Below are 51,340 nucleotides of genomic sequence, written 5' to 3'. Positions count from 1 at the left end.
AATAGCTGAATAGCTGAATAGCTGAATAGCTGAATAGCTGAATAGCTGAATAGCTGAATAGCTGAATAGCTGAATAGCTGAATAGCTGAATAGTGGGGGATTTGAGTTAAGCTAAAATGATCCCAACAAAGTCGGCTATATTCCCCAAAAGAGGAATAGTTTTTCTATGATCATATCCGTTAGTATCAAGAGACAGATCGTGCGAGGTTGTGTTTTCACGGTAATAATAAACATAAAATGTTGTTCTATTTACACTCCGCCATTCTCCGATATAGAGAGTGGCTTTTTTTAGTTTTGATGTTTTGTTTCTATAATATTCAGCCAATAAAAAAGAGCTGTTAAAAACAGCTCTTTTTTATTTCACAAAGCATTAAGCTTGTTGGATACCCGCAACAACCCAATCTTGTTGTGAACCGGCAGGTTTTACAAAATGCCAGATTTCAGTGAATGGTTGTGGCAAGCTGTTTAAGTCTTCACTTACTGTACCTGTAAAGCGTACGCTTACAACGTATTGACCATTTTCAGTTGCGCTTTCAACTACCATTGCATTGAGGTTACTAAACTCAGCAACGTCTTGGTCTTGGTTTGACATGATGTCGTTGTACATTGAATCGTACAGTTCAGGGGTTAAGTAACGGCGAATTTCTTCAACATTACTGGCACTGTTAACTGATTGAATGTGGTTAAAGCGTTGACGTGCAATACGTAAGAATGCAGCAGGTTCCGTACCATCTGGTAATTGGTTGCCACTATTCATTGATGCACTACCAAACGGTGCTTGCGGTGCAGCGCCACCATTTACAGATTGACCAAAAATATTGGTGTTATCATTTGCTTGAGGTGCAGCTTGACGAGTGAAATTGTTCTGACCATTGTTATTTGGTGCGTAAGGGTTGTTTGCTGCAACTTTTTGTTTACCGCTGAATCGACGGAAAATAAAGAAGGCACCCCCAGCAATTAACAATAGCCATATCCACGTTGGAATGCCGCCTTTTTTCTCTTGCTGTTGAGCTTGTTGCTGTTGAGCCGCTTGAGCATTGGTTGCCTGCTGCTCAGTTGCAGTTGGGTTGTGTTGCTTGTCATCTGCTAACGCATTCGCGGCTACAGCACCAATCGCAGCACCAGCAACACCCGCAGCAACCATTGAACCAACACCTGGGCCAGACTTCTGCGGAGCAGCTTGTTGTGGTGCAGGAGCAGCTTGACGTGGCTGTTGATAAGACTGGTTATAAGATTGACTAGATGAACTAGAGCGGCTCATCCCATGACTTTTACCACCACCTGCACGTTTTGCTTCTGCAAGTGGTGCAGCAACCAAAGTTGCCATTAAAAGCGCTGCGACTAAACTACGCTGCTTTGCTTTCATCGAAAATTCCTATTTAAATCCAATTCGTAAATGTATTTATGAAGGTATTTGCATGGAATTTCAATAAGAAAAGTATGTTTTTTTATGTCAATTCATCACTCAATTGCATTGCTTCAGTCAAAGCTTCATGCAAACGTGCGACCGCAATGATTTGAACACCTTCAATTGTTTTTTGTGGCGCATTGCCTCGAGGTAAAATCACATACTTAAAGCCATGTTTGACCGCTTCTTTTAAACGTTCCTGACCATTGGGTACAGGACGAATTTCGCCAGAGAGCCCAACTTCGCCAAAGACAGCCAATTGCTGTGGTAAGGCTTTGCCTCTTAAACTGGAAGCACAGGCAAGTAATACAGCCAAATCTGAGCCAGTTTCAGTAATTTTTAAACCACCGACAACATTGACATAAACATCCTGTCCTGAGGTTTGTACACCACCATGTCTGTGCATGACTGCAAGCAACATATTCAAACGGTTTTGTTCTAAACCGAGTGCAACACGACGGGGTTGCCCATGCGCATCATCAACCAGTGCTTGCACCTCAACCAGTAGTGGGCGAGTACCTTCACGGCTAATCATCACAATAGAGCCCGGAATGGCTTCATCATAACGACTCAGAAAAATCGCCGATGGGTTGGCAACCTCACGCAGACCTTTATCGGTCATGCCAAACACACCGAGTTCATTAACCGCACCAAAACGGTTCTTTACCGCACGAATCATACGGTAGCGAGAATCAGATTGTCCTTCAAAGTAGAGGACGCAATCGACCATATGTTCTAAAACACGAGGACCTGCAAGAGAGCCTTCTTTGGTGACATGACCGACAATAAACAAAGCGGTGCCACTATTTTTGGCGAAACGAGTCAGTAAGGCAGCAGATTCACGAATCTGTGAAACACCCCCTGGGGCTGACTGCAAGGTCTCGGTATAGAGGGTTTGAATCGAATCGAGGATAGCCACTACTGGACGTTCTTGTGCCAGTACTTCACAGATACGTTCTACACAGGTTTCTGCCATGACTTTGAGTGAGTCTGTCGGGAGGTCTAAACGTTGTGCACGTAAAGCGACTTGCGATAAAGATTCTTCACCTGTGACATACAGGGCTGTGCTTTTTTTGCTGGCCATATGCGTTGCGGTTTGCAGTAGGATGGTTGATTTACCAATCCCGGGGTCACCGCCGATCAATACGACAGATCCAATGACTAAACCACCACCGAGCACGCGATCGAATTCGCTAATCCCTGTTGGAACACGGCTTTCGTTGGAGACTGTGACTTGGTTGAGCGTAGTGATACTAGACGCTTGTCCTGCATAGCCACCTATTTTAGGCTGGCCACGATGTGTTACTGCTGGCTCGATACGAACCTCAAGCAGACTATTCCATTCGCCACATTCAGTACATTGACCCGTCCATTTGGGATGGTCTGCACCACATTGTTCACATCGGTAAACGGTTTTAATTTTTGCCATAAGATAAAATTGAAAACTTTCTTAAAATTAGATAAAAAAGAATCAGGACGAAAATTTCTAACAATGCTAATCGTTGTTTAAGGAATAACAAAACGAAGACGGCATGATTTCGTCGCAGATTGGTTAAAGGGAAGTGCTCAGAAAAATAACATGATATACAACTTTTACAAGTTATAGACAGTGTGTTTTTAGCAATCACTTTTTTTGTTCAATTCACTTTTTCCAAGGATGGGAGGGCTATGTTTGCTTAATCTGATGTCATGAGATGACGATTTGATGGCATAGATATTGCTCATGCAAAGCGGAATGAAATATTGGCATTATTGTGCCTTATTTTGTGCAAACACCAAGTATTAATGGTGTAGAGGATAAGGAGATGTAAGAAGTGAGTGTGAAAGCGTTTATATATGATCCAATTAAATTGCTTAGCTATAAAGGCAACATTCAGCAAAGAACATATTAGGCGTAAATAGAGATTTTTATCTAATGATTGAATTATAAATCAATTTTTTAGATGGATGTTTTGGAATAGAAAAGAACAGCTCGGCTAAGTTTAGTGTTCTTTTTTATAATTCGTTTTGGTCTTACCTGTGTTGTCCTGATAAGTTCATTGTATTGTTTTGGCCTTGTGCGTATGATCGAATTCAATTGTATTTAACTTGAAAAAATACAGGTAAAAATTGCTTAGCTAAAGTCAGCCAATTTATAGATAACGAGAAAAGATACCGAAAATAGTACGAATCGTTATTCAGAGTGGACTTTAGTTAATGAATTAAAAACACTGGAGAGTTTTTGTAAAATGTCGAATCAAAATCTGAGTGAGGCTGCTGAGCAAAGCGGACTTCACCGTAGTCTATCTAATCGACATCTACAGTTGATTGCGATTGGCGGTGCAATCGGAACAGGGTTGTTCATGGGGTCTGGTAAAACCATTAGTTTGGCTGGACCATCTATTCTGTTTATTTATATGACCATTGGTTTGATGGTGTTCTTTGTAATGCGTGCATTGGGAGAATTGTTATTATCCAACCTTAACTACAAGTCTTTTATTGATTTATCGACTGATTTAATTGGCCCTTGGGCAGGTTACTTTGTCGGCTGGACCTACTGGCTGTGTTGGGTGACCATTGGTATCGCAGATTTATCAGCCATTATTTACTATCTGGAATTCTTTAATGGTGGTGAGTCATTTACCCCATTGGGTGGTTTACTGATTAGTACTGTTGCTATTGCTTTTGTACTGGGCTTGAACTTGGTCACCGTAAAACTATTCGGTGAAATGGAGTTCTGGTTTGCGATGGTGAAGATCACGGCGATCATTGTCTTGATTGCTGTGGGTTTGTGGATGATCTTTACTGGATTTACCAATGCCACGGGTACGGTTGCAAGCGTTTCAAACCTTTGGACACATGGTGGGATGTTCCCGAAAGGCCTTGACGGTTTCTTGGCTGGCTTCCAGATTGCAATTTTCGCCTTTGTCGGGGTGGAATTGGTTGGTACCACGGCTGCTGAAACGCAAGATCCAAAGCGCAACTTACCGAAAGCGATTAACTCGATTCCAATCCGTATCATTATTTTCTATGTATTGGCATTGTTCGTGGTGATGTGTGTCACGCCTTGGGATCAAATCAATCCTAAAGTTAGTCCATTCGTCAACATCTTCTCGCAAGCAGGGATTGCTTCTGCTGCGATTATCATGAACTTGGTGGTGTTATCTTCAGTGATGTCATCCATGAACAGTGGTGTATTCTCAACCAGCCGTATGTTGTTTGGTTTATCGACGGATGAGCAAGCACCGAAGCTGTTTGGTAAATTATCTAAGTCAGCCGTTCCTGCAAAAGCGTTGATTTTCTCATCAATCTGTATCTTTATTGGTGCATTCGTTCAGTTTGTTTATAAATTACAAACGGGCACCAATGATGAAGTGACCGCTTTTACTTTAGCAACAACGCTATCAACGATTTTGTTCATCTGTGTATGGATCATTATTATGTGGAGTTATATCAACTACCGCAAAAATCGTCCTGAGCTACATGCGCAATCAACATTTAAACTGCCTGGTGGCGTGTTTACCTGTTGGGTGGTGATTATTTTCTTCCTTGCAACGATCTATTTCCTTGCCTTGGATGAAACCACTTTGGAATCACTGAAGGTGAGTCCACTTTGGTTTGTTATTTTGGCGATTGGTTATTTCTTCTATAAGAAAAAGTAATTTTTGAGCGAATTGAATCCAAAACGCCGACTTTAGAGTCGGCGTTTTTTTATGGTTATTGTTTGATTCATTCAAGTTTAGACTTTAGCCAATGGGATGATCACGCTATACTGCTCCGAATTGTAAAAGTTAGGTGCACAGATGCTTAAAGTCATTTGTTCTATCAGTGTGTTGCTGAGCAGCGTTATTTTAACTGCATGTGGTCAGTCAGGTGCATTGCAATTACCATCTGATCAGAATCAAGATAAACGCGCAAAATATCTGCTTTATAAAAATGAAGCATCTCAGAAAAAAGCGTCAGCGGCTGCTAAAGCAGACCAAGTAGACGTGGAAAACCAAGCAACATCGTCAACGACTCAATCACAAACAATCTCCCCTTAAGTTTGTATATAAGGACATCTTCATGAGTTTCACTCGCATTAATGGAGTATTGCACGCTGAGCAATGTTCACTGGATCAGCTCGCACAGCAATATGGCACGCCTTTATATGTTTATTCAAAAGCAACTTTTGAAAAGCATTATTTGGATATGCACCGTGCTTTTGATTTTATTGATCATCAAATCTGTTTTGCAGTGAAGTCAAACTCAAATTTAGCTGTTCTGAATGTATTGGCAAAAGCGGGTGCCGGTTTTGATATTGTGACGGGTGGAGAATTGGCTCGTGTACTTGCAGCGGGTGGTGAACCTGCCAAAATCGTATTCTCTGGTTTGGGTAAATCGGAAGCCGATATCGAAAAAGCGCTCAATGTCGGGATTGCTTGCTTTAATGTGGAATCACATGCTGAGTTAGATCGAATTCAAAAAGTTGCAGCCAAGCTTGGTAAAAAGGCACCGATTTCTTTACGGGTAAACCCAGATGTGGATGCCAAAACGCATCCGTACATCTCAACAGGTCTGAAAGAAAACAAGTTTGGTATTCCAAGCGATAGCGTGAATGAAACCTATCAATATGCAGCGTCGTTACCGAATCTTGAGATTGTCGGGATTGACTGTCATATCGGTTCACAATTGACTGAAACCAAACCTTTTGTCGATGCACTTGATCGTGTCATTTTAATGATTGAGCAGTTGAAAAGCTTGGGTATCAACCTCAAACATATTGATATCGGTGGTGGTTTGGGGGTTCGTTATAAAGATGAAACACCGCCAAGTGTTGAAGCGTATGCCAATGCCATGCGCCCAGCTTTAGAAAAACTTGGGCTAAAAGTCTATATGGAACCAGGGCGTAGTATTTCTGCCAATGCAGGTGCATTACTCACCAAGGTGGATTTACTCAAACCAACCAATCACCGTAACTTTGCCATTATTGATGCGGCCATGAATGATTTGATTCGTCCTGCTTTATATGAAGCGTGGATGGATATTCAATCTGTTAATGTAAACCCTGATGTTGAAGTTAAAACTTGGGATTTGGTCGGTGCGATCTGTGAAACTGGCGATTTCTTGGGTAAAGAGCGTGATTTAGCCCTTCAGGAAAATGATGTGTTGGCGGTATTAGGTGCAGGCGCATACGGTTTTGTGATGAGCTCGAACTACAATACCCGTGGTCGTGCCGCTGAAGTGATGGTCAATGGTGATCAAGCCTATTTAATTCGTGAACGTGAAACCATAGAATCACTCTGGGACAAAGAGCGTTTGTTGCCTGAGGAGTAAATGAAGATGTATTTAGAATTTACCAAAATGCATGGTTTGGGCAATGATTTTATGGTCGTTGACCTTGTGACCCAGCGTGCTTATTTAGATACCGTGACGATTCAACGTTTGGCTGATCGTCATTTTGGTGTGGGTTTTGATCAGCTATTGATTGTTGAACCACCTGATTTGCCCGATGTCGATTTTAAATATCGAATCTTTAATGCCGATGGTTCCGAGGTTGAACAGTGTGGCAATGGCGTGCGTTGTTTTGCCCGCTTTGTGCATGAGCGTCAATTGACGACCAAAACCAAAATTCGCGTACAGACCAAAGCCGGTATCGTTGAACCTGAATTGGGTGCCAATGGTTGGGTTCGTGTCAATATGGGGCCGCCGAAATTTCTTCCAGAAGAAATTCCGTTTGTGACTCAAGAGCATGAAGATATTGAAGGTTTATACGCATTAGAACTTGCAGATAATCAGAGCATTAATATTGATGTCGTAAACATGGGGAATCCTCATGCCGTCACTATCGTGCCTGATGTGTTAACTGCTGATGTCGAACATATCGGTCCGCAAGTGGAATCACATGCACGTTTTCCTGCACGTGTGAATGCTGGATTTATGCAGATTCTGGATGAAAAGCATATCCGTTTACGTGTGTTTGAACGTGGTGTCGGTGAGACTTTGGCTTGTGGTACGGGTGCCTGTGCCGCAGCGGTCAGTGGTATGCGCCGTGGTTTACTGGCCAATGAAGTTGAAGTGCAGCTTGCAGGTGGTAAGTTACATATCGCTTGGCGTGAAGGTGATGTGGTGTGGATGACTGGTCCAACCACACATGTTTATGATGCCCGTTTGGATTTACGATATTTCCAAGGTTAAAGTTGAAACTCGTAAACACTCCGAAATAGGGGTGTTTACCTCTAAAAAAGAAAATTATAATTTTAAAGGATAAGAATGCATCATCTCGTCTTTCTTGCGGGTGCATCAGGCAATACACAATTCTGGAATCCTCTGATTGCACAGCTTCCTACTAATTATACAAAACAAGTGATTGCTTATCCTGGGTTTCATGGGGTGGCAACAGATTCAGACATTAATAGTTTTGATGATCTGAGCAATTATGTGCTTGCACAGATTCAGCAACCTTCTATTCTCATTGCTCAATCCATGGGTGGAATCTTTGCGATTGCAGCAGTATTACAAAAATCAGATCTGGTTAAAGGTTTAGTTTTGATTGCAACCTCTGGTGGAATTAATTTAGACCGATTTCAAGTTCAAGACTGGCGGCAGTTTTATCAACAAGAATATATTGAATATCCTGATTGGTTTGTGACAACGAAAGTCGATTATGAGCGATATTTACCAGATGTAGAGATAGAAACCTTACTAATCTGGGGTAATCAAGATCCGATTAGTCCGATTGAGGTTGGACAATATTTAAATCAGATCTTGCAAAAATCTAAACTCTATACTGTTGAAGATGGCGATCATCAACTCGCAGAGAAATGTGCTGATGAGGTTGCCATACAAATCAATGATTATTTAAAAAATTTAGATCATGATTGAAATTGAGCGTGCTGAGATCAGCACACTTTTTGTATCGCTTATCGTTTGCTGAATGCAAGTTTGAGTGCAAACAAGATAAAAATACTGCCTGTGATGCGATCCATATAGCGAATAAATTTGGGCTGCTTTAAATAAGCAGAAATGGACTGCATCGCAGCGATTAGAAAAACTGACCAGATCAAGCCGATCACCACATGAATCATCACCAGCCCCATGGTCCAAATAATTGGAGACGAAGACTGTGGAATAAACTGTGGCAGAAAAGAAATATAAAAAATGCCGACTTTGGGATTGAGTAAATTGCCCCAAAAACCTTTAATAAACCAATTTTGTGTTGTTACTGCTGAATCATTTAAATTCGCAAGTTGGCTGCGGGGCTTTAAAAGGAGATTGAGTCCTAACCATGTCAGGTAAATTGCACCCATCCATTTCAAGGTATTGAAGGCCAGATCCGATGTCATCAGCAATGCACCTAAACCACAGGCGACAATGATTCCCCACACAATACAGCCAAGATTGATACCCAAAGCCGCTTGGAATGCTTTGGCTTTACCTTCCAATGTAGCGGTACGAATAATCAGCGTAGTATCTAAACCTGGAGTCAGCGTGAGCAGGGTAATTGCAATGAGATAAGGAATAAGTATGGCTGTCATTGATCAAGCACCATTTAAAACTTGAAAATAATTGTAGTACAGAGCCATAGATTCTTCGATATTTGTTTAATGATAAGTAGAAGTAAAATTTGCTAGACTGTCGTTGTGGGTATTGGCATAACACTGGAGAGCAATTTGGAAAGCCATGAAAAACTGCTGTCCATGTGGTTAAAAGAACGGATCATTCAAAATCAGTCCGAACATACCATTGCAGCCTATCAGCGTGATTTAACCGATTTCTTTAAGTTTTGTGAATATAAACAATTGCAATTGCAAGATGTCGAAGCCTCTGATTTGCGGGAATATCTGGCTGCAAGGGTTGAGCGAGATCAACTGGGTAGTAGTAGCTTACAGCGGCATTTGACTTCAATTCGCCAATTTATGAAGTGGGCGGAACAAGGTCAATATCTACAACAAAATCCATCTGAAGATTTTCGATTAAAACGTCAACCGCGGCCTTTACCAGGGATGATTGATATTGAAACTGTTCACCAAATTTTAGATCAAGCTGCACCAAAAAAGCCGATTGAACAACAATTATGGTTACGTGATAAGGCGATGCTTGAGCTCTTATATTCGAGCGGCTTGCGTTTAGCTGAATTGCAGGGCTTAACAATTAAAGATATCGATTTTAATCGACAACTTTTACGGATCACAGGTAAAGGCAATAAAACCCGAATTGTGCCTTTTGGCTTAAAGGCCAAAGACAGTTTGGTTGAGTGGTTGAAAATCTATCGGATCTGGCAAGGCGACTTTAATGCGGATTCATCGGTTTTTATCTCGCAACGTGGCAATGCTTTAACACCGCGTCAAATTGAAAATCGGGTCAAGCTGCAAGCACAACGTGCAGGTGTCAATGTCGATCTGCATCCGCATTTATTGCGTCATTGTTTCGCTAGTCATATGCTGTCTGCTAGTGGGGATTTACGTTCTGTGCAAGAAATGTTGGGACATAGCAATCTGTCAACTACCCAGATTTATACCCATGTTGATTTTGAGCAACTGGCCAAAGTCTATGATCAAACTCATCCACGAGCGCAAAAAAACTAAATCTTGATATATTATGTTGCAAAATTGAGTATTTAATCATCAATGACTTTTCCACTTTTGGGGTGAGATTTGTTGAATTGATGTTCTTACTTAATTGACGCGTTTTTTCGAAAGTGAAAACACCTGCAAATTCGTCAGAAACGATCCGTTACAGAACACCCTCATGAAATAAAAAATGCCTGTTTTAGATCGTTGAATTTTATAAAATATTAAAAAAATCAAAGTTTAATATTCATCAGTTTTATAAACTAAATTTGTAGTACCAATCACTATTTTCAATATGTGAACTGAGCGTTTCATCTTTTTTATGGCTGTAGCGGAAATTGTGACTTGACCGAAATGCCAAATACATTGCAAGATAGGGCACCTAAAAAGTTTCAATCGAAGAGTTAGAATGCTCTTCATTACATTTACTTGCTTAGAACAGCCGAGGATTACATGAAGGCTCTTGTCGCTGTAAAACGTGTGGTTGATGCCAACGTTAAAGTTCGTGTTAAGCCGGACAATAGTGGGGTTGACCTTACCAACGTTAAGATGTCAATCAACCCATTCTGTGAAATCGCAGTGGAAGAAGCGGTTCGCTTAAAAGAAAAAGGAACAGTTTCTGAAATCGTTGTTGTTTCAGTGGGTGCTAAAGAAGCTCAAGAACAAATTCGTTCTGCAATGGCTCTAGGTGCTGACCGCGGTATTTTAGTTGAAACGGCTGATGAAGTTGGCGCTCTTGAAGTTGCTAAAATCTTGAAAGGCGTAGTTGATGCTGAAAAACCAGAGCTTATTCTTCTTGGTAAACAAGCAATTGATGACGACTCTAACCAAGTAGGTCAGATGCTTGGTGCTTTACTGGGTGCAGGTCAAGGGACTTTCGCATCTGAAGTTAAAGTTGAAGATGGTAAAGTTCAGGTCACTCGTGAAATCGACGGTGGTTTACAAACTGTTGAGCTTACACTTCCTGCAATCATCACCACTGACTTACGTTTGAATGAGCCACGTTATGCTGCTCTTCCAAACATTATGAAAGCGCGTAAAAAACCGCTTGATACTAAGTCACCTGCTGATTATGGCGTTGCAACTGGTACTAAACTTAAAACAGTTAAAGTTGAAGCTCCTGCTGAACGTAAAGCTGGTGTACAAGTGAAGTCTGTAGACGAGCTTGTTGAAAAATTGAAAAACGAAGCGAAAGTGATCTAATACAGAAGGATAAAATCATGAGTATTTTAGTTATCGCTGATCACAACAACCAGACACTTAACGGTGCAACTTTAAACGTTGTTGCGGCAGCTCAAAAAATCGGTGGTGATATTACTGTATTGGTTGCTGGTTCTGGTGCTCAAACAGTTGCGGATGCTGCTGCTAAAGTTGCTGGTGTAAGCAAAGTATTACTTGCTGACAATGCTGCTTATGCAAACCAATTGGCTGAAAACGTTGCTGGTTTAGTTGCTGACATCGCGAAAGGCGGATACAAATACGTATTGGCTGCTTCTACCACAACAGGTAAGAACCTTCTTCCACGTGTTGCTGCACTTCTTGACGTAAGCATGATCTCAGACATTATTGCTGTTGAATCTGCAAACACATTCAAGCGCCCAATCTATGCGGGTAACGCGATTGCAACTGTTCAATCTGACGAAGCAATTATCGTGGGTACAGTTCGTGGTACAGCATTTGATGCAGTTGCTGCTGAAGGCGGTTCTGCTGCCGTTGAAGCGGTTGCTGAAGTGAAAGATGCTGGGATTTCTAAGTTTGTAAACGAAGAAATCGTGAAACTTGATCGTCCAGAATTAACTGCTGCGCGTATCGTTGTTTCTGGTGGTCGTGGTGTCGGTTCTGGTGAGAACTATCACAAAGTACTTGACCCATTGGCTGACAAGCTTGGTGCTGCTCAAGGCGCATCACGTGCTGCGGTAGATGCTGGTTTCGTACCAAACGACTTCCAGGTTGGTCAAACTGGTAAAATCGTTGCACCAGATCTTTACATGGCGATTGGTATCTCTGGTGCGATTCAGCACTTGGCAGGTATGAAAGATTCTAAAGTTATTGTTGCAATCAACAAAGACGAAGAAGCGCCAATCAACAGTGTTGCTGACTACTGGTTAGTCGGCGATTTGAACACTGTGGTACCTGAATTGGTATCTAAACTTTAATTCGCTCTGAATAAAGTTGAAAACGCTCCGAAAGGGGCGTTTTTTTATGCTTTAAATGTAAGGGGAATCGTTATCACCATTTATTTTTTTGTTTTTGTTATGCGGTGTACCTAAAGCTTGTGGTGAGCCAAATATGGGTTGTATTCGTGTTATAAGAACAATACATCATGAAGTAATGCACACTCCTCAATCGATGCCTGAATGGCGCTAGAATCAAAATAAGGGCTATTCGTACTCAGAGCTGTGATCATTGGGGGGCTATTTCCTGATGTTGATACAACATTTCTTTTAATGCAGTTTTTCTTGAATAAACATTTCGCTCTTTTTTTTCATTTTATGGGCCTGTGAAGAGCTTTTATGAACAAGATGTTTTAAATACGGTTCAGATTAGGTCATCTGTTGCCTAAAGTTTAATACGCATTTATCGATCTGAAAGAAGAAGCTAAATTTTATTTGATTCAATACTTTTATTGAATCATTTGATGAACTTTTGTTCAAAAAGTCTACGAATCCTTTTTTATTGGCATACATGATATTTGATAATTTTAAGTTATTAATTTATATAAATTTTTTATTGTAAAAAAATGCTATTTTTAGATGCATAAACTCACAGTTGATGAGTGCTTTATGCTATACTTTTCCGCTGTATTTTTTATTTTTAGTTCAAGCCCTTGAGCTAAATTTTTGCAAGATTGAAGACATAAAAACAGGTACAACTCTCTACCTGTAAACAAGGAGTATGCATGAGCGTATCGGAAATCAGACCGATTGCCATTGAGGACGAACTCAAGCATTCATATCTAGATTACGCGATGAGCGTAATCGTATCTCGTGCATTGCCAGATGTGAGAGACGGTCTAAAACCTGTTCATCGTCGCGTATTATATGCGATGCACGAATTGGGCAATGATTATAACAAAGCGTATAAAAAGTCTGCTCGTGTTGTCGGGGACGTGATCGGTAAATATCACCCTCATGGTGACAGTGCAGTATACGAAACAATTGTTCGTATGGCGCAGGACTTCAGCTTGCGTTACATGTTGGTTGATGGTCAGGGTAACTTCGGTTCGGTCGATGGGGATAGTGCGGCAGCAATGCGTTATACCGAAGTCCGTATGCAAAAACTCACCCATGAAATTTTAGCAGACCTAGAAAAAGATACGGTTGATTGGGAAGATAACTACGACGGTTCTGAGCGTATTCCTCAGGTGATGCCAACGCGTATTCCCAACCTTCTGATCAATGGTACGACGGGTATTGCAGTGGGTATGGCGACCAATATGGCGCCACACAACATGACTGAAGTGGTCAATGCATGTTTGGCCTATGCCAATAACCCGAATATTTCTGTAGAAGGTCTGATGGAGCACATTACAGGTCCAGATTTTCCTACAGGCGGTATTATTTACGGTAAATCAGGCATTGTAGATGCTTATCGCACTGGTAAAGGCCGTTTGCATATTCGTGGTAAATATCACTTCGAAGAAGACCAGAAAACAGGTCGTACCACGATCGTCTTTACTGAAATTCCTTATCAGGTCAACAAGGCAAAAACCATTGAGCGTATTGCCGAGTTAGTCAAAGAAAAGAAACTTGAAGGAATTTCTGAACTTCGAGACGAGTCTGATAAAGACGGTATGCGTATTGCCATCGACTTGAAGCGTGGTGAAAACGCTGAAGTTGCGGTGAATAATTTATTCTTGCATACACAATTACAAAACTCGTTCAGCATCAACATGGTCTGTCTCGACAATGGTCAGCCAAAGTTGATGAATCTGAGAGAGATTATTGCGGCATTTATTCGCCACCGCCAAGAAGTGGTGACCCGTCGTACCATGTACGAATTGCGCAAAGCACGCGAGCGTGGTCATATCTTGGAAGGTTTGACGGTTGCCTTAGCCAATATTGATGCCATTATTGAAACCATCAAAACGTCTGCGAATCCAGCTGAAGCGCGCGAGCGTTTACAAGCAGGTGAGTGGGCTGGTGGTGGTGTAGTTGCATTGCTTGAAAAAGCAGGTGCTATCTCTGTTCGCCCAGATGAAATTGAAGGTGAAGACCCAGCACGTCCATTTGGCTTATCGGGTGATATTTATCGTTTGTCACCGACTCAAGTTGGCGCGATCCTAGAATTACGTTTGCATCGTTTAACGGGCTTGGAACAAGACAAGTTACATGCAGAATATACGGAAATTTTAGGTCAAATTGCTGAATTAACAGCAATTCTGAATGACTTTAACTTGTTGATGAATGTGATTCGTGAAGAACTTGCGTTGATCTTGCAACAATATGGTGATGGTCGCCGCACTGAGATTGTAGAGTCTGGTGTTGATTTCTGCCGCGAAGACCTGATTCCTGAAGAGCAAGTTGTATTGACTGTGTCTCAAACAGGTTATGCGAAAACTCAGCCACTTTCTGATTATCAAGCACAACGTCGTGGTGGTCGTGGTAAGTCTGCAACTGCAATGAAAGATGATGATATCATCCAACATTTAATTGTGGCATCGAACCATGCAACGGTACTGTGCTTTACCAATGTCGGTAAAGTCTATCGCTTACGCGTGTTTGAAGTGCCGCAAGCGTCACGTGGTGCCAAAGGTCGTCCGATTATTAATTTGCTTCCATTGGATGCAAATGAAACTGTGACTGCAATCTTACCGTTGACGGAATTCCCTGAAAATCACTATGTCTTTATGGCGACTGCCTCAGGTACGGTAAAACGTGTTGAACTAGAACAATTTAGTAATGTTCGTTCAAATGGTTTGCGTGCGATTGAGCTGAATGAAGAAGATACCTTGATTGGTGTTGCAATTACCGACGGTAATCAGCAGATCATGTTGTTCTCGAATGAAGGGAAGGCAATCCGTTTTGCTGAAACTGATGTTCGTGCCATGGGTCGTACTGCCAAAGGTGTACGCGGTATGCGCGTTAGCTTCGCAAGTAATACCATTGAAGCTGAAGATGCCGATGTTGAAAATGATGATAGTGATGACAATGATGATTCATCAGATTCAAACTTAGTCAGCCGCATTGTTTCACTGGTTGTTGTGCCTGAAACGGGTGAAGTGCTGTGTGCATGTGCCAATGGTTATGGTAAGCGTACTCCTGTGGATGACTTCCCAACCAAGAAACGTGGTGGTAAGGGTGTAATTGCGATTAAGACCAGTGAGCGTAATGGTGAGCTGATCGGTGCCGTATCGATTGATGAAAGCAAAGAACTGATGCTAATTTCTGATGGTGGTACTTTGGTTCGTACGCGTGCTGCTGAAGTGGCAACGACAGGCCGTAATGCGCAAGGTGTTCGTTTGATTCGTCTAAGCGATGCTGAAACCTTAGTCGGTGTTGTATCTATTGAAGCAGTTGAAGATGACGAAGAGTTAGATGCGATTGATGATGTAGAAAATACTGGGGGAGAAGCGATTACTTCTGAGGAAGTTGCCGCTGAACCAAAAGAGGATACGCCTGACGCGTAATGCTTTTAAGTAAGAAAAAAGGAAGCTGATTAGCTTCCTTTTTTCTTTAGTGATTTTGATTAATTAAAAATACATCGTAGTTGCGATAGTGACGTACTTTTATATTTGGGTTATCTGTCTGGTAGCCGTTCGGATTACTGATCACGACCATTGGCTGTTTTTGCTCTAAAGCTTTTTCAAGTTGCTGTTTATTCCATAAGTATTGTTTGCGTTCAGGCTCAAATAGCAGCCCATCTTTAAGCTCTAATGATGAGTTATCTGTTTTGACACTGTCCCAATCGTTGACAATATAAACTGGTTTTTTCAGATTCAATAAAAAGGGAATGTCATAAAAATAGTTATAGTAGAAAACAACATCTGAATTTGGCGAGATCGAATGTGCAAAATCGACTTGGTCAGCGTTATTTTTACTATCGAGTAATGGTACGGCAATTGAAATAGAGGTACAGAAGATGATTAAACTTAAGAAAATTGCAGTTAAATAATCAATTTTCTTTTGCTTAAATAACCAGCCTAGACCAAAAGGAACGATGCATAAAATTGCACCTATGATGTAAATTTGAATGGCATGTGCTTGGTAGAACGCATGCGCATTCTTGATAAAGTGTGGTGCTAAAGTGATCGCCAGCCCAAGTACAAAAATAAAAACAGCCGTTCCCCAGACTTGTAATCGATTCTTCTCTGGATTCTGCAATGCGGCACGCACAGCAACAGCAAGCAAGATCGCCATTGGGGCGACAGCTGGTAAGATATAGCCTGCCAATTTTGAGGGAGGAATTGAGAAAAAAATACTCACCGAGATAAACCACCATAGGCATAGTGCCAATAAAGATGGAGACAGTGATGTTTGAAAAATACCTTTTGGAAATTTAAATCGACTGACAAAGAACCATGGCAAAAAACTTACAAACAAAATGAGATAATAGAAAAACCAAGGTTGTTTATTATTGAACTCATTCGAGCTGAATCGGCTAAATTGTTGATCAATGAAAAAATAGTGTAAAAATTGCGGGTATTTTAATTGCACCCAATAGATCCATGGTGCAGTCAGAGCAAGAAAAAACAGAATTGCGAAAGGGTTGAGTAAGGCTGGGATTTTTCGCCATTGCTGTGTGTAAAGTAACCAAGGTAGTAAAACCATGCCAGGAATTAACACACCAATTAACCCCTTGCTCAAGAAGCCCGCAGCTGCTGCAAAGTAAGCTAAAAATAAAACTGATTTTTTTCCTGAGAAGGTAAAGTCAACAAAACTTAAAATACAAACCGTCATCCATGAGGCCACTAACAGGTCATGGTTGATATATTCACTGCTTCCATAAAACAATAAACTGGTTGCCAGAATTATAATGCTGAGTTGGGCAATCTGTTCTGATACATGTTTTTTTAAAAAAATGAACAGGCTGATCAGCATCATGCAGGCAGCTAGGGTTGGAACCAGTCGCAGCACCCAAATGTGTATACCAAATACTTCCATCAAAGCGGTTGAAAGCCAATGCAACAATGGTGGTTTGTGCATAAATGGTAAGCCATTGATACGAGGAATCAGCCAGTCTCCAGATTCCAGCATGAAGCGGCTGATGTCACCATATCGACCTTCATCTGGGACCGATAGTGGACGTATCCATGAGGTTATCAATAACCAAAGTGGTAAAAAAATAAGCAAAAACTTGGATGAGCGTAGCCATTGTTGCATATATTTAATCCCCATTATTGGAATGCAAAATAACGGTTAAGTAAAAAGGTAAATAAAGAAGTAACGCCAATACTGAAAATAACCAGTACGGAGACGTTGGTCTCAAGAAAGTGGTGACTGATGAGTAATAGCGATTCATTAAAAATAAAGCCAAGTCCAGCGACCACAATAAATTTTTTCAGGGTTTCTCTATGTTGTAGGTGGGTCGCTTTAAAAGTAAAAATACGATGACCGAAATAACTGATCCAGAATGCAATTAAAAATGCGAAGAAATTGGCGTATTTCAATGCGATTTGGTATTGAGGCTGAATCAACAGAATGACTATAAGATAATGAGCACATGCCGCAATTAAACCAACAAGACCAAACCGAAAGAACTGGAGGAAATGAGTCTGCATCAGAGAGAAGCTACATTGTTTTGTTTATCTTGAATGACGGGTTTGGACTGAAGATGTGAATATTCTGCCGAGACAATGTATTTAGGTCGATTTTTAACTTCCGCATAAATACGTCCAATATATTCACCTAAAATCCCGATACAAAGCAGTTGAATCCCGCCTAAAAGTGTCATACCTGCTGCCAGTGTCGCCCAGCCGGGTACGCTCACTCCTTCAATTAAAGTTTCAATAATAATCCAGATGCCATAACTCATTGCAAATACTGCAAGTAGAGCTCCGATGTAAATACATAAACGTAAAGGTAGGTCTGAAAACCCTGTTAAGCCAGACATAGCCAACTGAAACAGGGATTTAAAGTTGAAGCTCGATTGTCCATGCTGGCGTTGTTGCTCGGTAAAATGGATCCCGATAGTTTTAAAACCAACCCAGGCAAATAGCCCTTTCATGTAGCGGTTTTTTTCAGGTAAGTTTTTAACCGCCTCAACAACTTTCGCATCGAGCAAACGAAAATCACCTGCATTTTCAGGAATATCGACAGTAGAGCTGAGATTTAAGATATGGTAATAACCTTGAGTAAAAAGCTTTTTCAACCATGATTCGGTGCTTCGATCTCGGATACCATACACCATGTCATAACCACTTTTCCAAAGTTGAATCATGGTTGGAATGGCATCCAGAGGGGGTTGGAAATCTGCATCAATCAGTAATGCAGCATCGCCTCTGACATGATCCAGACCCGCACTTAACGCAGCTTCTTTACCAAAATTACGTGATAGGGTGAGTATACGTAATGGATAGTCGTCAAGCATTTGCTGTAAAACTGCGATACTTTGATCTTGGCTACCATCATCTACAATAATGATCTCATAGCGTAAATTTTGTTGTTCCAGTTGCTGAGCCAATGCAGGAATAAATTTTTTCAGATTCTCTGCTTCGTTATAAGCTGGGACGACACAAGATAAAAATGGATTGTTTGTCATTATAATGCACCCATTGTGGTCAGCGAAATTTGATAGAGTCGACAATCATCACGAAACTGAGATGAACTGAGATATTGGAACTCCCTAACACGTGCCTGAGCTATCGGGTCCTGATAGTCAATTGCTTGGGTTGCTGGATGGCACATGATTAATAAATTATCTTGTGCACGCATTAACCACTGTTGGTTTAATCGAGCGTAGTCTTCCTGCTCAAAATCATAAATGCCTGCGAAATATTGGTTTTGATAGATATTTTTTTGCTTACATAGCGTCGCTAAGCTTGTTGCACCTAGCGCTGCAAGTAAACGTGTTTTGATGGTGTAATGAGAAATAGTGAGGGGGTGTTGCAGGTTTCTGACCCATCCCTGAAAATTTTGCTGTTTAAGGAAGTTAATCAAGACATCCCGAATCACTGGAAATTGATGGATATGCTGATGTCCATCAATAAAATCAGGTTGTTTGCCCATCGCTACAATAAAATTATTCCATTGCTGTTCGAGGCTGCGTTGAATCATTTGGGCATCTAACTGGCGTGCCCATGCTTTCAACATCAGCATGGGAAGCGGCAATGCGAAGGTTTCTGCTTGAAAGGGATGGGTAAAATTAAGGTGTAAACCGACTTCTGCATGAGCCGTTAATGCTTTGAGTTGTTGTGCTGCAATTGGCCAATGCTCAGATTGGGTCATACATGAAGTAGCATGTAAAACCCCTTTTTTGATCAGCAATAGAATTGCCTCTGAAATCTCAGGGTTCATTGCAAAATCATCAGCACAATAGCAGACTTTAGCCATCTCAATACCTCAATTTAGACCAATTAAAAGATAAGATAGTGATCTAGTCTTACCTTTTAATTAATTTTCATTAAAGCAATATGCCAATATATCCTTAATAGCAACTTAAACTATTAAAAGCTATTTTTTCACGAGACGATAATAAGAAAGTGTCAGTAAAACTGCTGCAAGCGTTGCAAGATAAATTAATTTCGGTGCCACAATCGAGGTCGGTACACCCATTTGGTTAAGCTGAACAAACATTTGTACGCCATGGGTAGATGGGAGTGTCCACGCCAACCATTGCATCCACTGCGGCATGGCTTCGTGAGGCCACGCTGTTCCTGTTAGCAAGAACAGCGGCACAGAGGTGACCACGATCAAGTGCCCAACACGTTCAGGCATATCTACCAGTGAACCGACCAACATGCCCAAGCCTATGACACAGCTGACATAAATGGGTACAGCGAGTAACATGCCCCAAAAATTACCGCCATGTGGAAATTCATATAACCAGAAGGTGAAGCCAAACAAATACAGACAGCTGAGACAACCTGTTGTAAAAATTGCAGCAAATGTTGCCCAGAATTCAATAGGTTTTGCTACCCAGCCTTGTTCACGATAACTGGCAATCAGCATGGCAAGTCCGAGCAAAATCGTTTGATGGATAATTAAACTGGCGACAGCAGGGAAGATATAACTGCCATAACCAGACATGGTGTTAAATAATGGAATTTGATGAATCGAAAGTTCTGGTTCAAAAGAGGAAGCATTGCCAAACTTCTCTAAATGTTCTTTCAGTGTATATTCAATTGAACTTGCTAAACCGACTCCAACTTCTTTGGTTCGAATAAAATACGCCGTGCTCAAATAGAGACCAATCCCACCCATTTCACCTCGTTTTAAGCTATTGGTTAGATTTTCAGGGAGTAACAAGATGCCTTCAGCTTGCTGGTTTTGAACCATCCGCTGCGCTTCCAGAAAGTTATCAGTCACCGTTGTGATTTTGATATGTGGGCTATTCGATGCTTGGCTAATGATTTTTGAGGTTAAAATGCTTTGTTCTTCATCCACAATCACAATCGGAATATCTTCGGCTGTTTGTGCTTTATAAGCAGTCGGGTAGAAGAAACTATAAATAAGTGTTGCGGCAATTAAAGTGGTAAACACTGAATTGTTGGCAAAAATGTTTTTAAAGGTCTGTATGTAATAACTGAAAAATGACTTCATGAACAAAGCTCCTGAGTATTTTTCTTTAACAGACGCACGCTCAACATAAAGAATAAAGCTGCAAAGAGGATTAATATCCCAAAAGGCACCACTGAAACATAGAGGTCGCTACCAATAATCCATTGTTCAGTTTGTAGTTTGGCATAAGGCGTGTAGGGAATAATCATCGACCAGAATTGAGTAAATGCGGGTGCATTATTTAAAGGTAGGGTAATCCCCGAGAAGCTAGGAGATGAGCCACCGTATAGCGCAATAAAGCCAAAGGTTTTGGGTAAATTCTGGGTTGCCAAGACCACCGTACTGCTAATGACTGCATAGGCAAAATATAATAAAAATTGCGCGACCAGAATCAAGCTGAGCGAACCTGCAATGAAGTAACCGCGAATATGTGCCAGCCAGAACATCCAGCACCAAGTCCATGCACAAAAAATAAAGACATAAAGCAAGATTTTACCCAGTAGGCTGGAAATAATCTGCTTTGAGATGACCCATTCACCGACTGTTTTGCGCTTAAATTCTTGTCCAATCGCAAAAGCGACACAACAGCATAACAATAAGTGTAAAACGGCAGGCACCATAAATGGTTCGAGAAACAGTTCATAACTCATGCTTGGATTATATAGGGTTGAAATCTTGATATGCGGTGTTGGCATATCCAGATAAGGAATACTATTGGCTAAATAGCTGTGCCCCATATAATCTGCCATGCCATTCAAGGTGCTAATCAGCATGGCAGAAGAAATGGTATTGCCGATACTAAAAAAAGACTGGTTGTAGGCAATACTGATCTGCGCATCTTGGGCCTTGACCAGACGTTGTTCAGCACCTTCAGGGATCATCACGAAGCCCCAAGCTTCTGTTTTATTGATCAGCTGTTCAGCTTCATCTTGACTGGCAGTAATGGTCTTAACTTTCAGTGTATGGTTAATACTAAGCGCATGAATCACTTTGCGACTCATTTGACTTTGATCTTGATCGATGACGACAATCGGTATGTGTTCGGCTTTACCTGACGAAAACATGCTGCCAAATAATAGAATCACCAACAGGGGGGCAATCACTGCCATAAATAGATCTACTTTATGGCGTTTTAAATAGCGCAATTCCCGCAGCATGACTGCAAACATTGCTTATTTTGCCTCTTCAATTTTAAACAATACACTCATGCCAACTTTCAAATCAGGAATTGATTGTTCTGGCACCAGATGAAACTTGAAGCTGCGAATATCATAACCACCAGTTTGGCGTGTAGTTTTGATGGTGGCAAAGTCACCTTCAGCATCAATATTTTTTACCTTAAAAGTGGCCTTTTGATTCAGTGCAGGAATAAAGCCTTCAAGGGTTTTGGTCTTATAGACTGAACTATACATATCTTCACGGACATTCAGGCTGACCCATAAATCGTGGTCTTCGATGATACTGACCACAGGCACACCAGTGGCAACGAGTTCAGTTGGCTTACCATAGGTCTTAGACACCGTACCATCGGTTGGCGAATACAGTTTGGTTTCTTCCGTCAAGGCATTGGCTTCTTTAACTGCCGCTTGTGCCATGGCAACTTGTGCGTCAGCTGTGGATTTTTGCTGCTCAGTACTACCTCGTTTGGCACGTGCATATTGTTGATAAGATCCTTCTGCTGTTTCACGAGCAGAGGTTTGTGCTGCCAGCATTTCATCACGGCGTTGACGTGAAATCACTCCTTGTTGATAGAGTGTCTCACCACGCTTATAAGTCGTAGCGGCCAATTCAGCTTGGGTTTTCATCGCTTGCCAATTAGCATAAAGCGTATCGATGTTTTCTTGTTGCGCCCCACGATACACAGTTGAATGGAACGCTGTGGCACTCTGTAAAGCGGCTTGTGCTTGTTCTTTTTTCGCTTCGAGTTCAGGACTAACGAAACGAACCAATGCTTGGCCTTTTTTAATTGGTTGGCCTTCAGTGACATAAAACTCTTCAATGCGGCTTGGAACTTTGGTGCTGATATGAACAGTTTCAGATTCAACCCGACCTTGTAGTTCAATCGCTTGAGGTTGATACGCTTTCCATAATCCAAATGCAATGACGCCCAATAGCAGAATCAAAATGATCAACCCAATCAATTTCGCTTTTGATTTTTTCGGCGGTTCAGCAGGTGGCTGTTGAGAGTTTGAAGTTCCAGTATTCGGCTCTGGTTGATTCGCTTTTTCAGCAGGGCTCACTTGCGCTGTTGCTGTTTCAGAACTTTGAGTCGTCGTTGTTTTTTCCACTGGATCTATATCGTGTTCTGAATTGGATGATGATTGATTTTGGTTCATAAATTTCTCCAATTAGCGGATATAGTCAGTACGTGGTTGATTAACATAAAGCTTGAATTCATCAATCGAACCATAGCTTTGCAATAAGGTCGCCAAAGATAAAATATATTTGTACGAGTTGATTGCCATTTCACTTCTTAATGCACTGAGAGCATTTTGTGCATCAATCACTTGGGTGGCAGTGCCCATACCTTCTTTAAATGAAAGCTGTTGAATGCGTAAGTTTTCTTGTGCGGCTTTAGTATTTTGAGTAAGCAGTTGATGACTGGTTTGGGACGAGCTTAATTCGCTATATGACTTATACAGCACATTTTCAACTTCTTGTTTAGTGCGTTCAGTCATGAGTTCAGCAGCGTACTTTTTGAGCTCAGCGGCACGGATATTTTTATTATTATCAATCCCAGAGAATAGATTGTATTTGGCCATCACGCCAACAATCCAGTTGTCTTTATTGTCTAATCCATATTCGCCAAAGGCAAACAGGCTGGGCTTTTTCGCGGATTGTTGAACTTTGACATTTTCATTGGCAAGTTGTGTATCCATCTGCAGTTTTTTAATCAAACTTGAATTTTGATCGTAATTGGCAAGCAGCTTATCCAAAGAATGATTTTGTGTGGTATTGACAAAAAGAGGGGTGGTGAGTTTTAAACCTTCTTTGGTTTTTAATAAATTCTGTAAGCTGAATTGGCTGGCTTGCAGATTCGACTGCGCATTTTGATAGCTTCGCTCCGCATTATTGCGCGCCACCTCAAATTGCATGCGTTGACCTTTATTAATGAAGCCTTGCTGTTCGAGTTTAAGTGCATTGCTATAGTGTTCTTGCATCGCATTTAAATTGAAAAGGCTGGCATTGAGTAATTGCTGTTGTAACTGCACATTAAAATAAGACTGAATCATCTCAAAACGTTGTGAGTCTTGTTGTTGTTTTTCACTGATGTTTGAGCGTTGTGCCTGAATGCTGGCAATTTGTTTGGCGCTACTAATTTTACCGCCAGTATAGAGTGGCATGACCATTGAAATGGAAGTCCGAACGTCATGATCTTTTACCGTCACATCAAGATTATTGGGAACCTGATTTAAACCTTCGTTAACGGTTTGATCAAAACCTTGACTGACCTGATCTATTACTTCTGGCGGAAGTGTACCTCCCCATTGCGATAATTTGTCATCAAAACCACGTGTCAGCGAGTTTTCTAGTCGACGTTTACTAGATTCTAACGGTACGCTGGTCTCACTGCGAAATGAGTAAGCACGTGCGTTCAAGTCAATACGTGGAAGACCTAAATGCTTTACGGCTTCCATTTCCAGCTGAGAGGCTTGTTGTAATGCTTGTTGTGCCTGTGAGGCATAGGCATTTTCCACAACATATTGTTCAGCGTCACTATAACTAAAAGTTTGCGCGAGTAGAGTTGTGGGCAACAGGGCACAGCTGATTAAACTTATACTCAAGCTTAACATTTTGGGAAACCGTTGGAGCTTAAAACTCGGTCGATTATGTTGTTTCAACATTTGGGTATGTCGCAATTTAAGAATATCCTGAGTAAGTCTAAATTCTTTTTATAAAAATTAAATATTATGTTTTTAATTAAATAGTTATATGGGGTGGATTGGTGTAGTGAATTTGTAAAAAGTAGAGTTTTTAATCTAAATAAAAACACTATAAGTTAAAGAATTGAAGGCTCATAAATAGGCGGTGCTGATCTGGCCTAAAATAATTGTAATGACAAAAACATGATGGAAAAATTAATAGTTTTTTTTGCAGTAAAATTGAAATATTTACTGGATAAGCTGCTGCAAGCTTCGCCAATCTATGATTAAATTCCCATTCCAATTTGTTCCACTTTAACAAGGGAAAACTCATGCGTGCTTATAATTTCTGCGCTGGTCCTGCTGCATTACCTACTGCCGTTTTAGAAAAAGCTCAACAAGAATTGTTGAATTGGCAAGGCAAAGGTCTGTCGATCATGGAAATGAGTCATCGTAGCAATGACTATGTTGCTGTGGCGGAAAAGGCTGAAGCTGATTTACGTAAGCTCATGAATATTCCTGAGAACTATAAAGTTTTATTTTTACAGGGCGGGGCGTCATTACAATTTTCAGCGATCCCATTAAACCTGTTAGGTAAAAATAACAAGGCCGATTATATCCATACAGGTATCTGGTCTGAAAAAGCCTTAAAAGAAGCAAAACGCTATGGCGATATTAATATTGTTGAAGCAGGTACTTTAATTGATGGTAAACATGCCATCACTGAACAAAGTACTTGGAATCTTTCAAACAATGCAGCCTATGTTCATTATGCGGATAATGAAACGATTGGTGGTTTGCAATTCGCAGCTATTCCAGATGTGAATGCACCGTTGGTATGTGACTATTCATCAAGCATTTTGTCTGCGCCATTAGATGTCAGCAAATTTGGTTTGATTTATGCGGGTGCGCAAAAGAATATTGGCCCAGCAGGTTTAACTATTGTGATCATCCGTGATGATTTATTGGATCAAGCCAAACCTGAGATTCCAAGCATTTTAAAATATGCTGATCAAGCAAAAAATGGCTCAATGGTGAATACACCAGCAACTTATGCATGGTACTTATCTGGTCTGGTGTTTGAGTGGTTGCTTGAGCAGGGTGGGGTAGATGCGATCTATAAAATGAACCAAGAGAAAGCGAAACTGCTTTATGGTTATATTGATTCAAGTGATTTTTATAATAATCCGATCGCCGTACCAAACCGTTCAATGATGAACGTACCATTCACCTTAGCTGATGAAGCACTTGAAAAAACCTTCCTGAAAGAAGCTGAACAACATCACTTATTGAACTTGGCAGGCCACCGTTCTGTCGGCGGTATGCGTGCAAGTATTTATAATGCCGTGCCATTACAAGGTGTGCAGGCTTTGGTGAATTTCATGGATGAGTTTGCAAAACGTCATGGTTAAGCAATAGAGTAGTCTTACTCAAATAAAAGCCCTCGTTAGTGAGGGCTTTTATGTATGAATAGGGTTATGGTCAAAAATTAGAAAAAGCCAATTTGATGAAAAATTATTGCTGCTAAGAACATGCCCAGTAAAAAAAAGCAAAAAGCACCAACATCAAGTTTAAGACCTTGATCACCCGAATGAATCAAACTGGTGGTTGTTTGTTCTGGTATAATTTTCATTAGAACGCCTAAAAATGCCATTTATGTGATTTTTTGTCACTCAATAGCAGTTTTAGCATAAATATTGGCCTGAATCCATAGGTTGCCACGAATATATTGGCCAATGTTAAAGTTTTTATACAATTCATTTTTAGTGGCAATACGAATTATGATTGCTGGTAAATCATCTTCTAAAACTAAGGTGACATCATAAAGCGTATATTCATCCTGCATAAACTGCATCGATGTTTTACCTACGATATTACCCTGAAACCAAGCTTCATCTTCCTGACCTAAAGTTTCACCGAATAAATAAGCCACCATTTTAGAAAAGTCGACTGTAACAGGTTCTTGATCTTCTGGTGTTTTTGGCTGCCACTCATTAATCAGTTCTTGTAAGTTTTCAGGTGCAATTCCATTATGTTCAGCCAGAATCGCATTTAAAGCACGATGGTGTTTAATTGACGCTGGATCATCAACAATGATTTTCTCATCTTCAGAAACAGTTTCTAATTCATATGCCCAAGCATTAAATTGAACTTGATAGGTTTGATTCTTGTCGTATTGGCAACTATTTACACTGAATAAATTATCAAATGCATAAATCGTCGTATCTTTATTTAAATTCAAGCGTAATACGGCTTGAGTTGCAGAATCACAGGTAATAATTCGCTCAATTTTTGCATGGTACTTATATGGGCTTTCAAAACTTGGGAATGCGGTTTTTAATGCACGTGGTTTCTGATCTTCGACTGCAATAATCTGATTAATGGAAACAGCGTGTCCGCTTGGGCCCTGAATTAACCAGAAGGACTGATCCATCTCATGTTCATCTTCACAGAGCCCCATCGGCATGACGGGTGCATCAAGTGCCAATCCTAACCATTTGGGAACATCGTTTTCAGGAGTATCGGTGAGTAAATTCCAATGCTCAGCATGATTACCAAAATTTTGATCTTGAATTTTAATGGTTTCTGGACTGTTTTGATTTTTCATAAAGCGAAATGCTAAAAAGATTGAACTTATTCTATTAAATCGAGGGTAATGCTCATTTTTCAAGTCTGGATATGTAATTCGTGAAAAATAATTCACTTTTTAGCCTGAAATATCAATGTACTGATTCAGTTGCCTGCTAAAGCATGAATTCATGTATGTGCGGACATGATCAGAACTCTACTTTTACTTTAATCTGCTACACTAGCGTTTTCTCAAGAGCTTTTGCCAACGTGCTGCCATTTAAATTATGGGTGGATGCCGATGCTTTACCTAAAATTTTACGTGAAGTAATTTTACGTGCATCTGATCGTTATCAACTCGAAGTCACTTTTGTTGCCAATCAGAATGTCGGCATTACGCCGTCGTTACGGATTAAATCCATTCAGGTCATGAGCGGGGCAGATCAGGCGGATCAGGAAATTGTAGATCGTATGCAAGAGAATGATATTGTCATTACACAAGATATTCCGCTTGCAGCGCAAGTGATTGAAAAAGGCGGAATTGCAATTCATCCTCGTGGTGAGATTTATACCACAGCCAACGTAAAAGCTCGTCTGCATTTACGTGATTTTATGGATACTTTACGCGGCGCAGGAGTACAAACTGGTGGGCCACCACCAATTTCAGAACGTGATAAACGTGAGTTTTCCAGTTCACTGGATCAGACCATTTTAAAACAAAAACGTAAAACCGCGCTTTGAGTCGATTATGCCATCACGCCTTAATTTAATGCTGACCTACGGGTTGCTGGTTTTTATCTGGGCAACGACGCCATTGGCGATTGTGTGGAGTGTCTCGGACTTGCATCCAATGTGGGCACTGGTCATTCGCTTTTTTATTGCCTTACCTTTGGCGGTCAGTATGGTCTTACTTTTAAAGGTGGAGTTTCCGACGCATAAAATTGCCTTGTTAAGCTATAGCGCAGGTGCTTTAAGCTTGATTGGTTCACAAATCTTTACTTATGCGGCAACGGCATATCTCAGTTCAGGTTTAATTGCCCTGATGTTCGGTTTGGCGCCCATTATGGCAGGGCTGATTGGTCGTTTTGGCTTTCAACAAAAACTGGCGGGATTACAGTGGTTGGGTATGGCTACCTCAATTGTCGGTTTGGCGATGATTTGTTTAAGTGGAAGCCAACAGCATGTCCAGCCGATTGGTATTATTTTGATGCTGATCAGTGTTTTTTCTTATTCCTTATCTATTTTTCTAGTCAAAAAGATTGATGCTGATTTGCCTGTTATGGCACAGGCAACAGGTTCGATTCTGGTTTCAACCTTATTGGCGGTCTTGTTATTGCCGTGGATTTGGCCTTATGCACCGACACATATCCCATCAGCGAAATCACTATTGGCGCTGACATATACCGTAATTATGGCATCGCTGATTGCGATGTTTTGTTATTTTAAATTGGTTCAAAATCTACAAGCGACAACGTTGTCATTAACAACGGTAATGACGCCAATGTTGGCGATCTTGATTGGTGCGTACCTGAATCATGAGCAGTTATCCGTTCAGGTCTTTATCGGCGCAACGATTATCCTTTTGGGTTTACTACTCTATTTCTTTCGAGACCTACGCGCATACCGCCGTTTAAAGGTTTAAGCGAGGTAGAAATTAATTGCTATCTGTGAGCTGAGCTTGACGAATACTGGCAGCTAATTTGGCTCGGTCCTGTGGATTTAAGGTAATGAAATAAGCTCCGATGCGGAACTTACCTTGCTCTTCTGCAGTACTATGCACTACTTGTGCGGTTGCTGCGATATGGAAGAAGTTTTCTGGATGGCTTAAGGTAATATGGATATAAGTGCCTTCGTTAATATCTTGAGAACTAAAGAAACTTAAGCCATTCTCGGAAAAGTTGACTTGCTCGGGTACAGGCAGTAAAGATTGTACGATATTGTCATAATATGACCCGGTAATCAGATTTAATTTCTGGTTAATCAGGGATAAGATGCGAGCAATTTGTTGATCTTTTTCATTTAATTGTTCTAATTCGTAGCGAAACGCATGATCAAATTGATCTAATTCTGCAAGTAGTAGAAAATAGCGTGGCAATACGAAATGGGAATCATATGGGTCATTCAGCGCAACATCATCTGGAATGATTTGATAATTGATTCTCAACACGGCATCAATACGAGACATCACACGACGTTCAGTGTTGTCGTCAACAAGATGATGTTGTGAATTTTCCATAATAAATCACCTCGGACTAGATGGTATGTTTAAGCCAATTTCGCTGTATATAGGGTTGAGATACACTCGTGCTCGGCGGAGTAATCATTTTATTTCTTTTATCGCCTTGGTTTCCATGATTGGTTTAACCCTCGGCGTTGCTGTCCTCATTACAGTCTTATCTGTCATGAATGGTTTTGATCGTGAATTGAAAACCCGTGTCTTGGGAATGGTTCCACAAGCCACTGTTTCTTCTACTCAAATTCTAACAGATTGGCCTGAGCTTGTAAAAAAAGTTGAGCACCATCCACATGTCACTGGTGTTGCACCATTTACTCAGTTACAGGGGATGTTGACCGCACAGGGGCAAGTGGCTGGAATCATGGTGACGGGAATTGAGCCTGAATATGAAAAGAAGGTTTCGATTATCCAAAACCACATGGTTTCGGGTGATTTAAGTGCTTTGAAGAAAGGTGAGTTTGGTATTGTCCTCGGTAAGGACATGACGGATGCACTCGGATTGGGTTTAAATGACAATGTCACCTTAGTATTGCCTGAAGCAACGCCATCACCTGCAGGGGTTGTACCACGTTTTAAACGTTTTAAAATCGTTGGAATCTTTAGTGTTGGTGCTGAAGTGGATTCAATGGTGGGTTATATCGCCCTGAATGATGCTTCTACCTTATTGCGTTTACCTGATGGCGCGCAAGGTGTACGTTTAAAACTGGATGATATTTTTGCTGCTCCTAAAGTGGCCAATGATATCGTTAGTCAGCTTCCAAGTAATTTCTATGCATCAAACTGGACCTATACGCATGGCAATTTGTTTAATGCCATTCAAATGGAAAAAACCTTGGTCGGTTTGTTGCTGGTACTGATTATTGTGGTGGCTGCATTTAATATTGTGTCCTCATTGGTCATGGTCGTGACTGATAAGAAATCCGATATCGCGATTTTACGTACGCTGGGTGCTTCACCTTCGATGATTACCAAGATTTTTATGGTACAAGGTACCGTAATTGGTGTGATTGGTACGATTGCTGGGACAATCTTAGGGGTTACTTTAGCCTTAACGATCAGTGATATTATTTCCTGGTTTAATACCGTGTTAGGTTTAAATTTATTTGATGCCTACTTTGTACATTACTTGCCTTCATATCTCAGATGGCAAGATGTGGTGATCATTGTAACGGTATCTTTGCTATTGAGTTTCTTGGCAACAATTTATCCTGCATTGCGTGCAGCCAAAGTTCAACCTGCCGAGGCGTTACGTTATGAGTAAGATTGTGCTGGAATCAAAAAATATCTTTAAACATTTTGACGATGGCAAAAGCAAAGTTGAAGTGATTAAAGGTTTATCTCTTCAAGTGAATGCAGGTGAGTTTGTCTCCATTGTTGGTTCAAGTGGTTCTGGTAAAAGTACTTTGTTACATGTATTGGGAGGCTTAGAGCAACCCTCACAAGGTCAAGTATTTTTACAAGGGCAGCGTTTCGATGATTTGGGTGAAGCCGAGCGCGGTTATAAGCGCAATCAATATCTTGGTTTCGTCTATCAGTTCCACCATCTTTTACCTGAATTTTCAGCCTTGGAAAATGTGGCCATGCCTTTAATGTTGCGTAGTGAAAGCAACTTTAGAGATGTCAAAAGACAGGCTGAATATTTATTAGATCGCGTTGGCTTATCTCATCGTATGGATCATAAACCTGGCGAGTTGTCTGGTGGCGAGCGTCAGCGTGTGGCATTAGCACGTGCACTGGTAACTAAACCTGCAGTGGTTTTAGCTGACGAGCCAACAGGAAATCTTGACCGTAAAACAGCACTTAGTATTTTCGAATTACTGACAGATTTGAAAAAAGAGCTGAATATGGCCATGTTGATTGTTACCCATGACGAGCAACTGGCGCAGTCCGCTGATTCGATTTTGCATATGCAAGATGGTTTGTGGATTGATCAATAAGAAAAAAATTGATTTATCTCTTGTTAAAGCCCTGGAAACGGGCTTTAATTTTGTCCTTAGAAAAACTAAAACTTAATTTTAAAAAATGTTAAAAGTAATATTACTCAGCTGGATCGCTGGTATAACTTTGATGGGATATCATTTTAGCTTTGCTGTTCGCACTTGGTGGGTTTGGCTAATTCTAGCGATCGTGATTTTCTGCATCGGTTTATATCAAAGATCTCGGTATTTTCAATCTATTTGCTATAAGTCGGTACTGTTGATCAGTGCTAGCTGGGCTTTGTTTTGTACGGGCTTTTATTATGCGGATTCCGCCTTAGAGCAACGGCTAAGCTTAAGAGAAGTGGAGGCGCAGCCTTTTGAAGCCATTGTTTATATCAAGAAAATAGATGAGCTCACGGAGGAGGGGCGTAAACAGACAGCAGAAGTGCTGAACCGACATGCTCAGCCTGTAGATTGGTTCTTGTATTTAAGTCAATCGAATAGTCTGCTTGCTCCACAGCAAAACTTACAGTTAGGTCGTTATTATCGCCTTGAAGGTATGATCAAACCAGCCCATAGCTATGCTGTGGCAGGCGTATTCGATCAGGAAAAATGGTTTTTGCAACAAAATATCATGTCTGCATATCAGGTCAGGCATATGCAGCTTTTAACTCAGGATGACATTGATCGTCTGGGTTACCAGTGGCACCTAAAGCAACAACATACACTGCAAGCAAAATTTCTATTAAATGTTGAAATGCTGCGATTGTCATTTCGTGAAATGCTACAGATATCAGCTTTTCAACATAAAGGGTTGCTACTGGCTTTGTTGACGGGTGATGAAAGTTTATTATCAAATCGTTTAAAGCAGCAATTTCAGCAGTTGGGCATTTCACACTTACTGGCAATATCAGGCCCACATGTATTGATGTTGGCATGGTTGTTGAAATGTATGATACAGCGCTATGTTCCAACATTATATTTATGGCAACCGCGGCAGATTTTATTGCTTTTACCATTTGGGTTAAGTGTGTTGTTGTATGTGGCATTTGTTGGTTTTGAAATTCCTGCTCTGAGAACCTTGTTCACTGTCATTATCGCCAGTGTTTTTCTATTGTTCCGACAGTCAATTCAACCGTTCACCCTATTGTTTTATAGTGCCAGCCTACTTCTTATTTATGATCCATTTAGTATTCTATCCGCAGCCTTTTGGTTGTCTTATGGGGCTTGTTTTATTCTGCTGCGAATCTACCAAACCATTGAACACTTCACACAAGATCAGACCCTGACAAGCGTACAAAAGCAAATCTTGGCCATTAATATGGTTGTTGAGTCGCAATGGAAAATTTTTATCGCTTTATTACCACTGATGCTTATCTTTTTTCAGCAAATTTCTTGGTCTGCGCCGCTCAGTAATTTAATCGCGATCCCATTACTCAGTACTTTAATCGTACCACTGGATATTATTGCAGCCTGTATTTGGCTAGTAGTTCCTGCATTCGGGCTACTTTTGTTTCAGCTCAATGATGGATTGCTGTCAATATTAATGTGGATATTAAATCACTTACAGCAGCTATCTCCTCAACTCTATGGTGTTAGTTATACGCCTTTGATGTTGCTGAGTTTGACATTGGGGTTAGTGATTTTATTTATGCCGAAAGCAACAATTCCCAAGTTATGGGCTGTTATTTGCTTTTTACCAATGGTTTTGGGCGTACAGACTCAACCTACCGTATTGAATATTCTGGATGTTGGTCAGGGGCAAGCAATTTTTTTACAGCATCCTCAACAGACACTCATGATTGATACGGGTGGTTTACATGACGAAGCGAAGTTTGGTATTGGTGAGCGAGTTGATATTCCATTCTTAAGACAGCAAGGTATACGGAGGTTAGATCATTTAATTTTATCTCATCTTGATCAAGATCATAGTGGCGCATTTCCAGCAATCCAAAATGCTTTTGCGATTACTCAAGTTCAGTCAAGTGAACGAAGTGAAAAGTTCCCGTTTAAGGATAATTCCTCCTATTGCCAACAGGGTCAGCATTGGTCATATACCGATCTTGAAATTGAGATTTTGTCGCCTACGCAAGAGGGGCTAAGGATTGCTCAAGTTCAGAAAAATGAGCAGTCTTGCGTGGTTTATTTGCAATTCTCCAATGCTCAGCCGTATCAAAATTTTTTGATTATGGGAGATGCAGGATGGGAAACTGAGTATAAATTATTAAAACAATATCCTGATTTAAAAGTAGATGTATTGGTGCTAGGACATCATGGCAGTAAAAATAGCTCAGCTTATGATTTTTTAGCAGCGCTCAAACCTAAACTGGCAGTTGCGTCAGCTGGTTTTGATAATCGCTATGGTCATCCTAGTCAGGAGTTACAAAGTCGCTTGCTCGCTTTGAAAATTCCATTGTTGAATACGGCACAGACAGGCAGTTTAAGTTTTATCTTTAACAAAGGTGCCGTTGAATTAAAACAACAACGGCAGCAACGCAGGTGGCTGCAACGAGAATAGCCTAAGTATTTGTAAGTTCTTGTTGTTGCTGGCGAACTGTACGAACTTGTGCAAGTGCTTCAGCTTCATCAATGTCATAAATTTTCTTGAGCGCAGGGTTGGCACGAAAACGTTTATAGCTCCAGTGATAATGTTCAGGATAGCGTTGAATTAGTTGCTCTAAGGCCTGATGAATAATTAAGGTGCCATCTTCAGCGCTGCCTTCATAAATATTCGGATCAATCGGCTCGATATACATGTCAAAGCCACCTTGTTCATTTCTTTTGGTATAAAGAAGTAGGGCTTTGGCTTTGGTTTTTTGAATGAGTTTGGCACTTAAGCTGCTAGAGGCAAGAGGAATACCAAAATAGTTGATCATGTCTCCGCCGTGGTCAGGGGTATGATCAGGCAAAATTGCCGTAGTTCCACCTTGCTTTAAGGCTTTAAAAATTTGTCTGACACCACTTTCATCTGTGGGGACCAGATGAGCTTGTTCACGACTTCGGGCATCACGGACAAACTGGTCAGCATCTGGATTTTTTACGGGTTTATACAGGATAGTCATGGGGCTATATTGGGCGACCCATGCATTCATAATTTCCCAGGTGCCAAAGTGGGGAACAATTAACACTACGCCTTTTTTTTCTGCAAGTGCTTCATGTAAATAGTGTTCACCATGCACTTTTTGAATACGTTGAATATTTTTTTGATTGGATGAACCCCAAATACTCAAAAACTCAAAATATGACATCAACTCATTTTGAATGGTTTGTCTGGTAAGTTTTTGTCTTTGTTGCTGATCCATCTCTGGGAATACAATTTGAATGTTCAGCCCAATAATTTTTGAAAGTTTAGAGAGCTGAAAGGTACTCACCAATCCTGCAACCATACGGGCAAAAAAACGGCTAAATTGCATCGGCATGCGACTTGCGAACTTGATCAGACGATAGTTTGCATTACTGGATTTGGATTGAGTCATGTATTCAAAATGAGAACAGTTACAAAGGGAAAGTATAATGTAAAAAATAATTATAAGTTAAAACAAGTTATTTAAACAGTTTTGCTCAAATCAGCGTATATAATAAAGCCACTTTAAAACATATTGGATTGGAATCTTATGTCCGATTGGCCACCAAAACCACAAAACGAATCGACAAATAGTAATAATGTGACAGGCAAAGAATGGCAAATTTTAGAAAAAGCTGTTTTAGCTTCTGTTGAGGAACAACGCCGTAGTCGTCGTTGGAGCATCTTTTTTAAATGTTTAGGTTTCGCCTATCTTCTGATTGTCCTGATTGCAATGAGTAAAGGCTGTTCAACTTCGACAGAAAAATCAACTACGAATATAAGTAGTGATCATTTGGCTGTGGTTGATATTATTGGAACGATTGATTCATCTACCAGTCAATCTTCGGTAAATAGTGAAGATACCAATAAAGCATTAAAGCGTGCATTTGAAGCCAGTGGCAGCAAAGCCGTTGCTTTAAATATAAATTCTCCAGGTGGTTCACCAGTGCAGTCAGATGAAATCTGGCAAGAAATCCGTTATTTGAAAAAGCAGCATCCTGATAAAAAAGTCTATGCTGTGATTGGTGATATGGGCGCATCTGGGGCGTACTATATTGCTTCTGCTGCGGATGAAATCATTGTCAATCCATCCAGCCTTGTGGGTTCAATCGGTGTGATTATGCCGAACTACGGTTTAAGTGGTTTAGCACAAAAGCTTGGGGTTGAAGACCGTACTCTGACTTCTGGTAGCAATAAAGATATTTTAAGCATGACCAAGCCAATTGATCCTGCACAAAAGCAACATGTGCAGTCTGTACTTGATAATGTACACACCCACTTTATTAATGCTGTTAAAGAAGGCCGTGGTAAACGCTTGAAATCAAATGATCCAGCGGTATTCTCAGGTTTGTTTTGGACTGGGGAACAGGCAATTGCACTAGGGGTTGCTGATCGTAGCGGTAGTCTAACGACGCTGATGCGTGATCTTAAGATTGAACAAAAGATTGATTATACGGTGCAACGTAATCCGCTTGAGTCAATCTTGGGGCGTATGGGGGCTAAAATTGGTGAAGGGATTAGTAGTTCTCTTGCAGCGCAATTAGAGACACAGCAAAACGCAAAAATACAGTAATATTTCCAAAAAAGGGTTGTGTTGATCACAGCCCTTTTTTTATTCTAAAAATAACTGCACAGTTTTTCTTTTTATTTGCAATACATGTGTAGAGCGAGATAATTGATCAATCCGTGGAAATAAAAGACAAGTTTATGAAACCCTTGATTCATTTTGCCCATGCGAATGGTGTTCCATCTAAGGTTTATCAAAAGTTGTTTGATCAGTTAAAAGATCAATATGACATTATTTATGTTGCTGAGATTGGGACAGATAAGCGTTACCCAATCACACATGGCTGGACGCATTTAGTCGATCAAGTGATTGATAGCATTGTACAGCAAGCACAAGGACGTAAAGTAATTGGCTTAGGACACTCTTTGGGCTCAGTATTGACCTTAATGGCAGCCTATCGCCGTCCAGAATTATTTTCACAAGTGATCATGCTTGATCCACCCTTAATTATTGGTAAAGCTTCGTTTGTATTTCATCTGGCTAAACTCTTTAAACCGAAGCTGGTGGATAAAATTACCCCAGCAGGTTTGTCGGTACGTCGACGGGATCATTGGGATTCGCGTGAGCAAGCTGCAGCGCTTTTAGGTTCGAGAGGTTTTTATCAACACTTTGATGCAGATTGCTTTCAAGCTTATATTGATTATGCATTAACAGATGATCCTCAAAATGGTGGCGTAACACTGACCATTCCTAAAGATGATGAAGTGGCCATGTTTAGAACAACTCCATCGATGTGGTGGTTGCCAATGCCCAAGCCACCTGTTCCTGTACATTTGGCGGTGGGTCAAAACAGTGTTTTCTTAAAAGAGAAATTCCCGCAAGTCGCACAAAAAAAACTGGGAATTCCTTATTCTGTCGTGGATGGCGGGCATATGTTCCCATTAGAGCATCCACTGGAAACAGCCGATAAAATTAAAAGCTTGGTGATTTGATAAAGAAAAAACGCATCCGAGGATGCGTTTTTATTTTTAAAACTGGGTAAACTGAATGGGGCGTTCTAAAGGTTTTCGATTGAAATAAGCTTGCCCGTTTTTCCAGCTAAGCTGGCCGTTACAGAGCCATTCGGCCACTTGAGGATAAATAAAATGCTCAAGTTCGTGTACACGGTGTGCCAGACTTTCTACGTTATCATGCACACTGACTTGAATCGCGGATTGGGCAATACTTTGGCCAGCATCTAGTTCAGCCGTGACAAAATGAACGGTACAGCCATGCAAACGGTCGCCTGTATTCAATACGCGCTGATGAGTATTGATGCCTTTATAAACAGGCAACAGAGAAGGGTGGATGTTTAACATTTTGCCTTGCCAATTGTTAACAAAGCTTGGCGTTAAAATCCGCATGAAACCTGCAAGAATAACTAAATCTACTTGCCATGCTAATAGCTGCTGGTGCATGGCTTCATCGAAACTTTCTCGACTTGGATAGTCTTTATGTGAAATCACAGCGGTTGCAATATTGGCGTTCTCAGCACGTTGTAATGCGTATGCATCGGCTTTGTTTGAGAGCACACCAATGATTTGCCCTGACAGATTTGCATCTATCAGGGCCTGTAAGTTGCTACCGTTGCCAGAGACAAGGACCGCAATTCTCATTATGCAAAGATCACGCGAATTTTTTCGTCAGCACCTTCAACTGATGCAGCATTTTCTTGGATATAACCAATTTTCCATGCTTTTTCGCCTTGAGCATTCAATACCTCAATTGCTTTGTCAGCTTCGCTGGCATCAACTGCAATCACCATACCCACGCCACAGTTAAATGTACGGTACATTTCAAAGCGCTCTACGTTACCTTCACGTTGTAACAACTGGAATAATTCAGACCATTCCCAGCTTGATTCGTCAATCACAGCTTGCGCACCATTTGGAAGAACACGCGGTAAGTTACCTGGTAAACCACCCCCAGTGATGTGTGCCATAGCATGTACATCAACTTGTTTGCATAGTTCGAGCACTGGTTTAACATAAATACGCGTTGGTTCCATTGCAACGTCAGCAAGTGGGCGACCATCTACGATTTGAGTTAAGTCGACATTCTTAACATCTAAAATTTTACGTAGTAAAGAATAACCATTTGAATGTGCACCACTTGATGCCACACCAAGAAGTACATCACCAGACTTCACTTTAGTTCCATCAATAATTTTACTGTGTTCAACCACACCCACAGCAAAACCAGCAAGGTCGTAATCTTCACCTTCATACATGCCAGGCATTTCAGCAGTTTCACCACCAACCAATGCACAACCAGCAAGTTCACAACCTTTACCGATACCTGTCACTACATCTGCTGCAACATCAACATTCAAATGACCCGTTGCATAGTAGTCGAGAAAGAATAATGGTTCAGCACCACAAACAAGTAAGTCGTTTACACACATTGCAACGAGATCTTGACCAATGGTGTCGTGACGGTTGAGGTTCAGCGCCAGACGTAATTTTGTACCTACGCCATCTGTTCCTGAAACCAATACAGGTTCTTCATAACCTTTAGGGATTTTACATAGCGCGCCAAAACCACCGAGGCCGCCCATTACTTCAGGACGAGTGGTACGTTTAGCGACAGATTTGATACGATCGACCAGTGCGTCGCCCGCTTCAATGTCGACGCCCGCATCTTTATAGCTTAAACCAGTATTTGGGGTAGAAGTTGAGTTGCTCATAGTGAAGTCTCCGCAGTGGCGGCAGATTATAACCTGAATATACGAAACTCTTATGTTATTTATGCTCGAAAATGCTATCTTTAATTAAATTTTTTTTTCATTTATAACGATTACACGAAAAAAGGCTAGATTTTATGCAAGATCAGGTACTGCGTCGTATCTTTATCCTCGCTGGGCTCGCATTATTCCTTTGGGTTCTCTATTTATTAAAGCCCATTGTGATCCCTTTTGTTGGTGCTTTTTTTATTGCTTACCTATTTAGTCCTTTAGTCGATGTTCTTGTTAAAATTAAACTTCCACGTTGGTTGGCTATCAGCATCGTTTTTATAGGTATTGGTGTTACTTTGACCATGGTTTTATGGTTCTTGGTGCCATTGATTTGGAAACAGTTGATGTACGCTCGAGATAGCATTCCTGCTGGTATTCACTGGGTGAATGCAACTTTCTTGCCGTGGGTATCACATACCTTTAATGTGGTTCCAATGGAAATTGATACTGATCAAATTACCAAGGCCTTGATGGATTATATTCAAACCAATTACAGTGCGGATAGTATCCAAACGATGGCGTTAAGGGTTGCTCAGTCTGGACTGAATTTCATCCAGATTGGTGGTGTGGTTGTACTGATTCCAATTATCTCTTTCTATTTCTTACTGGATTGGGATCGTATGTTACAAAGCTTTAGACGTTTGATACCACGTCCTTATGAAGCCTCTACCTTAACCATTGTTCGTGAGTGCCATAGTGTTCTAGGTGCTTTTGTCAAAGGACAATTCCTTGTCATGCTTTTATTGGGAATTGTTTACGCTGTTGGTTTACAATTTATTGGTTTAGAAGTTGGCTTGATCATTGGCATGATTGCTGGTCTAGCCAGTATTATTCCTTATTTAGGATTTGGTGTCGGAATTATTGCAGCTATCATTGCAACACTGTTCCAGTTTGGACTTGACTGGACACAATTGCTGCTAGTGGGTGTTGTCTTCATGATTGGCCAAATGGTCGAAGGTTATATTCTTCAGCCATTTTTACTGGGTGATAAAATTGGTTTGTCGCCAGTTGCAGTTGTTTTTGCTGTACTTGCAGGGGCACAACTAGGTGGATTCCTTGGCATGTTAATCGCTTTACCTGTTGCAGCAGTTATTGTGGTACTGCTAAAACATGCACGCGACCATTATGAAAAAAGTCGTTTATATGGTCTGCCAACTGAAGTTGTGCTGGCAGAAGGGCAAACCAAGCATATAAATGTTGAAACAGATCATGTAGAGCTTGATATTCAAATTAAAAACTCTCAAGATACAGAGACTTCAAACACGAATGACTTAAAGTAATTGAGGAAAAAATTAAGGATATGCGTCAACTCCAACTGGATATAGAACCACAACTCGATGCCCGAATCAGTGATTTTTCGGGGCCGGGTTGGGGGCCTGTGGTTGACGCAGTTAGACAGTTACATGCCGGATTAGTCAGCCGCTTTTATGTTTATGGCGGGGCAGGTACTGGCAAGAGTCACTTACTTTCTGCGATTTGTGATTCTTATCTGGAGCTCGGTCGCCCAGCAATTAAAGTCTCATTACTAGAATTATTAGATGCACCTATTGAAGCCATTACTTCATTAGAATTTTATGATTTGGTCGCTTTGGATGATATTGATGCGATCAGTGGTGTTCCACATTGGCAGAAAGCTGTATTTCATTTGATGAATAATCATGAGGGGCAGTTGGTTTTTTCCTCTCGTGTGGCGCCTATTGAATTAAAATTAGAATTACCTGACTTACAGTCAAGGCTGACCCAAGCTGTGAGTGTTAAAGTACCTAATGGCAGTTCTTATAGTGATCGACAAGCCCTGTTGCACTCGGTCATGACGCGCCGAGGTATTCATTTTGACCAGCAAATTGTTGACTATTTATTGAGTAATGGGCCGCATCAGGCTTCGATTTTATTACAGAGATTGGCTCAGCTTGAAAAAATGCTCAAAGGCGAGAAAACTAAACTATCAAATACAACACTTAAGCAAATTTATGCATTGATTGATGAATATCGCCAATAGTATAAAATTTCTTGAGTAATTTTGAGAGCTATGACAAAGTACGCACAAAGGAATGTGGTTGTAAACAGCTAGTTTGCAAGACGAAAAAAAATGAAAAATAGAAGGAGATTGGTATGCTCAAACGGATGCTTGCCTGTGCTTTATTTACCGTTACTGGATATGCATATTCTGCGGATATTCAAGTCACAACATTAGTTGATGAAGACAAAGATGACGCCGTTTGTTCATTACGAGAAGCTGTCGAGTTTTTAAATAAAAGAAGCCAAAAAGAATTTGAAAATGGTTATCACGGATGTGGTAACAAGGATGCAAGCAATACAATTGTTTTACAACGCGATCAAACCTATCAACTTAACTCGGCATTAAATATCAAAGCCGCGATGACAATTCGTACTGTAGTGAGTGATGGTTTTAATGATAATAAAAAAGGATTGAACAATGCGACGCTTAAAATGGCGGGAAATGATCGTCTTTTTGTCATTGATGATAATAATGTTGAAAGTGCATTACTTGCAGTTAATTTGATTGAATTAAATTTACAAGGTGCTGCAAATAAGCTGAATGACGGCGGGCTAATTCTTAATCGTGAAAGTCTATCGATTCAGTATTCTCGCCTTACAGGTGGTTCTGCAAACCGTGGTGGTGCAATTTATAATGCTGGGGTTTCATCGGATGCGAAGAACACTGCAGGCTATGTTTTTATTAATAATAGTATTTTTCAGAATAATAAAGCAGATCAGGGGGCAGTCATTTATAGCGAAATGCCAATGTACCTGATTACACAATCGGTCATACGTGACAATGAAGGTGTAGCAGGGCTAAATGGTGCTTTATTATTTGTTCAAACGGGCTTCAATAATGACACGATAGCTGGGGCACTTGCCGTAAGATCTTCCGGTATTCGTAGTAGCACTATTTTCCATAATAAAGGCGGTTATGTAGCGAATATTCGTGAAGGCATGATCCTTAATAATAATACGATTATTAAGAATGCTGCGGGGCTGTATTTACAATCTTTAAATTTTAAAGTAACGACAGAAGAAGATGTCAATGGAGTGAAAAAAGAAACAGTCAAAGAGTACCCAAGCTCTTATGTGTCGAATAGTGTTTTAGTTGCAAATGGAAATAGTAATTGTGGTACTACCTCAGACGATACCACGATTGTTCAAAGTAATTTAACGACATCAGAGTGCGACCGTAATGCGGGTGAACGATTACCCAATTTTATGTGGAATCAGAATGACTCTGAGCAAACATTAATTGCTGGCGGTACAAATGATGAAGGGATTTGTGCTGCTCCTCCAGCAAAAGGATTATTATGTCCATACTCGACGCCAAAAGATCAAATGCTGGGTTTCTTTAAACCACGTTTACTCACTTCTTATAAGCAGTTATCGGATTCGCTCATTGTCAATAAAGGACGCATTTATAGTGATGGTACGACCTTTAGTTTAGCGAGTTGTGAAGCAACTGACCAGCGTGGGAAAAGCCGTACGGGCTTTAATGAGTTGTGTGACTTAGGCGCAATTGAACTGGTTGTTAACCGGGGGGAGATTCCAATCGTTGGTCAAGATATTTTATATGGACAAATTGCGAAATTCAGTATTGCAGAGAGTTTGTTAGATGGTGAATTGTTAGATCCAGCCACATGCGAGGCTCAATTAGGTAAACGTCCTGATGGCCAGCCTTGGCAAGTTGGTTGTTTGCAAGTGGTTCAAACCCAAACGCCATCTAAAGGAAAGCTAACTCTTGATCAGGATGGTAATGTAACTTACGTGCCTGATAGTGATTGGCATGGTGCAGATAAATTTAACTTACGTGTTATGACGACAACGACTCGTTTTAATGATGTATCAAACTATTTTATTGATATTCCAGCAACAATTGTACAAGACCCACCAAACACTTTTAAAAGTAAAACCGTAAATGTAGGAAGTTTTGGTCTAGGAGCGATCTTGGCATTATTCGGTTTAATAGGATTGCGCCGCTTAAAATCATAATCAGGGATGTGATGAGATGAAATATTATAGAAAAACAATATTAGCAACTATGGTTTTGGCAACTATGCCGTTGTTAGCTGCCACCAGCAGCACGCCCATTAAGGTAACTACATTTGTGGATGAGGATGGCGAAAATCCAAATGCTTGCTCATTACGTGAGGCAATAAAAACTGCCGAGACGCGTGTCTCTTATGGTGGTTGTGTTGTAACAGATACCTTACCAAGTACGCAAAAAGTTATTCAGCTGGAAAAAGGGGTATATACCCTGAAAAAGGAATTGACGCCAAATGTGAGCGTTTCAATTCTAGGGGCAAGTCCTGTAAATTGGGAAGGAAAAAATGTCCTGCTAAATGATGTTGTTAATCAATATCCAGCTCAAATCCCATTACAAACAACAATCAAAGCAGAAAATTCACGTATTTTTAACACGACACTTGGTGCCAAGGGTTTAAGCCTAACCAATTTGATTTTAACAGGTGGACGTTCGGCTGATTTTGGTGGTGCAATATATGCAGGTGCTGATGTTGCATTACAAAGTACACAAATCCTTGATTCTGAGGCAAAAGAAGGTGGAGCTATTTTTTTAGCTGGTCCTTCAACGACATTAACATTGAATAAGAGTGTGATTCAGGGTAACCGTGCGGAGAAAGGCAGTGTACTGTCGATGAGTTGCTTTAATGATATTACATATGCAAAGCGGACCATCAACTTAACCTCCAACAGTTTTATTAATAATGGTTCACCAAATTCAAGTAGTATGATTGAGTTTTGTGGAGAATCTACAGCAACTTTAACGACCAATACCATTGCAAAAAATATTGTAAATAATTCAACAGGAAATCTACTTAAATTCACTGGTGATACCAAAGCTGGAACTGTAGAAGATAATAAGTCTAGTATTTTAAGTAAAACCAGTATTTTAAGCTTGACGAGTAATACAATCGTAGAAAATCAAGCTTTTACGACGCTTCTCTATGATAAAATTGGTGCTAAATTATTACAGTTCAATGTTCTTGCTTATAATGGTGATAGCAATACATATGCCTGTCGATATTTATTTGGAAATGTCGCTGATCAAGAAGGGGTAGGTCTTGGAATTGCTTACAATGCACTTGCGCTCAAGCAGGATGGTTCTAGTTCTGTAGTAAATAATGTGTGTGATGTGCCAAAAGCGTCGCTTAAAGACAATAAAACCAATTTGAATGTAAGTGCGATTGATTTTAATACCTTATTGAGCCCTTTACAAAAAGCTTCAGCTGATACGGCATTCTTACCAATGTATTACCCTAAAAAAAATGCGACAAGCGTGCCTAGCGATGATAAGGGGAATACAAAATTAGTTGGCTTATTAGATGTTGATGGAGTCAATTGTAGTTTGACGGACCAGCGTGGTTTAGCCCGTATCACCGACGGCACTTTATATTATGACCCTAAAGCAAGCAACCGCTGTGATATTGGTTCGGTTGAACTAATGAAGTTTACAGCAGGTGATTTACAGGATCTAACCAATACATCGATTAGCAGCTTGATTACAAGTTATCAAACACAATATGACTTTTTCGATAATTTGGTGAAAAATCCAAATAATCCTGATTTTTTAACGTATTACAAATCTCGTTTGGATCAATATCAAAAATTATTGCAATACACCAAAGCTAATTTACATTATCGTGCAATTTACATTGATTTAAGAAATTATCAACTACCTTTACCACAAGATGTACAGCAAGCTGATGGCAGTTATAAATTACAGTTCTTTAGCCCAGATTTATATGATGTAACGACAGAACCTTTAGGTAAAGGACAGATCAATGATACGGTTACTGATATAGATAAAAGTGATATAGAAAATTTGGTGTGTACTTGGAATAAAGATTTACAGCAAATTATTTTTTATCGAAAAGATGACAGTGTTACTCAAGCTGGTGACAAGATTTTCTGTAAATATACGATTACCTCTAAACCAGGAACTAGTCCACAAGTGAGTTCATCTGGTTTAATCCGAGCAGCATTTGTAAATATTGCACCAGTTGCAACAAATACATCCTTAACTTTCAAATATAAAGAAAAGCAAAAGTTAAGCTTAAACTTATTAAATTTTGCAAATGACAATGGCGATACAGGCGAGGGTGGATCTGGGCCAGAAAAGAATCCGAATAAACCTCAGTTTTGGAAGAATGCCGAAGGTATCGAATTACCAATTCGTTTAACCAATGTGCCAACCAAAGATCTAGGTATTACGGCAGATCGCCAAGGTGCTTGCCCTGCGCCAGATGAAAAAGAAACCTGCTATGGTGGTAATATTTATGTTCAAGAAGTTAATGCATTTAATCCATTTAACTTCTCATTTAACTACCAAGTTTACGATGCTGATGGCGTATCCTCCAATGTGGCGACAGTGCGAACCATTAGCACGGCAACCACAACAGACGATACACGTTCTGCCAGTAACAGTGGGGGGGGAGTTTTAGTTTTTATTCAGTATTGGGGTTGTTGGGGTTATTGGCTTATCGCCGCTTTAAAAGTAAATAACCCGAAATATAATAATAGCGCCATTTAGGCGCTATTGTTATTTCTATACACTATAAACTCAGTGCTCAGAATATTTACTGAGATATTCTTCTCTAATATTTATCCGTTCTTCGGTACTGGCATTTAACATGCGCTTACGTAATGTATTGCGTTCCTGTGTGCTCATCTTTTGCCAGACATCACGCATTTTTTGTTTTTCATCTTCTGGCAGTTGCGTGAACCATTCCATCCTTTGCTGTAGTTGAGAACTCTGGCTATTAGGAACTTCTTTCAAGGTTTGGTAACGTTTAATTAAAACACGTTGCTCTTCAGGCGATAGATCATCCCATGCTTCTTCTGTTGTGGCTTTATTGGGTTTAGAAAATACCCAAAAGCGTTCAGATCCTGCAAAACTGGTTTGTAGTAACCCGAGCGTACACACAACAAGTGCTAATTTTTTAGCTGCCATGTGGAACCTTATCCTCACCTAAGACCAATAACATCTCCATATCTTCAACCATTTGCGGCGAAAGCTTTGGATTTACGACAACCTGATTTTGTGGTTGATCAGCAAGCTGTAAAGAGCTTGGCAGAACCACAATTCCCATGATTGCAGCAGCAACAGCAAAACCTGTCATTTTCCAGATACTATAATAAGAAGTTGGCTTCTTTTGTATCGTATCTAGAACATGATTCATGACTTGCATTTTGTTGTGATGCTGCTCTTTCGCAAGTTGGTCAAGTCTGGAAGTCACATGGTTCGTGAACTCATCTTTTTTCATCTGATGATCCTCCTGTATGTGGGTTTAAATGCTCAAGAGCAATTCGAAGTCCCTGAATTGCACGGTGGTAATGCGTTTTAACGCTGCCTTCGCTGCAATCCATAATTTGTGCTGTGGTCATTGTGTCGAACCCTTCCCACGCTCTGAGCATAAATGCCTGTTGTTGACGAACAGGTAGCTGATTGATCGCTGCCTGAATTTCCTCCATCGTGACTTCCTGATCAAGAAATTCAAATGGATTAGGCGTAGATTCATCTACAACATCAATGATTTCTTCATCATCATCTAAACTAATTTTTTTAAATAAAGAAAAAGGACTTGCTCGACGAGCTTCCTTTCGTCGCCAGTCTTGGAGCTTGTTGTTCAATATGGTATAGAACAGGGGATACCATTCATCGGTACTTTTGTCGGCATATGATTTATGTAATGAAATAAATGCTTCTTGCACTAAATCCATGGCAATGCCTTGTTGCCCCTGTGTTGCACTTTCCATCATAACCAAGGCACGACCTGTAACGTCCTGCATGAAAAAACGCAGGCGTTGTTCAACAGTACTACGATCAGTACTGTTTTCAATTCGAGCCTTTTTCGGTGCTAAATCCATAGAGATGGAAAATCCTGTCATGGATACCCACCATTAATTCCAATTCATTAATCATATAACGTTGAAAATGGTGAGCGCGTTGACAACTTAAGCAATTATTTTTAGTAGTGTAATTGATTTTCTCAGTAAAAAACTCGTAGTTAAAATAATTTAACGTTTTACTGACGTTGACGAACCATTTCAAAAAAACACACAGAGCCTGCAATCGCAACATTGAGGGACTCTTGCCCACCCGGTTGAGGGATTGTCACAGCTTGAGCATGTGCTAGCGCATAATCACTCGCACCTTGACCTTCGTTACCTAAAATCCAGACACAGGCTTGGGTTAAATCCTTGCTATATAGGCTGGTTGAACGATGTGAACTGGTGACAAACACAGGTATTTGAAATTTTGGTAAAATATCCGTGAGCTGAAAGTTTTCAAAACATTGAAGACTAAAATGAGCCCCCATACCTGCTCGAAGCACACGTGGAGACCATAGTGCAGCTGAACCTTGTGTGCAAATCACCTGCTTGATGTTTGCAGCGGCAGCAGAGCGGAGGAGTGTACCTACATTTCCAGGATCTTGAACATTTTCTAGAATTAAAGTGTCGGCCTTAAAATCAATGGTGGCAGCAGTTTTGGGTAGGTCGACAATCGCTAGACATGGTAGGGTGGTACCCAAGGTGCTTAAATCCTTATATAGGACTTCACTGATAACGAAGATGTGACCTTGGTGGAGTTCGATCACTTCTTGTAAATCTGGATGTTCTAAGGCTTGTTCAGTGCTAAATAAAGAAAAGATTTTTTTCTGTTGCTGTAACCACGCCAAGCACAGATGTGTACCTTCTAGAACGGTTTGCTGATGTTTTTTTCGAGCACTGTTGAGCTCGATCAGCCCACGCAAATGTTTGATTTTTGCATTGTCTTTTGATTCTAGGAAAATAACCGCCATAAAATAACATCCGAAAGGGTATTATAAATTTATAATACCCTGATTATAAAAGTAATTAGTGATAGCTTGTTACGCGTTCGACTTCATTTTTAGAACCAATAATTACTGGAACACGTTGGTGTAATTCAGTTGGTTGGATTTCCATGATACGAACACGACCTGTTGTAGAAGCACCGCCTGCTTGTTCAATCAGCATGCTCATTGGGTTTGCCTCATACATTAAACGTAAACGACCTGCTTTCTTTGGGTCTTTTAAGTCGTAAGGATAAAGGAAAATACCACCACGGCATAAGATACGGTGGATATCACCAACCATGCATGCCACCCAGCGCATGTTGAAGTCTTTTTCACGGACAGAGGTTTTACCTGCTAACAGCTCATCAATATAACGTTTTACCGGATTTTCCCAGTGACGTTGATTAGATGAATTAATTGCAAATTCTTGCGTATCTGCTGTAACTTGCACTTGTTCTGTTGTTAACAGGAAGTTCTTTGTGGTCGGATCAAAAGTAAAGAACACCACACCAGAACCCACAGTAAGCACGAGCATGGTCGATGGGCCATACAGTACATAACCAGCAGCAACTTGTTCTGTACCAGCTTGCATAAAGTCAGCAGATTGAGTCACTGCATTCTTTGCAGGAAGAATAGAGAAAATTGTACCGACACACATGTTAATGTCGATATTGCTTGAACCATCGAGTGGATCAAATAAAACCAGATATTTACCATTTTCCTGAGCAGGGGTGAAATCATCTAATTCTTCGGAAGCTAAACCGCCTACTTGAGGATGTGCTTTTAATGCATCAATCAGGTAGTCATTTGAAATAACGTCTAATTTCTTTTGTGTTTCACCTTGAACATTTTCATTGCCAGCACTGCCTAAAATACCTGCTAAAGCACCTTTTTGTAGGGCTTGATCAATAGTTTGGCAAGTAGCAGCAATTGTTTCGATGACTTGTGCCAACTCTGGAGTCAAATTCCCATTTTGTTGTTCTAGATATTGGGTCAAAGTAAGGTTTGACATATTGAATAGCTCCGATTTAGCCGTGTCAAAATTGATAAAAAAGAATGTGGCTATTCTAGATGAGATCGTGCAAAAATAAAAATTATCTTACTTTATTTATGTTGCTTTTATGATTACAAGTACGCCATTACATGCTATGTTGCATAGATACTAAACAGGATGTTTGGAGGTTAAATATGACAACCAAGAATTTTGAGGCAACGCCCACGCCAAGTGAGCCCATTAGCTTAGATACGATTTCCAAAGAAAATGTGAAGGATGCATGGAAACAGTATGAGGCCAAGCCTGAATATAAAAAGTTTAACAAGCACGATTTGATTGAGTCGATGCAAAGCAAGCCAGATACTCAGTCTTCGTCTTGATCAATAAATAAAAATGCTCACCTTAAGTGAGCATTTTTATTTAAAGCGTAACCACGATTATTTTAATAGTGGTGGAACGGCTTCATAGTTGATTTCTACACGGCGGTTTTCTTTCCATGCAGCTTCATCATGGCCTGCGTTGACAGGTGATTCTTTACCGTAGCTGACTGCTTCAAGTTGCTGTGGATTTACACCGTTGGTAATCAAAAAGCTTTCAACCGCTTTTGCGCGACGTTCGCCAAGCGCCATGTTGTATTCACGTGTACCACGTTCATCCGTATGACCTGTAAGAGCAACACGAGAGTTGGCATTGGCAACCAAGAACTGAGCATGTGCTTGAAGTGTTTGATAGTCTTCATTTGATAAATCGCTGCTGTCATAGTTAAAGTGAACAACGCGTTTTGCCAAGAATGCTTTGTTTGCAGCAGTTACACCTTTTGAAGATGCGCCAGCCAAGTTTTGTGCATTGAGTGCTGCATCTTCGCTTAAACCCTCGGTACTGACTGTTGATGAACCATTTGGATTGGTACCTGTGGTAATTTCAGCAGCCGGTTTACGACTTGCACAGCCTGTAAATACAAGCGTTGCAGCAATAAGTGGAAGCGTTAGATATTTAATGTTCATTTGATTCTCCAATAAACTAAATTTATTTTGGTGCCCAAGCTGGTTCACGAACTTCACCTTGCTCACTTGGCAAATTCATGCGGAAACGGCCGTCAGTAGACATGACGGATAGCAAACCACGACTACCTTCACGCGTTGCATAAACCACCATTTGTCCATTTGGTGAGAAGCTTGGCGATTCGTCTAAACTAGTTGGTGTAAGAATGTTGGTAATGCTGGTATTGATATCTTGAATTGCGACTTTATAGTTACTACCGCTTGGGCGATGAACCAAAGCAATTTTTTTACCATCGGCACTTAGCGTACCGCGTGCATTGAAAGCACCTTTGAAGGTTAAGCGTTTAACTGAACTATCATCAAAGCTGTAGCGATAAATCTGTGGTGAGCCACCGCGGTCTGAGGTAAAAATGAATGATTTACCATCGGGTGCATAGCGTGCTTCAGTATCAATCGCAGTATCATTGGTCATACGCTGTACTTGACGCGTACTTAAATCCATTTGATAAATTTCAGGATTACCATTCATCGATGCGGTAAATAGCATTGATTTACCATCTGGTGAGAAGCTTGGTGCGCCATTTAATCCACGGAAGCTGGCTAAAACTTCACGTTGGCCTGTGGCTAAGTCTTGCAGATAAATCGCAGGACGCTTGGTCTCAAATGACACATATGCAATTTTCTTGGCATCTGGTGTCCAGGCTGGAGAAAGAATAGGATCGCGTGAAGACAGGACAGTTTTAGGCTGTTCGCCATCAGTATCAGCAATTTGCAAAGTATAACGTTGGGCTGGCGTTGCCTGATTACGTAATACATAGGCAATACGACCGCTAAAGTCACCCGCAATACCCGTTAACGCTTGATAAATCGTATCACTGATCATATGACCAGCTTGGCGTATACGTGAGCTTGGTACAGTGAGTACCTCATTCAGTAGATATTTTTGTTTTTGTACATCATAAAGCTGGTAATGAATTTCAAAGGTATTGGCATCAACCGCTTTCATTTGCCCAACGACAACGTAAGGTACACCCGCATTTTGCCAATCAGCTGCTTGAACCTGATTTAGGCTTGCAGTTGCTGGTAAATTTTGAGATGCGCTGGTAAAACGACCTGAACGATTTAAATCACTTTCCACGATAGGATAGATCGCATTGTCATTTGCAAAGGGGACAATCGCGATTTTAGGGGCTTGTTCAGGGGCTTTTGCAATCTCGAGGTGTAATTGTGCGAAAGTTGCTGTTGGAACAACAGTGCTAATCGCAGTGAAAACTGCTAAAGAGATGAGGTGTTTACGAGTCTTGTCCATAGTTACAATTACTTGCGTTCGTATTTTTGTGGCTGTTGATTATTTAACATAGTTACATGCTTTGTGCTATTAAAAGCATGTAACGTTAACTATTCATTACTATTTTGCAGTAAAACTTGAAGTAAAGCTTCTTGCTTCACGGCGGGCAACAGGATCATCTGGCATTGGGTAGGGTGCTGCGGCGCGAACAGCTGCTTCTACACTGGCTTTCACATCAGGATCACTTGCAGAAACAACAACAGAAAGTACTGCACCACTGTCACTTAAGGTTACACGTGCGCTGGCACGTTGTCCTGAAGAGCCCGATGGCATATTCCAAGCCCGATAGATTTTTTGTTCAAAGTCGCGTTTAGCCGTTGAAGCCACACGTTTTGCATCAGCCTTTTTCTGAGCTGCTTCTTGTTCCGCTTTTTTGGCTGCAGCCGCTTTGGCGTCTGCTTCAGCTTCGGCTTTACGTTTCGCATCAGCGTCTGCTTTTGCTTTGGCATCTGCATCGGCCTTGCGTTTCGCATCTGCATCGGCTTTGCGTTTGGCATCAGCGTCCGCTTTTGCTTTGGCATCTGCATCGGCTTTACGTTTTGCATCTGCATCAGCTTTACGCTTAGCATCAGCGTCTGCTTTTGCCTTCGCATCAGCATCAGCTTTGCGTTTTGCATCAGCATC

General features: G+C 40.7%; 46 protein-coding genes and 1 pseudogene. 22 read left to right on the top strand and 25 right to left on the bottom strand.

The window, feature by feature from the left end; translation table 11 throughout:
- Positions 1-370: 370 nt before the first annotated feature.
- Together Aba26S_RS13745 and radA are read right to left on the bottom strand one after the other, a co-directional pair.
- The gene (locus Aba26S_RS13745; protein WP_005242794.1) at positions 371-1,366 is read right to left on the bottom strand and encodes a Tim44 domain-containing protein; all 996 of its coding nucleotides are present in this window, start codon (positions 1,364-1,366) and stop codon (positions 371-373) included.
- Positions 1,367-1,448: 82 nt separating this feature from the next.
- Positions 1,449-2,837 carry a DNA repair protein RadA gene (gene radA / locus Aba26S_RS13740; RefSeq protein WP_005242792.1) on the bottom strand — a complete coding sequence of 463 codons (1,389 nt, stop codon included), beginning with the start codon at positions 2,835-2,837 and terminating at the stop codon, positions 1,449-1,451.
- A gap of 799 nt (positions 2,838-3,636) precedes the next feature.
- Here radA and Aba26S_RS13735 point away from each other — a divergent pair.
- The 5 genes from Aba26S_RS13735 (at position 3,637) to Aba26S_RS13715 (ending at position 8,251) form a co-directional block, all read left to right on the top strand.
- Positions 3,637-5,049, top strand: a complete 1,413-nt coding sequence (locus Aba26S_RS13735; protein ID WP_005242790.1) for an amino acid permease — start codon at positions 3,637-3,639, stop codon at positions 5,047-5,049.
- Positions 5,050-5,190: 141 nt separating this feature from the next.
- A complete protein-coding gene (locus Aba26S_RS13730; RefSeq protein ID WP_005273833.1) occupies positions 5,191-5,430 on the top strand; it encodes a lipoprotein in 240 nt (79 codons plus the stop codon).
- A gap of 22 nt (positions 5,431-5,452) precedes the next feature.
- Positions 5,453-6,703, top strand: a complete 1,251-nt coding sequence (lysA, locus tag Aba26S_RS13725) for a diaminopimelate decarboxylase (protein ID WP_043972730.1) — start codon at positions 5,453-5,455, stop codon at positions 6,701-6,703.
- A gap of 6 nt (positions 6,704-6,709) precedes the next feature.
- Positions 6,710-7,564 carry a diaminopimelate epimerase gene (gene dapF, locus Aba26S_RS13720; RefSeq protein ID WP_005242784.1) on the top strand — a complete coding sequence of 285 codons (855 nt, stop codon included), beginning with the start codon at positions 6,710-6,712 and terminating at the stop codon, positions 7,562-7,564.
- 75 nt (positions 7,565-7,639) lie between these two features.
- On the top strand, positions 7,640-8,251 hold the full coding sequence (locus tag Aba26S_RS13715) for an alpha/beta fold hydrolase (RefSeq protein ID WP_043972728.1): 612 nt from the start codon (positions 7,640-7,642) through the stop codon (positions 8,249-8,251).
- A gap of 38 nt (positions 8,252-8,289) precedes the next feature.
- Here Aba26S_RS13715 and Aba26S_RS13710 read toward each other — a convergent pair whose 3' ends face one another.
- Entirely contained in the window at positions 8,290-8,904 is a 615-nt protein-coding gene (locus tag Aba26S_RS13710) for a LysE family translocator (RefSeq protein WP_043972725.1), read from the bottom strand.
- A 162-nt stretch (positions 8,905-9,066) separates the two neighbouring features.
- Between Aba26S_RS13710 and xerA the strand changes: the two genes are divergently transcribed.
- The 4 genes from xerA (at position 9,067) to gyrA (ending at position 15,568) form a co-directional block, all read left to right on the top strand.
- Entirely contained in the window at positions 9,067-9,954 is an 888-nt protein-coding gene (xerA, locus tag Aba26S_RS13705; protein WP_168926870.1) for a site-specific tyrosine recombinase/integron integrase, read from the top strand.
- A 438-nt stretch (positions 9,955-10,392) separates the two neighbouring features.
- On the top strand, positions 10,393-11,142 hold the full coding sequence (locus Aba26S_RS13700) for an electron transfer flavoprotein subunit beta/FixA family protein (protein ID WP_005242778.1): 750 nt from the start codon (positions 10,393-10,395) through the stop codon (positions 11,140-11,142).
- 17 nt (positions 11,143-11,159) lie between these two features.
- A complete protein-coding gene (locus tag Aba26S_RS13695; RefSeq protein ID WP_005273845.1) occupies positions 11,160-12,095 on the top strand; it encodes an electron transfer flavoprotein subunit alpha/FixB family protein in 936 nt (311 codons plus the stop codon).
- A gap of 743 nt (positions 12,096-12,838) precedes the next feature.
- Positions 12,839-15,568, top strand: a complete 2,730-nt coding sequence (gene gyrA / locus Aba26S_RS13690; RefSeq protein WP_005242775.1) for a DNA gyrase subunit A — start codon at positions 12,839-12,841, stop codon at positions 15,566-15,568.
- A 46-nt stretch (positions 15,569-15,614) separates the two neighbouring features.
- On the opposite strand, the gene Aba26S_RS13685 is transcribed toward gyrA, so the two are convergent.
- The 8 genes from Aba26S_RS13685 to Aba26S_RS13650 all read right to left on the bottom strand — a co-directional run bounded on the left by Aba26S_RS13685 (position 15,615) and on the right by Aba26S_RS13650 (position 24,442).
- Positions 15,615-17,261 (bottom strand): glycosyltransferase family 39 protein, encoded by a 1,647-nt coding sequence (locus Aba26S_RS13685; RefSeq protein ID WP_043972732.1) that lies wholly within the window; start codon positions 17,259-17,261, stop codon positions 15,615-15,617.
- Positions 17,262-17,275: 14 nt separating this feature from the next.
- Entirely contained in the window at positions 17,276-17,659 is a 384-nt protein-coding gene (locus Aba26S_RS13680; RefSeq protein WP_005242772.1) for a GtrA family protein, read from the bottom strand.
- On the bottom strand, positions 17,659-18,639 hold the full coding sequence (locus tag Aba26S_RS13675) for a glycosyltransferase family 2 protein (RefSeq protein WP_043972719.1): 981 nt from the start codon (positions 18,637-18,639) through the stop codon (positions 17,659-17,661). The genes Aba26S_RS13680 and Aba26S_RS13675 overlap by 1 nt, the downstream gene beginning before the upstream one ends.
- A complete protein-coding gene (locus Aba26S_RS13670; protein WP_005242770.1) occupies positions 18,639-19,430 on the bottom strand; it encodes a ChbG/HpnK family deacetylase in 792 nt (263 codons plus the stop codon). The genes Aba26S_RS13675 and Aba26S_RS13670 overlap by 1 nt, the downstream gene beginning before the upstream one ends.
- Positions 19,431-19,550: 120 nt before the next feature.
- The gene (locus Aba26S_RS13665) at positions 19,551-20,639 is read right to left on the bottom strand and encodes an ABC transporter permease (protein WP_005242768.1); all 1,089 of its coding nucleotides are present in this window, start codon (positions 20,637-20,639) and stop codon (positions 19,551-19,553) included.
- Entirely contained in the window at positions 20,636-21,766 is a 1,131-nt protein-coding gene (locus tag Aba26S_RS13660) for an ABC transporter permease (protein ID WP_005242766.1), read from the bottom strand. The genes Aba26S_RS13665 and Aba26S_RS13660 overlap by 4 nt, the downstream gene beginning before the upstream one ends.
- Positions 21,767-21,769: 3 nt before the next feature.
- Complete coding sequence (locus tag Aba26S_RS13655; protein ID WP_005242765.1) at positions 21,770-22,933, bottom strand: HlyD family secretion protein; 1,164 nt, start codon at positions 22,931-22,933, stop codon at positions 21,770-21,772.
- A gap of 12 nt (positions 22,934-22,945) precedes the next feature.
- A complete protein-coding gene (locus tag Aba26S_RS13650; RefSeq protein WP_005242763.1) occupies positions 22,946-24,442 on the bottom strand; it encodes a TolC family protein in 1,497 nt (498 codons plus the stop codon).
- Between the two features lie 350 nt (positions 24,443-24,792).
- Between Aba26S_RS13650 and serC the strand changes: the two genes are divergently transcribed.
- On the top strand, positions 24,793-25,872 hold the full coding sequence (gene serC / locus Aba26S_RS13645) for a 3-phosphoserine/phosphohydroxythreonine transaminase (RefSeq protein ID WP_043972717.1): 1,080 nt from the start codon (positions 24,793-24,795) through the stop codon (positions 25,870-25,872).
- 77 nt (positions 25,873-25,949) lie between these two features.
- Here the strand turns inward: serC and Aba26S_RS21155 are convergent, their stop codons facing one another.
- Together Aba26S_RS21155 and Aba26S_RS13640 are read right to left on the bottom strand one after the other, a co-directional pair.
- The gene (locus Aba26S_RS21155; protein ID WP_005242759.1) at positions 25,950-26,093 is read right to left on the bottom strand and encodes a hypothetical protein; all 144 of its coding nucleotides are present in this window, start codon (positions 26,091-26,093) and stop codon (positions 25,950-25,952) included.
- A 36-nt stretch (positions 26,094-26,129) separates the two neighbouring features.
- Positions 26,130-27,068 carry a hypothetical protein gene (locus tag Aba26S_RS13640; protein WP_043972715.1) on the bottom strand — a complete coding sequence of 313 codons (939 nt, stop codon included), beginning with the start codon at positions 27,066-27,068 and terminating at the stop codon, positions 26,130-26,132.
- Between the two features lie 230 nt (positions 27,069-27,298).
- Between Aba26S_RS13640 and Aba26S_RS13635 the strand changes: the two genes are divergently transcribed.
- The gene (locus Aba26S_RS13635; RefSeq protein WP_005242754.1) at positions 27,299-27,769 is read left to right on the top strand and encodes a YaiI/YqxD family protein; all 471 of its coding nucleotides are present in this window, start codon (positions 27,299-27,301) and stop codon (positions 27,767-27,769) included.
- A gap of 7 nt (positions 27,770-27,776) precedes the next feature.
- Positions 27,777-28,670, top strand: coding sequence for a DMT family transporter (locus Aba26S_RS13630; protein WP_043972713.1), 894 nt, complete (start codon positions 27,777-27,779; stop codon positions 28,668-28,670).
- 12 nt (positions 28,671-28,682) lie between these two features.
- On the opposite strand, the gene Aba26S_RS13625 is transcribed toward Aba26S_RS13630, so the two are convergent.
- Entirely contained in the window at positions 28,683-29,264 is a 582-nt protein-coding gene (locus Aba26S_RS13625; RefSeq protein ID WP_005242748.1) for a PilZ domain-containing protein, read from the bottom strand.
- 25 nt (positions 29,265-29,289) lie between these two features.
- Between Aba26S_RS13625 and Aba26S_RS13620 the strand changes: the two genes are divergently transcribed.
- The 3 genes from Aba26S_RS13620 to Aba26S_RS13610 all read left to right on the top strand — a co-directional run bounded on the left by Aba26S_RS13620 (position 29,290) and on the right by Aba26S_RS13610 (position 33,701).
- A complete protein-coding gene (locus Aba26S_RS13620) occupies positions 29,290-30,525 on the top strand; it encodes a lipoprotein-releasing ABC transporter permease subunit (protein WP_005242747.1) in 1,236 nt (411 codons plus the stop codon).
- A complete protein-coding gene (gene lolD / locus Aba26S_RS13615) occupies positions 30,518-31,201 on the top strand; it encodes a lipoprotein-releasing ABC transporter ATP-binding protein LolD (RefSeq protein ID WP_043972710.1) in 684 nt (227 codons plus the stop codon). Before Aba26S_RS13620 ends, lolD begins: the two co-directional genes overlap by 8 nt.
- Before the next feature lie 85 nt (positions 31,202-31,286).
- Positions 31,287-33,701, top strand: a complete 2,415-nt coding sequence (locus Aba26S_RS13610) for a DNA internalization-related competence protein ComEC/Rec2 (protein ID WP_043972707.1) — start codon at positions 31,287-31,289, stop codon at positions 33,699-33,701.
- 1 nt (position 33,702) lies between these two features.
- Here Aba26S_RS13610 and Aba26S_RS13605 read toward each other — a convergent pair whose 3' ends face one another.
- Entirely contained in the window at positions 33,703-34,659 is a 957-nt protein-coding gene (locus tag Aba26S_RS13605) for a lysophospholipid acyltransferase family protein (RefSeq protein ID WP_043972705.1), read from the bottom strand.
- Between the two features lie 138 nt (positions 34,660-34,797).
- Here Aba26S_RS13605 and sppA point away from each other — a divergent pair, with 138 nt between their 5' ends.
- Together sppA and Aba26S_RS13595 are read left to right on the top strand one after the other, a co-directional pair.
- The gene (gene sppA / locus Aba26S_RS13600; protein WP_043972702.1) at positions 34,798-35,820 is read left to right on the top strand and encodes a signal peptide peptidase SppA; all 1,023 of its coding nucleotides are present in this window, start codon (positions 34,798-34,800) and stop codon (positions 35,818-35,820) included.
- 134 nt (positions 35,821-35,954) lie between these two features.
- Positions 35,955-36,746 (top strand): alpha/beta fold hydrolase, encoded by a 792-nt coding sequence (locus Aba26S_RS13595; protein ID WP_010589736.1) that lies wholly within the window; start codon positions 35,955-35,957, stop codon positions 36,744-36,746.
- A gap of 36 nt (positions 36,747-36,782) precedes the next feature.
- Here Aba26S_RS13595 and purN read toward each other — a convergent pair whose 3' ends face one another.
- Both purN and purM read right to left on the bottom strand, forming a co-directional pair.
- Positions 36,783-37,412 carry a phosphoribosylglycinamide formyltransferase gene (gene purN / locus Aba26S_RS13590; protein ID WP_171057820.1) on the bottom strand — a complete coding sequence of 210 codons (630 nt, stop codon included), beginning with the start codon at positions 37,410-37,412 and terminating at the stop codon, positions 36,783-36,785.
- Positions 37,409-38,479: a phosphoribosylformylglycinamidine cyclo-ligase gene (gene purM, locus Aba26S_RS13585; protein ID WP_005242726.1), complete on the bottom strand. Its 1,071-nt coding sequence runs from the start codon at positions 38,477-38,479 to the stop codon at positions 37,409-37,411. Before purM ends, purN begins: the two co-directional genes overlap by 4 nt.
- A gap of 134 nt (positions 38,480-38,613) precedes the next feature.
- On the opposite strand from purM, the gene cxpE reads away from it, so the two are divergent.
- The 4 genes and pseudogenes from cxpE to Aba26S_RS13565 all read left to right on the top strand — a co-directional run bounded on the left by cxpE (position 38,614) and on the right by Aba26S_RS13565 (position 45,058).
- Complete coding sequence (gene cxpE, locus Aba26S_RS13580; protein ID WP_005242724.1) at positions 38,614-39,807, top strand: chloramphenicol efflux transporter CxpE; 1,194 nt, start codon at positions 38,614-38,616, stop codon at positions 39,805-39,807.
- A gap of 20 nt (positions 39,808-39,827) precedes the next feature.
- Positions 39,828-40,526, top strand: a complete 699-nt coding sequence (locus Aba26S_RS13575; RefSeq protein ID WP_005242723.1) for a DnaA ATPase domain-containing protein — start codon at positions 39,828-39,830, stop codon at positions 40,524-40,526.
- Between the two features lie 113 nt (positions 40,527-40,639).
- Positions 40,640-42,526 (top strand): rhombotarget A, encoded by a 1,887-nt coding sequence (gene rbtA, locus Aba26S_RS13570; RefSeq protein WP_043972699.1) that lies wholly within the window; start codon positions 40,640-40,642, stop codon positions 42,524-42,526.
- A 16-nt stretch (positions 42,527-42,542) separates the two neighbouring features.
- Positions 42,543-45,058: pseudogene (locus tag Aba26S_RS13565) on the top strand (CSLREA domain-containing protein).
- Between the two features lie 58 nt (positions 45,059-45,116).
- Here the strand turns inward: Aba26S_RS13565 and Aba26S_RS13560 are convergent.
- From Aba26S_RS13560 to Aba26S_RS13540, 5 genes are all read right to left on the bottom strand, one after another.
- Positions 45,117-45,506 (bottom strand): DUF3106 domain-containing protein, encoded by a 390-nt coding sequence (locus Aba26S_RS13560; RefSeq protein ID WP_005242716.1) that lies wholly within the window; start codon positions 45,504-45,506, stop codon positions 45,117-45,119.
- Positions 45,496-45,819, bottom strand: a complete 324-nt coding sequence (locus Aba26S_RS13555) for a hypothetical protein (protein WP_043972698.1) — start codon at positions 45,817-45,819, stop codon at positions 45,496-45,498. Before Aba26S_RS13555 ends, Aba26S_RS13560 begins: the two co-directional genes overlap by 11 nt.
- Positions 45,806-46,423, bottom strand: a complete 618-nt coding sequence (locus tag Aba26S_RS13550) for an RNA polymerase sigma factor (RefSeq protein WP_005242713.1) — start codon at positions 46,421-46,423, stop codon at positions 45,806-45,808. The genes Aba26S_RS13555 and Aba26S_RS13550 overlap by 14 nt, the downstream gene beginning before the upstream one ends.
- 158 nt (positions 46,424-46,581) lie before the next feature.
- The gene (locus Aba26S_RS13545; RefSeq protein WP_043972695.1) at positions 46,582-47,358 is read right to left on the bottom strand and encodes an RNA methyltransferase; all 777 of its coding nucleotides are present in this window, start codon (positions 47,356-47,358) and stop codon (positions 46,582-46,584) included.
- Positions 47,359-47,413: 55 nt separating this feature from the next.
- Positions 47,414-48,385, bottom strand: coding sequence for a class 1 fructose-bisphosphatase (locus Aba26S_RS13540; RefSeq protein WP_043972692.1), 972 nt, complete (start codon positions 48,383-48,385; stop codon positions 47,414-47,416).
- A 176-nt stretch (positions 48,386-48,561) separates the two neighbouring features.
- Here Aba26S_RS13540 and Aba26S_RS13535 point away from each other — a divergent pair, with 176 nt between their 5' ends.
- Positions 48,562-48,747 (top strand): NF038105 family protein, encoded by a 186-nt coding sequence (locus Aba26S_RS13535; protein ID WP_005242703.1) that lies wholly within the window; start codon positions 48,562-48,564, stop codon positions 48,745-48,747.
- A gap of 57 nt (positions 48,748-48,804) precedes the next feature.
- Here the strand turns inward: Aba26S_RS13535 and pal are convergent, their stop codons facing one another.
- The 3 genes from pal to tolA form a co-directional block, all read right to left on the bottom strand.
- Complete coding sequence (gene pal, locus Aba26S_RS13530; RefSeq protein ID WP_005242702.1) at positions 48,805-49,371, bottom strand: peptidoglycan-associated lipoprotein Pal; 567 nt, start codon at positions 49,369-49,371, stop codon at positions 48,805-48,807.
- 22 nt (positions 49,372-49,393) lie between these two features.
- A complete protein-coding gene (tolB, locus tag Aba26S_RS13525; RefSeq protein WP_043972689.1) occupies positions 49,394-50,677 on the bottom strand; it encodes a Tol-Pal system beta propeller repeat protein TolB in 1,284 nt (427 codons plus the stop codon).
- Positions 50,678-50,776: 99 nt separating this feature from the next.
- A partial coding sequence (gene tolA, locus Aba26S_RS13520) for a cell envelope integrity protein TolA (RefSeq protein WP_043972687.1) occupies positions 50,777-51,340 on the bottom strand: 564 nt, incomplete at its 5' end.

The sequence above is a fragment of the Acinetobacter sp. NBRC 110496 genome, from assembly GCF_000876115.1.
Taxonomy (GTDB): Bacteria; Pseudomonadota; Gammaproteobacteria; order Pseudomonadales; family Moraxellaceae; genus Acinetobacter.
Note: the sequence above shows the minus strand (reverse complement) of the source record. Positions and strands in the feature narration are given on the sequence as shown.

What these genes read in the sequence shown, in the direction of transcription:
- Aba26S_RS13685 (WP_043972732.1), bottom strand. Translation starts at nt 17,261, where the DNA reads ATGCAACAATGGCTACGCTCATCCAAGTTTTTGCTTATTTTTTTACCA.
- gyrA (WP_005242775.1), top strand. Translation starts at nt 12,839, where the DNA reads ATGAGCGTATCGGAAATCAGACCGATTGCCATTGAGGACGAACTCAAG.
- Aba26S_RS13660 (WP_005242766.1), bottom strand. Translation starts at nt 21,766, where the DNA reads ATGTTTGCAGTCATGCTGCGGGAATTGCGCTATTTAAAACGCCATAAA.
- Aba26S_RS13540 (WP_043972692.1), bottom strand. Translation starts at nt 48,385, where the DNA reads ATGTCAAACCTTACTTTGACCCAATATCTAGAACAACAAAATGGGAAT.
- Aba26S_RS13575 (WP_005242723.1), top strand. Translation starts at nt 39,828, where the DNA reads ATGCGTCAACTCCAACTGGATATAGAACCACAACTCGATGCCCGAATC.
- cxpE (WP_005242724.1), top strand. Translation starts at nt 38,614, where the DNA reads ATGCAAGATCAGGTACTGCGTCGTATCTTTATCCTCGCTGGGCTCGCA.
- rbtA (WP_043972699.1), top strand. Translation starts at nt 40,640, where the DNA reads ATGCTCAAACGGATGCTTGCCTGTGCTTTATTTACCGTTACTGGATAT.
- lolD (WP_043972710.1), top strand. Translation starts at nt 30,518, where the DNA reads ATGAGTAAGATTGTGCTGGAATCAAAAAATATCTTTAAACATTTTGAC.
- Aba26S_RS13745 (WP_005242794.1), bottom strand. Translation starts at nt 1,366, where the DNA reads ATGAAAGCAAAGCAGCGTAGTTTAGTCGCAGCGCTTTTAATGGCAACT.
- Aba26S_RS13555 (WP_043972698.1), bottom strand. Translation starts at nt 45,819, where the DNA reads ATGAAAAAAGATGAGTTCACGAACCATGTGACTTCCAGACTTGACCAA.
- Aba26S_RS13655 (WP_005242765.1), bottom strand. Translation starts at nt 22,933, where the DNA reads ATGAACCAAAATCAATCATCATCCAATTCAGAACACGATATAGATCCA.
- Aba26S_RS13730 (WP_005273833.1), top strand. Translation starts at nt 5,191, where the DNA reads ATGCTTAAAGTCATTTGTTCTATCAGTGTGTTGCTGAGCAGCGTTATT.
- Aba26S_RS13560 (WP_005242716.1), bottom strand. Translation starts at nt 45,506, where the DNA reads ATGGCAGCTAAAAAATTAGCACTTGTTGTGTGTACGCTCGGGTTACTA.
- Aba26S_RS13640 (WP_043972715.1), bottom strand. Translation starts at nt 27,068, where the DNA reads ATGAAAAATCAAAACAGTCCAGAAACCATTAAAATTCAAGATCAAAAT.
- Aba26S_RS13670 (WP_005242770.1), bottom strand. Translation starts at nt 19,430, where the DNA reads ATGGCTAAAGTCTGCTATTGTGCTGATGATTTTGCAATGAACCCTGAG.
- Aba26S_RS13715 (WP_043972728.1), top strand. Translation starts at nt 7,640, where the DNA reads ATGCATCATCTCGTCTTTCTTGCGGGTGCATCAGGCAATACACAATTC.
- Aba26S_RS13610 (WP_043972707.1), top strand. Translation starts at nt 31,287, where the DNA reads ATGTTAAAAGTAATATTACTCAGCTGGATCGCTGGTATAACTTTGATG.
- Aba26S_RS13650 (WP_005242763.1), bottom strand. Translation starts at nt 24,442, where the DNA reads ATGTTGAAACAACATAATCGACCGAGTTTTAAGCTCCAACGGTTTCCC.
- lysA (WP_043972730.1), top strand. Translation starts at nt 5,453, where the DNA reads ATGAGTTTCACTCGCATTAATGGAGTATTGCACGCTGAGCAATGTTCA.
- serC (WP_043972717.1), top strand. Translation starts at nt 24,793, where the DNA reads ATGCGTGCTTATAATTTCTGCGCTGGTCCTGCTGCATTACCTACTGCC.
- Aba26S_RS21155 (WP_005242759.1), bottom strand. Translation starts at nt 26,093, where the DNA reads ATGAAAATTATACCAGAACAAACAACCACCAGTTTGATTCATTCGGGT.
- Aba26S_RS13625 (WP_005242748.1), bottom strand. Translation starts at nt 29,264, where the DNA reads ATGGAAAATTCACAACATCATCTTGTTGACGACAACACTGAACGTCGT.
- Aba26S_RS13630 (WP_043972713.1), top strand. Translation starts at nt 27,777, where the DNA reads ATGCCATCACGCCTTAATTTAATGCTGACCTACGGGTTGCTGGTTTTT.
- Aba26S_RS13675 (WP_043972719.1), bottom strand. Translation starts at nt 18,639, where the DNA reads ATGACAAACAATCCATTTTTATCTTGTGTCGTCCCAGCTTATAACGAA.
- purM (WP_005242726.1), bottom strand. Translation starts at nt 38,479, where the DNA reads ATGAGCAACTCAACTTCTACCCCAAATACTGGTTTAAGCTATAAAGAT.
- Aba26S_RS13545 (WP_043972695.1), bottom strand. Translation starts at nt 47,358, where the DNA reads ATGGCGGTTATTTTCCTAGAATCAAAAGACAATGCAAAAATCAAACAT.
- radA (WP_005242792.1), bottom strand. Translation starts at nt 2,837, where the DNA reads ATGGCAAAAATTAAAACCGTTTACCGATGTGAACAATGTGGTGCAGAC.
- tolB (WP_043972689.1), bottom strand. Translation starts at nt 50,677, where the DNA reads ATGGACAAGACTCGTAAACACCTCATCTCTTTAGCAGTTTTCACTGCG.
- Aba26S_RS13620 (WP_005242747.1), top strand. Translation starts at nt 29,290, where the DNA reads ATGTTTAAGCCAATTTCGCTGTATATAGGGTTGAGATACACTCGTGCT.
- dapF (WP_005242784.1), top strand. Translation starts at nt 6,710, where the DNA reads ATGTATTTAGAATTTACCAAAATGCATGGTTTGGGCAATGATTTTATG.
- pal (WP_005242702.1), bottom strand. Translation starts at nt 49,371, where the DNA reads ATGAACATTAAATATCTAACGCTTCCACTTATTGCTGCAACGCTTGTA.
- Aba26S_RS13710 (WP_043972725.1), bottom strand. Translation starts at nt 8,904, where the DNA reads ATGACAGCCATACTTATTCCTTATCTCATTGCAATTACCCTGCTCACG.
- Aba26S_RS13695 (WP_005273845.1), top strand. Translation starts at nt 11,160, where the DNA reads ATGAGTATTTTAGTTATCGCTGATCACAACAACCAGACACTTAACGGT.
- Aba26S_RS13605 (WP_043972705.1), bottom strand. Translation starts at nt 34,659, where the DNA reads ATGACTCAATCCAAATCCAGTAATGCAAACTATCGTCTGATCAAGTTC.
- Aba26S_RS13665 (WP_005242768.1), bottom strand. Translation starts at nt 20,639, where the DNA reads ATGAAGTCATTTTTCAGTTATTACATACAGACCTTTAAAAACATTTTT.
- Aba26S_RS13735 (WP_005242790.1), top strand. Translation starts at nt 3,637, where the DNA reads ATGTCGAATCAAAATCTGAGTGAGGCTGCTGAGCAAAGCGGACTTCAC.
- Aba26S_RS13550 (WP_005242713.1), bottom strand. Translation starts at nt 46,423, where the DNA reads ATGGATTTAGCACCGAAAAAGGCTCGAATTGAAAACAGTACTGATCGT.
- Aba26S_RS13535 (WP_005242703.1), top strand. Translation starts at nt 48,562, where the DNA reads ATGACAACCAAGAATTTTGAGGCAACGCCCACGCCAAGTGAGCCCATT.
- sppA (WP_043972702.1), top strand. Translation starts at nt 34,798, where the DNA reads ATGTCCGATTGGCCACCAAAACCACAAAACGAATCGACAAATAGTAAT.
- xerA (WP_168926870.1), top strand. Translation starts at nt 9,067, where the DNA reads ATGTGGTTAAAAGAACGGATCATTCAAAATCAGTCCGAACATACCATT.
- Aba26S_RS13700 (WP_005242778.1), top strand. Translation starts at nt 10,393, where the DNA reads ATGAAGGCTCTTGTCGCTGTAAAACGTGTGGTTGATGCCAACGTTAAA.
- Aba26S_RS13680 (WP_005242772.1), bottom strand. Translation starts at nt 17,659, where the DNA reads ATGCAGACTCATTTCCTCCAGTTCTTTCGGTTTGGTCTTGTTGGTTTA.
- Aba26S_RS13595 (WP_010589736.1), top strand. Translation starts at nt 35,955, where the DNA reads ATGAAACCCTTGATTCATTTTGCCCATGCGAATGGTGTTCCATCTAAG.